Here is a 43,826-nt window from a genome sequence, read left to right on the forward strand (position 1 = left end):
GGCTAGAAGAGGGTCCCCTGTGGGGTGGGGGGCGGCGTCTTCTTGAAGTACTGGTAGGTGCGCAGCGTGGCGGTGCGGCCCCGGGGCGTGCGCATGAGGAAGCCCTCCTGCATGAGGAAGGGTTCGTAGACGTCCTCGATGGTGTCGCGCTGCTCGCCCACGCTCGCGGCGATGGTCTCCACGCCCACCGGACCGCCGCCGAACTTCTCCAGGATGGTCAGCAGAATCTTCCGGTCCATCGCGTCCAGTCCGCTGGCGTCCACGCCCAGGCGGCTCAGGGAGTCGTGCGCCAGGTCGTAGGTGATGCGGCCGTTGCCCTCCACCTGGGCGAAGTCGCGCAGGCGGCGCAGCAGCCGGTTCGCGATGCGGGGCGTGCCGCGCGAGCGGGTGGAGATCTCCTTGCTGGCGGCGCGGTCCATGGGCACGCCGAGGATGCGCGCGGAGCGGTCCAGGATCTGCTCCAGGAACTTCGGCTCGTAGTACTCCAGGCGCTCCTGAATCTGGAAGCGGTCGCGCAAGGGGGACGTGAGCAGGCCCGTGCGCGTGGTGGCGCCCACCAGCGTGAAGGGCGGCAGGTCGATCTTCATCGCGCGGGCGGCGGGCCCGGTGTCGATGGTGATGTCCAGCCGGAAGTCCTCCATCGCCGGGTAGAGGTACTCCTCCACGGCGGCGTTGAGGCGGTGGATCTCGTCGATGAAGAGGATGTCCCGCTCGTTGAGGTTGGTGAGCAGGCCCGCCAGGTCGCCCTTGCGCTCCAACGCGGGGCCGCTGGTGACGTGGATGCCCACGCCCAGTTCGTTCGCGATGAGGTGCGCGAGCGACGTCTTGCCCAGGCCGGGGGGACCGGAGAACAGACAGTGGTCCAGCGCGTCACCCCGGCTCTTCGCCGCGGCCACGTACACCTTGAGCTTCTCGACGACCGCCCCCTGCCCCACGTACTCGTCGAAGGTGCGCGGGCGCAGGGAGACCTCCAGCCGGATGTCTTCCGGCTGAACATCTCCCGAGAGGGTGTCGTCGGACTTCCTCGCCATCGCCATTGCGACCCTATACAGCGAAGGGGCCACATGTCGCTGCCCTTCTGGCGGCGCTAGAGTCCGAGTGGCACGCCGACCGGCCAGCCAGGGGGGCTGCCCCCCTGCCCGAAGGGAGTCGCGTCATGCTTTCCGCTTCCGCCCCGTTCCGTCCCCTGCCCCTGCTGCCCGAAGCCCGCGCCGAGCGTTCGCCCGGCCCCCGGCTGCAGAAGCTGCGCCGCGCCGCGCTGGAGGCCCGCGAGGCCTTCGTCCGGGAGGGCCCGGTGGCGGCGGTGGCCACCTGCGACCTCATCACGTTCCCCTACCCCACCCTGTTCGCCTTCAGTGGGGCGGCGCTGTCACCCGCACCGTACGTGATGATGACCAACCGCATGCAGGTGGTGCAGTTCGCGGAGGCCGGCACCGGCCAGCGGCGCACCCTGCTCTTCAACCCCACCGACTACGAGCGCGGCCACGCGGCGCCCTTCTACCGCGCGCTGCGCGAGCGCTACGGCGCGTTCCTGTCCGACAAGGTGATGTCCACGCGCCACGGCACGGTGCAGGGCCACCTGGAGCAGCTGGGGCTGACGCCGTCGGACGTGGACTACCTGGCCTTCGACCACCTGCACATCCAGGACCTGCGCGGCTGGCTGGGCGGTGACGGAACGCCGGGCGTCTTCCCCCGGGCGAAGCTGCTGGTGCAGCGCGCCGAGTGGACCATGGTGAAACACCTGCACCCCATGCAGCACGTGTGGTTCGTACCCGGCGGCACGGACATCCCCGAGGAGCGCGTGGTGCTGCTGGACGGGGACACGTGGCTGGGCCAGGGCGCGGCGCTGCTCAGCACGCCCGGCCACACGCAGGGGAACATGTCCCTGGCGGTGGCCACCGCGAACGAGGTGTTCGTGGTGAGCGAGAACGGCGTGAGCACGGAGAGCTTCACGCCGCTGTTGTCGCGCATCCCCGGCGTGCGCCGCTTCGCGGAGCAGATGGGCTGGGAGGTGGTGCTCAACGGCAACACGCGCGAGGACTCGCTGGACCAGTACGCGTCCATGGTGGTGGAGAAGCTCTTCGCGGGCCCGTCCGCGCACGACCCGTCGTTCGTGAACTTCCACCCGTCGTCGCTGCTCACCGCGCACCTGCTGGCCCCGGGCCTGGGCCCCACCGTGGTGCTGCCCGCGCCGAACACGGGCGGGCTGCACCCCACGCCCGCGGTGCGGCGCGCGGCCTGAGCGCTACGGCCGGTCGCAGCGGGTCGCGGGGAGGAACGGCAGCGCCCAGGGCTCCTCGCCCTGGACCGGATCCGTGGCCACGAAGAAGACGTGGCCCCCCGCGCGCACGAACCCGCGCGGATTCGCGTGGAGCCCCGCGGGCGCGATGTCGCGCATCGGGTCCACGTGGCCCGGGGCGCCGTTGGAGTACCAGCCCTCGCGGCCCCGGCCCGCCGTCGTCGCGGAGAAGAACAGCCACCCGTCCGCCGCCGCGAAGGCCATGGGAGTGCTGCCCGCGGGGCCCGGCTCCAGGTCCTGCACGAGCACCGTGCCCTGCGCCGTGCCGTCCGTGCTCCACGGCTCGCGGCCATGCACGCCGTCATCCGCCGCGAAGTACAGCCGCCCGTCCATCACCGTCAGGCCGGAGGGCTGCGAGCCCAGGGGCCCCTTCCGCACGTCCTTCACCAGGCGCGTGCCCATGAGCGTGCCGTCGCTCTTCCACAGCTCGCCGCCATGGAGCAGGTCCCCGGGCTCGCCGAAGAAGCCCTCCGCCCCGGCCATGAAGTACACGCTGTTGCCCAGCGGTGTGAGCTCCGACGGGTAGTCCCCCGGGACGTGCACCAGCGAGAACGTGGTGAGGGATGGGCCCCGCGTCACCCAGAGGTCCGCCTCGCCCAGGCCCAGGTCCACGAGGAAGAAGAGGCGGTCGCTCCCCGCCGGCGTCAGCGCGAAGAGCACCGTCCAGGCCGGGCCCCGGAAGAGCACCCGCGAGGCGCCGGTGCGCGCCTCGTGCACCCACAGCGTCACCGAGTCGTCGCCGTACGCCACCAGCGCCAGCCTCCCGTTCCACTCCGTCAGGTCGTCCAGGAACAGCGAGTTCGGACCGGGCGCGAACTCCTGCGTGAGCTGCGTGCCCTTCGCCGTGCCGTCCGTGCTCCACAGCTCGCGGCCGTGCACGCCGTCATCCGCGGTGAAGTACAGCCGCGCGCCCACCACCTTCAGCCCGTCCGGCGCGCTGCCCTGCGCTCCGGGCCGGAGGTCCGCCACCAGCACCGTGCCCGCTTCCGTGCCGTCCGACCGCCACAGCTCCGGCCCGTTCACCCCGTCGTCCGCGACGAAGAACAGCCGCCCGCCCATCCGCGTGAGGAAGCGCGGCGTGCTGCCGTACGGGCCGGGCCGGAGGTCCTTCACCCGGCGCGAGTCCGTGCTGCTCCCGTCCGTCACCCACAGCTCGCTGCCGGTCACGCCGTCATCCGCGCCGTAGAAGACGCGCCCGTCCACCTCCACCAGCGTCTCCGGCGCCGAGCCCTCCGCGCCGGGGCGCAGGTCGCCCACGGGCCGCGCCGACGGGCCACAGGGCTGCGGTGCTCCGGAAGCCGCCATGTCCACCACCTCGTCCACCGCCGCCGACGCCTCGCCCCACTTCACCTCGGCCTCACCGTCCGCCGCGCCACACCCCACCCCGATGACACCGGAGAGCAGCAGCACGAGGACCGGAACACCACGCCACGCCGCCATCACACGCACCTCCTCGGGGCAAGGCGATCCGGTCTGGACCACCGCACCTGTGCTGGAAATTGATGTTTCCAGCGGAATGGGCCAGCTCATGGCCGGCGAGGATGGCGCAAGGATGTCGGACCGTGAGCGTCGCAATCCAGCGGATGATTCCAAGCGAACGGTAACGCCGTTCGCCGGGCGACGTCAGCGGAGTCCCAAGGGAAAAAGACTTGCGCGTATTTTCCGAGGATTTCCAAGCCCTGGAAGCACCGCGTCTCGCCCCGTGGGGCGAAAGCGGTGTCCGGAAGTCACGGGCTGGAGCGCAGGGACTTGAGGGCTTCGCGGAAGAGGGCCTGGAAGGTGGCGTCCGGGCCCAGCCGCTCGATGACGACGTCCGCGGCCTTCTCCGCCTGGGGCTGCTTGTAGCCCAGGTTGAGCAGCGCGGAGACGAGGTCGGCCTTGTTGCCGGAGGTGACGGGCGCGCGGGGCGTGGTGCCGCGCGCGATGCCCTCCGAGTGCAGGTTGCGCACCTTCTCCTTGAGCTCCAGCACGAGCCGCTCGGCGGTCTTCTTGCCCACGCCGTGGATCTTCGCGAGCCGGGCCGTCTCCCCGCGCGACAGCGCCGCGATGAGCTCACCCACCTCCATGCCGGACATCACGCCCAGCGCCATGCGCGGGCCGACGCGGGACACGGTGTTGAGCAGCTGGAAGAGCTCGTCCTCCTGCGGGGAGAGGAAGCCGAAGAGCTCGAAGGCGTCCTCGCGCACCACGGTGCGGATGCGCAGGTCCACCGGCTGTCCGTCCGCGGGCAGCTTGCCCAGCGAGACGGTGGAGAGGTTCACGCGGTAGCCCACGCCGTGCACGTCGATGACGCAGTCCTCGGGGCCCTTCTCCAACACGTTGCCACGCAGCCGGGCGATCATCAGCGGGTCTCCGGGCGCTGGTAGGCGGACGACAGGCGGTCCGCGAGCACCGACGCGGCCCCCTTGCGCTTGCCGTTGCCGGGCGCGCTGGCGCGGGGCATGCCCACGCGGAACTGGTTCAAGTGGCACAGCGCGACGGCGAGCGCGTCGCTGGCATCCGCGCGCTCCAGCGTCGCTTCGTCCACGCCGAGCAGCGTGCGCACCATGCGCGCCACCGCGTCCTTGTTGCCCGCGCCGCTGGCGCCCACGGACTTCTTCACGCTCGCGGGGGCGTACTCGTGCACGGGCAGGCCCGCCTGCGCCGCGGCCAGCAGCGCCACGCCGCGCGCGTGGCCCAGCACCAGGGCGCTCCGGGCGTTGCGGAAGGTGAAGAGGCCCTCCACGGCCACGGCCTCCGGCTGGTAGCGCTGGAGCGCGGCGCTCAAGGCGGCGTGCAGGTCCTTCAGGCGCTCAGCCAGGGGCGCGGACTCCACCACCTTGATGACGCCATGGCCCAGGTGCACGAGCTTGCCCTTCTTCTCCTCCACCACCCCGAAGCCCATGAAGCGGCTGCCAGGGTCCACGCCGAGTACGCGCACCGGCCCGTTCCTTTCCCACGCGCCCGTCAGGGGCTCACGTGGACAGCGACTCCATCAGGGACTCGTCGATTTCGAAGTTGGCGTGCACGTGCTGCACGTCGTCGTTGTCGTCGAGCGCGTCCATCAGCTTCAACAGCCGCTTCGCGTTGTCGCCTTCCACCTTCACGGTGTTCTGCGGCACGAAGGTCCACTTCTGCTCGCCCAGGGGCAGGCCCGCGGCCTCCAGCTTCGCGCCCACCGCGTGCAGGTCCGCCGGGGCGGTGCGCACCTCGAAGCCGTCCGGCCCCTGGTCCACGACGTCCTCCGCGCCCGCGTCCAGGGCCTGCTCCATCACCTGGTCCTCGGTGGGGCCGGGCTTCACGGTGATGACGCCCTTCTTGTGGAACATCCAGCCCACGGCGCCTTCCGCGCCCATGTTCCCGCCGTAGTTGCCCAAGAGGTTGCGCACGTCGCTGGCGGAGCGGTTCCGGTTGTCGGTGAGGCACTCGATGATGAGCGCGACGCCGCCGGGGCCGTAGCCCTCGTACGTCACCTCTTCGTAGGACTCGCCAGCCAGCTCGCCCGTGCCCTTCTTGATGGCGCGCTCGATGGTGTCGCGGGGGATGTTCGACTCGCGCGCCTGGGCCACGGCCACGCGCAGGCGGGCGTTGCTGGCCGGGTCACCGCCACCCAGGCGCGCGGCGACGGTCATCTCCTTGATGGCCTTGGAGTAGAGCTTGCCCTTGGCCACGCCCAGGACGGCATTCCGGCGTTTGAGTTTCGACCATCGGTTGTGACCGGACATGGCGGCGGCTCAGGCGTGGGGTGGACGGGCGTTCAGCCCGTGGCGTTCCCGGCCTTGTGCCCCGAGCAGGCCGCCCGAGTCAAACCCTCACGACGCGTCCGGCTCGGACTCGGGAGCCAGGACGGGCTCGAAGAGGCGGGGCGGGCCCGCGGACTCCCGGGCGCGCTCGCGCTCCTCCACCAGGATGGCGGGCACCAGCACGCCCAGCATGAACAGCCGGGTCGCCGCCTCGTAGGCCAGCGCCTCCGGGAAGCGGCACTCCAGGAGCATCGCGCGCACGGTGCGCCGTCCGTCGAAGAGGCGCACCACCTGCTCCACGTCCTCGGGGAGCGAGGGCAGCTCCTGCGCCAGCCGGCTGAAGTCCACCGTGAGCCGCGCCGCCAGGGGCAGGCCCCGGACGCGCAGCTGTTCGAAGCGCTCCAGGCCGGGCACCAGCTGGTCGCACAGGAACGGGCGGTCCAGGGTGAAGGTGCCCCGGTGCAGCTCCGGGCCGAACGTCACCGTGTACGCGCCCGCGCCGAAGCAGAGCAGGCGCCGGAACGCGAGGCTGCCGCGCTCGCCGTGGAAGCTCGCGTCCACCACCAGGCCGTGGCGGAAGACGAACGCGCCGGTGTCCTCGGCCAGCACCACCCGTCCGGAGCGCACGCCGGACAGGAGCGCGCGCACCAGCCCCACCAGGGGCAGCGCTCCGGTGTGCGCGTCGTAGACGTCCTCCTCGCCGCGCCGTCCCGCCTTGAGCCGCGCGAGCACCGCCACGTCGCGCGCGTCCACCGGCTCCACCAGGTATTCGTCCGCGCCCACGCCCGCGGCCAGGTCGCGGTGGAACTCCTCCGGGTGCCGCGCCACCAGCAGCACCGGCAGGTGCGCGGACCTCGCGTCCGCCCGGAGCACGCCGCAGAGGCTGAAGCCGTCGCCGTCCGGCAGGTCCACGTCGATGATGACCAGCCGGGGCAGCGTCAGCACCGGCCCCGGCCGCGCCGGTTCCGATTCAGGCCGCGACACCCCTGCCTCCAGGCCCAGCCACGCCAGCGCCGCGCGCGCGCCCTCCACGTGCACGGGCTCGAAGCCCTCCGCGATGAGCGCCTCCGTCACCGCCGGCCGCGCCGTCTCGCCCACCAGCAACACCGAGCCCGAACCCTCACCCGGCAGGGCGAGTGCGTCGCGACCTCCCGCGGGCGTGGAGGTTTCAGGAGGCGGTGCGGCGTGCAGGTAGGCAACCATGGATTCCCCATTCTTCCAGGGAACCCGAGCGAATGCACAACCCTCCTCCAAGTCCCTGGATTCGTTGGGTTTTGGCCAGACGGCGTCCCACGCTAGGGTGCGCGCCCATGACGCGCCTCGGACCGCTGCTTGCCCTCCTCGTCGTGCCCTCCCTGGCCCTGGCCCAGGATGCCGAAGTCTCGCTCTCGCAGGAGGACCCGCTGGGCTCCGTGGTGGCGCCGGTGATGCTGCCCGCGGGGGCGACGGCGCTCTATGGCTACACGGGCGCGCCGGAGGTGGGCCTGGGGTTCCGGCAGGGGCTGGGGGCGCTGGAGGTGGAGGCGCGGGCGCGCTTCGACTGGTTCAAGCTGGGCGCGTCGCTGGAGCTCGTGGGCCGCAAGGAGGTGGTGCGCCAGGGGTCGTTCGCGTTGGCGCCGACGCTGGGCGTGGGCCTGGTGCTCAACTCCGGCTCCACGTACATGGACGACGACAACTTCTCCGGCGTGCTGGTGCGCATCCTGCCGGGGATGGTGGCGGGCTACCGGGTGGCGGACACCGTGGTGCTGCTGGGGCTGGTGGACCTGCCCATCGACCTGGGGCTGACCGGCGACAAGCAGCGGCGCTTCCAGGCGCTGGGGGGCCTGGGCGTGGAGGTGTACCTGGGCGGCAACCTGTCGCTGCTCGCGGCGGGACAGGTAGGCGTGGAGACGTTCCAGGAGCGCGCGGGCGCGGGGCAGACGCGGCTGGGCCTCACCGGGCGCGTGGGCCTGGGGACGCGGCTGTTCTAGAAGTCTGGCGGAGGGCTCTGGCGCGGCGTGCCCATCAACTCCAGGGTGCGCAGCGCGACGCGGATGAGCGTCTGGGCGCACGGCTCGCAGCCTCCGCCGCAGCAGTGCGGCCAGCGTCCTTCCGGGTCGCGCAGGAGCGGGCGCACGCTGGACTGGTAGTAGCTGGGGAGCTGGTGCTCCTCGCTCGCGCGGGTGAGCGCGTCTTCGAGGGCCAGGGGCGAGGGGGCGGGAACGTCGGACACGCTCCCGTTCATACCAGCCACCCGGGGGCCTTGTCAGAGCAGTGAGGTCTGCGCCGGGGCCTCTGGCGCGGCGCCGTCCGCGGGCTGGCAGTGCGCGCACCAGTGCGTGTTGCGGCCCCCGATTCGCAGGTGCGACACGGGCGTGGTGCAGCGGGGACAGGGCGCTCCCGTCTTGCCGAAGATGTTGCGACGGTGCTTCGCCTGCCCCTGCACCCCGAACAGGTCGCGCTGCGTGCCGCGCAGCCGTAGGCCCTCCTCCACCACGTCGCGGATGCCCCGGTGCAGCCGGATGATTTCGGAGGGAGACAGCGACGACGCCAGGCGCCTGGGGTCGATGCCCGCGGCCCACATGCTCTCGTCCGCGTCGCGGTTGCCCAGCCCCGCGAGCACGCGTTGGTTCAGGAGCACCGTCTTGAGCGCGCTGCGCCTGCGCCTCAGCAGCTTCGCCAGCACCTCCGGCGTGAAGGACTCGTCGAGCGCCTCCGGCCCCAGCTCCTCCAGCTTGAGCTGCGAGGCCAGCATCGCCGTGGGCCCCAGCGCCACGCGCGCGTAGCCCAGCGTGTCGGTGAGCTGGAGCTCCTCGTTGCCCTCCAGCGTGAGGACCACGAGCGTCGCGGGAGGCCGCTCGCTGCCGGCAGGCCGCAGCTGCAGTTCGCCCCACAGCATGAAGTGCAGCGCGAGCGTCTGTCCGTCATCCAGCGTCAGCAGCATGAACTTCGCGCGCCGCTCCGCCCCGAGCACCTTGCGGCCCCGGAGGTTCTGGATGAAGTCCGGCGGCGAGGCGAAGCGCACCGCCGCGGGCATCAGCACCTCCGCGTCCACGAAGCGGCGGCCCACCACGGCCTGCTTCAGGTCACGGACGATGATCTCCACTTCAGGAACTTCGGCCACGCGCAGCCTCCCCTACAGGTCACAACGTAGGAAGGATGCGAGGTAACGCCACGGGTTGCCTCCCGCTGGCGGGGGCGCCTTGTCCGTCCGCCGGGCATCCGGCCGGACGAGGCCCTGTCTCCGCCCGGCCCCGCGTCAGGCGCGCACGGTCACTTCGTGCACGTCGCGCTCCACCTCCCGCACGTCCACCTTCACGTCGAGGAAGTTCGCCATGGTGTCGCGCTGCGTGAGCGCGTGGCTGTCCAGCGCCAGCGTGCGGAAGCTTCCGCCCTTCGCCAGGGCGCACAGCAGCAGGAGCTGATCACACAGGTGCTCGCCCACGGGCACCCCCGCGTCCAGGTAGCGCTTCACCTTCGTGGCCACCTCCTCGCCCACGGTCTCCGCCCGCTTGCCGCGCTCGCCGAAGCCGGTGAAGACCTCCGTCACGTGCTCGCTCTCCACCTCGACGCGCAGCACGTTGCCCGGACCGAAGGAGCGCTTGAGTTCCTCCGGCCGCTGCTGATCCGGCCGCAGCTTCAGCACGGCGGTCACGGCATCCAGCTCGCGCTTCGCCACGTCGAAGGGAATGGCCGCCACCTGGGCCACGGCCTCCGTGCGCAGCACCCGGCCGCGATCCAGCAACTGGAGCGGCTGGAGCTTCGCGGGATGGATGTCCACGCGGAACCGCCCGCCGCCTGCCGGGTAGAAGCCGGGCCGCTCCAGCGTCACGTCCACGCGCGGTCCCATGCGGCGCAGCAGCGGCAGGTACGCCTTCTCCAGGAAGTCGAACGGCGGCGCCGCCGGGTTGTGCGTTCCGCCCTCCAGCGTCAGCGTGGAGGCCCCATCCGCGTGCAGCAGCGCGGGCAGCACCGTCTGGAACACCAGCGTCGCGCTGCCCGCGGTGCCCACCGCGAAGTGGTAGTTGCCCGCCGTCAGCGCGCGCGGGTGGAAGGACAGCTGCTTGGAGCCCAGCTCCGCGCCCGTCACCTCCGCGGCGCCCACGGCCTCCGCGGCCTTGAGCGCGGTGAGGTGCTGGCGCAGCAGGCCCGGCTTGGCGCGGCCCGCGCGCACGTTGACCATCTCGAACGGCGTGCCCGTCACCAGCGACAGCGCCAGCGCGGTGCGCAGCACCTGGCCGCCGCCCTCCCCCTGTGAACCATCGATGCGAACCATGTGCGTGGTGCTCCTTTGCGCGCTCGCGGACGGATGCAGCATCCCATCCCTGATTACAAAAAATAGCGGCGCCCGCTCCCCCACCTTAACGGCCGCTTGCGCGGACCTCTTCGGGGGAACGGGCGCCTCGGTGGCTTCATCCCGGCATGTGCACCTCCGCGGGGCGGCGGGTGGGTTGTGCTTCGGCTATCCCTTCACGCACACGACCTGCTTGAGCGTGTGGACGACCTCCACCAGGTCCGCCTGCGCGGCCATCACGGCGTCGATGGGCTTGTACGCGGCCGGCGTCTCGTCAATCACGTCCACGTCCTTGCGGCACTCCACGCCCTCGGTCGCCTTCGCGTGGTCTTCCAGCGTGAAGCGCTTCTTCGCCGCTTCGCGCGACATCACCCGGCCCGCGCCGTGGCTGCACGAGTGGAAGGCATCCGCGTTTCCCTTTCCGCGGACGATGTAGGAACGGGCCCCCATGCTGCCGGGGATGATTCCCATGTCGCCTTCGCGCGCCCGCACCGCGCCCTTGCGGGTCACGAAGCAGTTCTTTCCGAAGTGGTGCTCGCGCGAGATGTAGTTGTGGTGGCAGTTCACCGCGGACTCGGACAGCTCGAACGGGGGCAGCTCGCCGCTCGCCTTCAGGGCCTCCACCGCCGAGTGCAGCATGAGCTCGCGGTTCATCGCCGCGAAGTCCTGCGCCCAGCTCACCGCGAACACGTAGTCGTCGAAGTGCTCCGTCCCCTCCGGCAGGTACGCCAGGTCCGCGTCAGGCAGGCGGACGAAGAAGCGCTGCATGTCCTCCTTCGCCAGCTCGATGAAGTGGCTTCCGATGCGGTTACCCACTCCGCGCGACCCCGAGTGCAGCATCAGCCACACGCCGTCCGACTCATCGACGCACAGCTCGATGAAGTGGTTACCCGTTCCCAGCGTTCCCAGGTGCGCCAGCTCCGGCCCACGGCCGATGCGAGGGTGCTTCGCGACGATGCGCGCGTACCCCTCCGCCAGGCGGGCCCAGGCAGCGGTATGCGTCGCGGGCGAGTCCTTCCACGCACCACGGTCATTGCGGCCGCCGTTGTCCGTACGGCCGTGCGGCACCGCCGCCTCGATGGCCGAGCGCACCCCGCGCAACGAGTCCGGCAGCTGATCCGCGCGCAGCGTCGTGCGCACAGCGATCATCCCGCATCCGATGTCCACGCCCACCGCCGCCGGCACCACCGCGCCCACCGTGGGCACCACGCTTCCGACCGTCGCGCCGTAACCGCGGTGCACGTCCGGCATCACCGCGACCCACTTGTGGATGAAGGGCAGGCCACGGAGGTTGCGAAGCTGCTTCTTCGCCTCGTCCTCGAACGGCACCCCCACCGTCCACGCCTTGATGGGGCGGCCCGCTTCGTCCGACAGCACTTCGTAGTTCGTGTTCACGCGGTCCATGGCTCTGCACCTTTCGGTCGTTCGACTCGGGCGCTGTGTCCCGGTCACGTGGGGGAGCTAGAGCAGCCGGCGTGCCAACACCGTTTCCGAGGGAAGCCTACCAGGCGGGCTGGAAATCCATATCCCATGGGATAAATACCTATCCTGATGGCTCAAAAGGCGAAGACGCGGCGCACGGTCGTCATCGGGATGCTGGGGACGACGCTGGACACGGGGATGGGGTCGCAGCGCTGGACGCGCTGGCGGCCCACGGTGTCCTTGTGTCAGCAGGAGGACCTGCTGGTGCACCGGCTGGAGTTGCTGCACCCGCCCCAGGCGACTTCACTGGCGGCGGTCATCCAGGAGGACATCGCGCAGGTGTCGCCGGAGACGCAGGTGCGGCTGACGTCGCTGCCCATCCGCGACCCGTGGAACCTGGAGGAGACGTACGGCGCGCTGCTGGACCACGTGCTCGCGCAGTCCTTCCATCCGGAGGAAGAGGACTACCTGGTGCACATCACCACGGGCACGCACATCGCGCAGATCTGCATGTTCCTCCTGGTGGAGAGCCGGCTGATTCCGGGTCGGCTGGTGCAGACGTCCCCGGGCAAGGGGAAGGAACACGCGGCGGTGGGCACGCACGCCATCATCGACCTGGACCTGTCGAACTACGACACGCTGGCGGCGCGCTTCCGGCGGCAGCAGCGCGAGGGGCTGTCGTTCCTCAAGTCCGGCATCGACACGCACAACGCCGCGTTCAACCGGCTCATCGAGCGGATTGAACAGGTGGCGGTGCAGTCCCGCGCGCCGCTGCTGCTGACGGGCCCCACGGGCGCGGGCAAGTCGCAGCTCGCCAAGCGCATCTACGCGCTGAAGAAGGCGCGCAACCAGGTGGCGGGACCGTTCGTGGACTTGAACTGCGCCACGCTGCGCGGCGACGGGGCCATGTCCACGCTCTTCGGCCACGTGAAGGGCGCGTTCACGGGCGCGGTGGGCGACCGGCCCGGGCTGATGCGGCAGGCGAACGGCGGCGTGCTGTTCCTGGACGAGATTGGCGAGCTGGGCGCGGACGAGCAGGCCATGTTGCTGCGCGCGCTGGAGGACAAGCGGTTCCTGCCCGTGGGCGCGGACAAGGAGGCGGAGAGCGACTTCCAGCTCATCGCAGGGACGAACCGCGATCTCCAGCTGGACGTGGAGCGGGGACGGTTCCGCGAGGACCTGCTCGCGCGCATCAACCTGTGGACCTTCCGGCTGCCCGCGCTGCGTGAGCGACCGGAGGACATCGCGCCCAACCTGCAATACGAACTGGATCAGGCCTCCCAGGCGCTGGGCACCCGGGTGACGATGAGCAAGGAGGCCCAGGAGTACTTCCTGCGCTTCGCCACGTCCCCGGAAGCGCGGTGGAGCGGCAACTTCCGCGACCTCAACGCGGCGGTGTTGCGCATGTCCACGCTGGCCGCGGGCGGGCGGATGACTCGCGAGGTGGTGGACGAGGAGCTGGAGCGGCTGCGGGCGCAGTGGCGTCCCGCAGGCATGGCGGCGACGTCCGGAAGCGAGGACGTGCTGGTGGAGGTAATGGGCCCGGCGCGCGCGGCGGAGCTGGACCGGTTCGACCGGGTGCAGCTCGCGGACGTGGTGACGGTGTGCCGCTCCGCGCGTTCATTGTCGGATGCTGGCCGGACGCTGTTCGCGCAATCGCGTGCGCAGAAGAAGAGCGTCAACGACGCGGACCGGCTCCGGAAGTACCTGGCCCGCTTCGGCCTGGCGTGGGCGGACGTGAGCGGTCGCGACGCGGAGTGACCGGGCCGTCCCCGTGGGCCCGATCAATAAGCAGATGGGAATCCCGCAGGGACTCCCGTCAGCGGTGCACCGCACGAACTGGTCCGACTGTCGGACCAGTTGGGACCACCACCGTGGCAAGGGGCGCCCGTCCCATCCGAGCAGGGCAACCGGTCCGACTGTCGGACCAGTTGGGACCATCGCCGTGGCAGGGGACGCCCGTCCCATCCGAGCAGCGGAAACCGGTCCGACTGTTGGACCAGTTGGGACCATCGCCGTGACACGGGGCGCCCGTCCCCCAACCCAAGCAGCGGAAACCGGTCCGACAATCGGACCAGTTGGGGCCACCGCCGTGGCAGGGAACGCGCGTACCATCCGAGCAGCGGGGAACCGGTCCGACTGTCGGACAGGTTGAGGCACGCCGGGCGGCAGGTGTACCGCGGGGATAGCCAGGGGATTGGAAAGGGCCAGCCCGGCGTCAGCGGAAGGCGTCCGCCATGGACCGGCATTGAGGCGTGACCAGCGCCTCATCGGGCACCCGGACCGTCCCATCGTTGGGCGAGGACGGGACGGGCGCGGGCGCGGGCGCGGGCGCGTTCGCTTTGCCCAGCCAGGCGGGTGGCACCGTGCATTCGACGGTGAGCGGCCCTTCGAACGTCGCGTGCACGCGTCCGTCCTTCGTTCGCACCTCGCCCCTCGCCTGGTTCCCGGTGACGGTCAGCTCCAGGGTGCCTTCGTCCATCGCCATCGAGGGCCCTGTTCCCTGCTGGGAGTCCACCACCGCCAGCCCTGGACCCAACGCTGCCTGCGGACTGAGCCGCGCGGTGGCGTGCTTCGACTTCACGAACTTCTCATCCACAGCCATGCGGAAGCGCCAAGTTCCCCCGTCCTCCGACTGCGCGCTCAGCGCGACCCGCAGCAGGGGCACGGCCGGCTCCTCCAGGAAGTCGGCGATGAACCGCATCGCCGGGGCCGAGTAGGTGCCCTGATCCGTTCGCACCGTGGCCGCGCCTCGCGGCTGGGGACGCTCGGAACCGTCGCCGGAGGAGGACGCCGCCGCGGGAGCGCCCTTGAGCGCTCCTCGCGACACAGTCGGATCCTCCCTCGGCTTCGCGCAGGCGCCCAGGAGCAGCGCGGCCACCAGGGCGCCGTATCGCATGGTCAGCAGCCCACCCGCAGCGTCATCGCGCTGACGGTGGTGTTGTCGTTCTCACGCAGCTCGGACACCACGCCCTCCGGATCCATGTCCAGGTAGACGTAGTACGTGTTGAACGGCAGCGACGCCGGCACCGTGAAGCCCAGCGAGTAGGTGCCTTCCGAGAACGCCCCCAGCGCGTGGTTGTACGTGGCCACGACGGTGGTGGACTCGCTGTAGCCATTCGGAGGCGCCGTCGGGCTCAGGCGCACGCGCAGCGTGTAGGACGACACGGCCGCGTTGCCCATGTTGCCCACGTAGAACTTCACGCTCTGCGCCGTGCCTCGGCACACCGTCACGGTGCCCGAGGGATCCAGCGTCTGCGCCACGTCCCCCACCACGCCCATCGACGACGGCAGCAGGTTGGGCTTCGTCTGCGAGTAGCCGTACAGCGTGTTCATGCCCTGCGCGTTCGTGGGCCACAGCGTGGAGGACTCGGAGCCGCCCGTCACCAGGTGCGGCGGCGAGGTGCGCAGGATGCTGTGCCCTCCCTCGTGCTTGAAGCCGAAGAAGTGCCCCGCCTCGTGCACGAACGTGCTGCGGCCCGACGTGCCGAAGGCGTTCCCGGTGCGCGGCGTGAAGTCCAGGTCGCTGGCGATGCAGACGTCCGCCTCGTCGATGCCGTTGCTCCCGATGAAGCACAGCCCCACCGTGGAGTACGTCACCCCGTTGTTCCCGTCGATGGCCGCCCGGTCACACAGGCCGATCTCGTTCTGCCCGTCGCTGTGGTCCAGCGAGCAGTCCGTCGCCGCGTTCACGTTGAAGCCACTGACGATGTGGGACAGGTCGTCCCACTGCCGCAAGCCGTTCCAGTACGCCGTGTTCACGTTGCCGGAGTCCGGGATGCTGCACCGGTTCCGGTACACGACCGGCCCGCTGTACCACTTCACCGGCGTCCCGTTGCACGTGTCCCAGGCGGCGGCTCCCGCCTCCGTGCCGCCCAGCACCAGCGCCGCGACGGCACCCACGAATGTCGTTGTCTTCATGGCGGACCTCATCACGGCTGTCCGGGCGGGATGTCCCGCTCGGGCTGGAGGGGAACGGCACGCGGCGCCGCCGGATTCGCCACGGCGGGCGTCACCGGCACGGACAAGGACGACGCGGTGGTGACGGGCTCCTCGCGGAACGCTCCCGCCACGGTGAGTCCCCGCGCGCGCAGGTGGTTCTGGAGCAGCGAGAGGAACGCCTCCCGCTCCAGCGCCTCCGGAGCCGCACCCAGGGCCTGGGCCTCCGCGCGCATCGCCGGACGCGCGCCCACCAGGTCCACCGTCTCGAACACCGGCGCCGTCTGCCGCACGCCCGCCGACCCCAGGCCGGACACGAGCCCGCCCTCGGCGCCCACGAGCACCTCGCGGCCTCCCACCGACTCCACGCGGAACGCGTGCTCGTCCAGCACCGGCGACAGGCTCCAGCCGGTGTTGCGCAGGAACACCACGTAGCGCGCGCCCCGGACGAAGCGGGGCACGTGGCTCACCACGAGCTGACGCCCATCCGGCAGCAGCCCTCCAGCCTGCTTGAGGCGCAGCTCCCGGGGAGCGGCGCCCAGATGCGCACGCACGTTCCCCAGCGTCACCACCGTCCACGGGCCCGTGCGAGGTGAGAACTCGGAGCGCACGTCGGTGACTTCGCCCTCCACCACGGAGGCCGTCTGGTCGAACAGGCTGAGCAGGCTGTCCACCGCGCGCGGCGGCCGGAGCGACGCGTCCGCGACCAGCGGGCTCTCCTGTCGCGCGGAGGCTTCGTCCCCACCGGGGGCGCTGCACCCCGTGAGTCCCAATCCCAGTCCCAGGGCGAAGAGCGCGCATCGTGCGCGGCCCTCCCTCCCGAACGTCGTCCATGGCCTGCCCACACGCATCACGTCCGCTCCCTTCGTGTCTTCAGTGGATGAGATAGAAGGCGTCCTGGCGCGGCACGAAGAACCGCCAGCCTTCGTCCGTCAGGTACGCCGGATCTTCCTGCATCACCGCCACCTTCTGCCCGCCCCACTCTGGCACGGGCGTGACGGTGTTGAGCTCGACCGCGAGGTACGACCCCTTGCGCAGCACGCGGGGCGCCTCCTGCCGCGACGCCGCGCGGAAGTCGATGGCGGCGCCCAGCGCATGGCCCTGCGCGCCCAGCGGATGGCTGTAGACCTTCGCTTCGATGCCCCGCTCCTTCATCTCCGCCATCGCCGCGTCGTAGACGTCCGCCGACGAGCGCCCCGGCCGCGACGCCCGCAGCATCAGCGCGTCCTGCAGCGCCTGCGTGTTCACCAGCGCGCGCTTCAGCCCCTCCGGCGCGTCCTGCTCGCCGTCCTTCAGCACGTACGCCATCTTCTGCCAGTCCGTGTTCAGGCCCAGCGCCGTGACGCCGAAGTCCACGTGCAACAGGTCTCCGCGCTGGATGACCACCGCCTCGTCCGCCACGGCCAGGAAGCCTCGGGAGAAGCCGTCCTTCATGCCCTGCCGCTGCACGCGCAGGTCCGGCTGGAACCACGTGCCCACGCGCGCCTCGAACAGCGCGTCGTAGAGCCAGCGGCGCACCTCCCCCACCGTCGTCTTGCCGGGCACCACCACCTCGTTGGAGAGCGCCCGCTTCACCAGCGACTCCGTCAGCACCACCAGGTCGCGGTAGGGCGCGAACTCGCCGGGCAGCCGCGTGTCCAGGTACTCCTCGATGAGCGGCGCCGCGCTCACGAAGCGCGCCTCCGCGGTGGGCCCCAGCGCCTCCACCAGCCACTTGTAGCCGTCGTGCGTCAGGCTGCGCGTCACGCCGCGCCGGCCGTCCATGGCGAGCGCGATGGTGCGCGGGTGGTAGCGCGCGTCCAGCTCCGCGAGCGCCTCCGCCTGCTTGCGCTCCACCGGAGGCGAGGTGAAGAAGCGCGTCACCGCTTCCGTGGCGTAGCCCGTCAGCGCGACCTTCTGGAGCCCCGCGTCGCCCGCGTCCACGAAGACGAACACGTCGCGGTTGCCCGCGTAGGGCAAGGGCGGCGCGACCCAGGCCGTCAGCGGATCATCGTGGAACTCCTCGTTGACCACGACCCACATGCCCACGCCGTGCCGGCGCATCATGTCCAGCAGCAGGCCGTGCCGCTCCTTCAGCCAGGACTCGCGCAGGGCACGCTCCTGGGACGGCGGTGGCACGGGCGAGGGCGCGGGGACGGCGGTGTCGCGCACGGGCGCGGTGGCACACGCCACCAGGCAGCCCAGGCTCAGGGCGGGCAGAAGGACTCCACGCCAACGCTTCATGTCGGGAACTCCGGGTCGGGAAGAAGGCGGAGCAGCGTAGCGCGCCCGAAAAACCGAAGCCCCCCGCCCCGGAACCTCTTGGGTTCCGGGCGCGGAGGGCCTGGGGCGCATCCCACCTGCTCACCCGCTCGGATGGCCTCGCTCCTTCACGCTTCCGGGTCCCGTCCCCCCCGGTCCGGGACACCTGGAACCCGCCGGCCTCACGGCTGGCGGATCCACTGGAAGCGGCGGCCCTCCCCCGAAGGCCGCGTGGAGCGCGGACATCCAACCGCGCGCGCCGTAACGTCAGTAGCTGGCGACCCCGTCCAGGCCGCTTTCATCGGAATCGAAGAGCGATTCCTCCCCCTCGTGCCGGGAGGCCTCTTCCCCGTCCCCCTCTTCTTCGTCGACCCGGTATCCCCTGGGCTCCCGGGCCTCGTCCTCCGGCCGCACGACCGCGCCCCCGTTGGAGCCGGGCGCCCACAGCGCACCGTCCCCCTGGCTCCACGCTTCGATGCGGTACATCGCTTCCCCCCGGGGTGCGGTGTCTCCGGTCCATCCACGCCGCCGCCACGCCGTGCCCCGATAATTAGACGCCGACCGCGAAAAACCTTGGGTCGCCTGCCTTATTTCAGGAATTGCCCTCCCTGCCGCAGCGCGCGGGCCCGGATTCCGGCCTCTTCGCTCCACCCTGGCTCCCCCCGGCGGGCCACGGCCTCGAAGGCTTCCGCAGCCTGGAGCGGGAGCCCCATGGCCCGGAGCGCCAGCGCCCGGTTCCACAGGGCCTGGGGATGGTCCGGTGCCTGACGCAGCACGCCTTCGAGCAGGTCCAGCGCGCCCCGGAAGTCCCCCGCCGCCATCGCCACCACGGCCCGGTCGCTGTCCCGGTCCACCGACGGCGCGCTGCGCGACAGGAAGTCCGCGGCCTGACGCAATTCGCCACGCACGAGGTAGGCCGCCGCGATGCCGTGCAGGTCCCCCCGCTCCTCCAGCGCGGCCAGGGTCCGCAGGGGCACCGGAGGCTCGGCCGCGAGCGCCGCCAGGTCCCCCGCCCCCGTCCGGACGGGGACGTAGGGGAGGTACCGGTCCGCGGCCGGGTAGGCGATGCGCGCCTCCAGCTCCCGCGCGGACGCATCCGCCCGCCACGCGTCTCCTGGCCGGAAGCCGTCCCCCGTCATGAACGCGGCGAGCGCCCCCAACCCCATGGCCAGCACCGCCCCCAGCGCGTGCAGCCACCGGCCGCGCGGGAGGGAGAAGCGGAACGGCTCGCGGACGGCGGAAGGCGGGGGCGGCGCGTCGTTGTGGGCCACCGCTCCACACAGGGCCTGGACGCTGAGCATCTCCAGCTGCATGGCATCATGCAGCCCGCTGGCGCACGCGCGGCAGAGGGCCAGATGGAGCCGGAAGTGCTCCTCGTCCCCCGACTCCAGCTCCCCATCCAGGAACCGGTAGAGCTTCTTGCACCAGAGATCCATCAAGCGTCAGGGCCCCGAGTCGCGCGGCCGCCTCCCGTCCCTTGCGAAACGCGAGCGGAGGCAATCCTTGGTGGATTCCGCTCCCAGCGTCCGGCGCTGGTTCCCTCGCCTGCCCCCCAGGGAGGAGCAGGCGGCCAGGGCCCTTCTTCAGCGCCGCGAGCGGGGGCGCAGCAGCGTCCCACCGGAGCGGCTGGAGCGCGGGCACGGGAGGCGCGGCGCGCTGACGGCCTCCACGGCCTCCGTCCGCGCGAACCAGGGGCAGCAGTTGGCGCACCCCGGGCAGCGGCGGCGGAAGCGGCGCGCGCCCTGGTGCCACGCCCGGCCCTCGCGCTCGGGCGGCGGGGGCGCCTGCGTGGCGAGCACGTCCCCGGGCCAGTTCTCCGGCACGTCGTCGTCCCAGGACCCGGGCACGGTCTCGCGGGCCTGACGGGCGGACACCCAGCGCTCGCTCTCCGCCGCGTCCTCCAGCGCCAGCCGCGCGAGCATCTCCATTTGCAGCAGGTCGTGGAAGCGCCGGGAGCAGACGTCGCAGCCGGCCAGGTGGCCGCGGACGCGGCGCTGGTCCTCGGCGGACAGCATGCCATCCAGGAAGGGCTGGAGGTCCTCACACGCGGTGCTCATCGTTCCCTCTCCTGGCGGCGGCGTTCCGCGGTGTCGTGGAGCATGGCCTTGAGGCGGCGGCGGGCGTGGAAGAGCCACGTGCCCACCGTCCCCGCGCTGGGGGTGTTCATCCGCCGGGCGATCTCCGCGTGGCGAAGGCCCCGCGCATGCAGTTCGAAAGCCTGACGCAGCTTCTCGTTGAGCCGCGCCACGGCCTGGCGCAGTTCGTCCTCCGTGACGCATTCCCACTGCTCGGGCTCCGGCGCGTCCTCCGGGTCCTCGAAGAGCATGTGCACGTTGTGCAGGTCCACCCGGCGGTCCGTCTCCGCGCCCTGGCGGCGGCACTGGTCCAGGAACCGGTTGTGCAGCACGCGCACCAGCCACGCGCGGCGCGCGGGCTCCGGCCACCGCTTGAGCCGCTCCCATTGCAGGAGCGCGCGCAAGAGCACGTCCTGCACCAGGTCGTCGCAATCACTGGCACTCCGGCCACAGACGTTGCGCGCGATGGCGACCAGCACCGGCTGATGGCGGATCGCGAACGCGGCGAACTCCCCTCCAGAGCCCTCCCGGACCGGCGGCTCCTCCCTCCCTGGCACCATGCGACCGCCTCCCTTCCCTCCAGAGAACGCCGAGGGTCGGATTCTTTTTCACTCACGGATGCGACAAACGCTGTCTCGCTTCTTCCCGCGCCACGGCGACCAGTGCGGCTGGAACACTTCAAGCTGACGCCAATTCCTTGCATGGAATAGACAGACATCCAGGCACTCCCCGCTTCAATTCCTCTCCGTGGGTGTGTCATGCCTCCGGGTGACGCGCGCCCCGGCCGGCGTGGAAATGGCGTGGAAAATGGGGCCCAGCATGCCCCAGCGGCTGGAGGCGCCCGGAGCGTTTTCGTGAACGCGTGGATCGGCCACGGAGGCTCCGGGATGGTGCGTCAGGCGGGGGTGGCCGGCCCGCCGGGGTCGCGCTCCGGGCCTGGAGGAAGCCTCCCGGGAGCCCGGGGAAGCGTCCCGGAGCGAAACTCCCCCCTTGCATGCCTGGGGAGTCCTTTGGTCCTCTTGGGCCACGCCGTATGCCCATGGAAACCGCCGCCGACAGCCGAGAGTACCGCGTGGTCTTCTTCTGCCCCGCGTCCAACGCCCGGCTCGAGCGGCTGGAGGTGCCCGTGCGCCGGCTGTTGTCGCGCATCCAGGCGCCCCCCGCGGAGCTGGCCCCGCTGAGCGAGGCCGGGGCCCTCACGGAGGCCGGGTGGCAGGTCTACCTGGTGCGTTCGCTGACGGAGCGCTCCGCGGCGCAGGCCATGGCGGCCTACGTCAGCGAGGCCACCTGCGCCCTGGCGGCGGAGGTGGACGCGGAGGTGCTGGGGCTCTACGTGGACGTGTCCGGGGACTCCGCGCGCATCTGCCGCTGCGGCCCGGAGGACGGGCCGGAGACCTTCGCCGGGCGCCGGCAGGCCGCGCTCACCCGCACGTCCGAGTGGCTGGAGGTCGCCCCCGCGAGCCTGTCCGCCCTCTTCCAGCTGGACCCTCCGGACGCCGAATACGAGCCGGACGCGGATGACCGCTTCGTCGAGGAGAAGCTGCGCGAGGCGCGGGCCCTGATGGAGCGCTACCGCACCGCGGCGAAATGAGGTCCAGCACCCCGGAGGACCTGTCCGGCCGCTGCGAGCGGTGCTACCTGCCCACGGCCCTGTGCCTGTGCGCGGACGTGCCCGTCATCCCCACGCGCACGGAGCTGCTGATCATCCGGCACAACAAGGAGTCGCAGAAGAGCACCAACACCGCCCGCATCGCGGCGCTCGCCCTGCCCCGCTGCCACATCGTCTCCTATGGCGCGCCCGGGGCGCCCTTCGACGCGTCGGTGCTGGACACGCCGGACACGTGGCTCCTGTTTCCCGACGCACCGGAGGCGGAAGGGCCTCCGCCGAAGCGGCTGGTCGTCATCGACGGGAGCTGGGCGCAGGCGCGGCGCATGGTGCAGCGCGTCCCCGCCCTGCGCCGGCTGCCGGGCCTGAGGCTGCCGCCGCCCGCGCCGGACACGCGCCGGCTGCGCAAGCCGCCGCATCCGGACGGGATGTCCACGCTGGAAGCCATGGCCGGCGCGCTCGCGCGGCTGGAGGGTGAGGAGCTCGCGAAGCCGCTCCTCACGTTGCACGAGCTGATGATCGAGCGCGTACTCGCGAGCCGGGGCCGGCTGGGGTGGGAGAACTACCTCTAGCGAGCGGTGGTCCCTACTGGAGGACCACCTTCTGCATCTCCGCCGCGAAGGGCACGGGCTCCAGGAAGCCCGTCACGCGCGGCTTCGTCAGCACCGTGCCGTCCGGGTTCACGAAGGCCACCGTGGGCAGGCCCTCCACGCCCAGCTTCTCCATCAGCGCGTCCAGGTGGTCCTCGCTGTTCGTCGCGTCGATCTTGATGGTGAGGAAGCGGCTGTCCTGGGCCTGGGAGATGACCTCCGTGGACGGGTACGTCAGCCGGTCCAGCTCCTTGCAGGCCGCGCACCAGTCCGCGAAGAAGTCGATGAGCACCGGACGGCCCTCCTGCTTCGCCGCCGCGAGCACCTGCTCGAACTGGCTCGCGTCGAACGTCGCCGTCTTCGCCGGCATCACGTGGTGCCACTGCCAGGACGGCGCCACGGGGCGCTGCTGGAGGCCCATGCGAACCCAGAGTTCACCCGTGGGCCGCGCGTCCAGCGCTCCGCCGCGCACCACCAGCGCGCCCACCACCAGCGCCACGCCGAACGCCTTGAAGCCGAAGTCTCGCGCGCCATCCTTGAACGAGCGGTGCACCGCGCCCAGGAGAACGCCCACCGTCACCAGCACCGCGGCAATCACCGCGCCGGGCACCTGCCCCACCTGCGCGCCCAGCGCCTTCACGGTGTCGCGCGCCCAGGGGAAGGCGTCCTTCAGGTACGAGAACGCGAGCGCCACCAGCATGATGCCCAGCACGCTCTTCACCCACTCCATCCACACGCCGCCGCGCGGCAGGCGCACGGTGAACACGCCGATGAGGAAGAACGGCACGCCGATGCCCAGCGCGTAGATGAACAGCAGCGTCGCGCCCAGCGTCGTGTTGGCGGACTTCGCGACAAAGGCCAGCAGGCCCGTGAGCACCGGCCCCGTGCACGGCGCCGCCAGGAACCCGGACACGCTGCCCATCACGAACGCGCCCGCGAGCCCCGCGCCGCCCACGTTGCTCAACTTCGTCTGCATGGACGACGGCAGCGCCAGCTCGAACGCGCCGAACATCGACGAGGCCAGCAGCAGCAGGAACAGCGCCAGCCCCATCACCACCGCGGGACTGCCCAGCATGGAACCGAAGGCCTGGCCCGTCTTCGCCGCCAGGATGCCCAGCGCGCTGAACACCACGCCCATGCCCACGATGTACGACGTCGTCAGCGCCAGCGAGCGGCCCCGGCCTTCCGCCTTCCGCGCGCCGAACACCGACACGGTGATGGGGATGAGCGGGTACACACACGGCGTCATCGCGGTGAGCAGGCCGCCGGCGAACACCACCAGCGCGCCCCACGCGAGGCTGCCGGACTCCAGGAACCGGGCTGCGTCCAGCCCGGCGCTCGGGCCGGTGGGCAAGAGCCACGGCACCACGGCCACCGCCACTCCCGCCACCACCGCCGCCAGCGTCAGCTTCTTCGTGTCCATGCGTGCCTTCCGCCTCCGCGCGTCCGGACCTTTTGGAGGCCCCTTTCTATATGCGGAGGCCGGGGACGCGGCTACCCCACCGGCACCTGCGAAGGGGAGGCAGGCACCTTCAGGCCCGCGGAGCGCGCCAGCCCCATCACGCCCTCCACGGCGGCGGCGATGTAGCCAAAGGGGTTCGCGCCATCCACCGCCGTCACGTGCACCTCGCCCATCTGCTGCTGGAAGGCCGCCGCCACCTGCGGCAGCTGCCTCGCCAACGTCAGCTGGATGACTTCCGGGCTCACCGAGTTCTCGATGTCGCGCAGCGCCTTCGCGCGCTCCATCTCCAGGTCCTGCTGCGCGCGGGTGCGCCGCAGCTCCAGCTCCGCGATGGCGGCCTCCGCCTCCGCCATGGACTGCTTCGCCAGCAGCACCTGGAGCCGGGCGGACAGCTGCTCGGCCTCCTGCCGGGCCTCGGCGAGCTGCACCTCGTGACGCGCGGCCTCCGCGTCCTGCTGACGACGCAGCCGCTCCAGCTCCACCTGCGCCTTGGCGGCCTCGGCCTCCTGCTCCCAGCGCAGCTGCTCCAGTTCACCCTGCGCGCGGTTGTACGCGAGCTGCCGTTCGCTCGTGAGCCGCGCCTCCTCCAGCCGCGCGTCCGTGGCCAGCGCCTCCAGGCGGGCCTGCTCCTTCAAGGCCTGGGTCCGCGTGCGGACCTCCTCCTGCGCGGTCAGCTTGGCGAGGGCGACCTCGCGCTCCACGGACGTGCGCTCCGCCTGCTGCTGGCGCACCTGCTCCATCTTCGCCTGGGCCAGCCGCGCCTCCACCGCGAGCTGCTCCAGCCGCGCCTGTTCGTCCGTGGCCTGGGTGCGCTGGCGGACCTCTTCACGCGCGGCGAGCTTCTGGAGGTTGAGCACGCGCTCGGCCTCCGTCTCCTCGCGGCGCACGAAGCGCTCCTTGGACAGCTCCGCCTCGCGCGCCTGCCGCTCCTGTTCGCGGCGGAAACGGGCCTGCATGTGCTCGAAGACGGCGGAGGACAGGACGCGCACATCTTGAATCTCAATCGTGTCCAGAAGCACGCCCCAGCCGGAGTCGGTGCGGTCCTCCAGCCGGCCGCGCCCGGAGAGCACGGGGGCGATTTCGCGCATCAGCTCCTCCGCGATGCCCTCCTTGCGCCGCGTGAGGCACTCCTCCACGGAGAGGTTCGCCACCAGGCGCCGGGCCGCGCCCACGAACATCTCCCCCAGCAGCTCCGCCAGCTTCTCCTGCGCACGCTCCGGGTAGCTGAAGTTGAGCATCCGGAAGGCAATCAGCGGATCCGCGATGCGGTACACCGCCAGGCCCGTCACCGCGACGCCCACCTTCTCGCTCGTCACCTGATCCGCGGTGAACTGGAGCCGCTGGATGCTGGTGGGCACGATGGCCACCGAGTCCCCCGGCAGCTTGAAGCAGCTGGCGCCCTGGCCGCTCACTTCGCGCACGCGGCCGCGGCGCATGTGGATGAGGAACTCGCTGGGCCGCGCGGTGATGAGGCCCCACTTCTTCACCTTGTCCGGGTCCTCCGCGGGCTTGCCCGCCCGCCACCCGTCCGAGTAGCGGGAGCGCTCCAGGCCTCCCTCCAGGCGGATCAGCGACGGCCGCCCCATCTCCTGCTGCATGTCCTGGGCGTTGTTCCGGGCCTGCGACTTCGCGTTGGCGCTCATGTGTTGGCACCCTCCGCGCTCCCTTCAGTGCAGGCGCCCGGCCATGTCCTCGGGGACCACGAAACGGGCACTTATGGACGCGCGAAGCGCCGTTTCGGATCACCCCGCTCCATCCCGGCGCGGCCGGAGTGCTCCACTCCGGAGGAGGGTTGAACCAGGCCGGCCCACCCGCGACCCGGTGCGTCGGAGAAGGAGCATCGCGCCTTATGTTCCCTTGACCCGAGGGGGGTCGATTTTATAATTGACCAGTCCGGTCCACATTCGTGTGGGCCCATGTAGACCCTGCCGCTGCGCGCGGACCCACCGCGTCGCCGGGGAGCGGAGGGACGTTCCACCCTCCCGCGTCACTTCTTTCAGAGGACTTCATGCTGAGCCTGCCCATCTACATGGACAACCACGCGACCACCCCGATGGACCCCCGGGTGCTGGAAGCCATGTTGCCCTACCTCCGCGAGGACTTCGGCAACGCGGCCAGCCGCAACCATGCGTTCGGCTGGAAGGCCGAGGCCGCGGTGGAGAAGGCACGCCGGCAGGTGGCGGACCTCATCGGCGCGTCGGAGAAGGAGATCGTCTTCACCTCCGGCGCGACGGAGTCCGACAACCTGGCCATCAAGGGCGTCATCGAGTTCTACAAGTCCAAGGGCGACCACATCATCACCCTGAAGACCGAGCACAAGGCCGTCCTGGACACCTGCAAGCGCCTGGAGCGCGTGCGCCAGGAGCGGCTGGACGAGCTCAAGCTGCTGCGCCTGGGCCAGCTGGCCGAGCGCGACGTGTCCGCCGAGGAGCTTCCGGAGCTGGCCGCGAAGTTCAACATCGAGGCCGACGAGACGTACAAGAAGTGGGCGGAGCTGCCCACCGGCGGCGCGCGCGTCACCTACCTGGACGTGGAGAAGGACGGCCGCGTGAGCCTGGAGAAGCTGGCCGCGGCGATGACGCCCAAGACGGTGCTCGTCTCCATCATGTTCGCCAACAACGAGATCGGCGTGGTCCAACCGGTGGCGGAGATTGGCAAGCTGTGCCGTGAGAAGGGCGTCCTCTTCCACTGCGACGCGGTGCAGGGCGTGGGCAAGGTGCCCTTCGACGTGGAGGCCATGCATGTGGACCTGGCCTCCATCAGCGCGCACAAGATGTATGGCCCCAAGGGCGTGGGCGCGCTCTACGTCCGCCGCAAGCCGCGCGTGCGCATCGCCCCCATGGTGGACGGCGGCGGCCACGAGCGCGGCATGCGCAGCGGCACCCTGAACGTGGCGTCCATCGTCGGCTTCGGCGCGGCGGCGGAGGTCGCGAAGAAGGACCTGCCGGAAGAGGCCGCGCGCCTGTTCCGCCTGCGCGAGCGGCTGCGCACCGGCATCATGGAGCAGCTGGACATGGTGACGGTGAACGGCAGCCTGGAGCACCGCATGCCGGGCAGCCTCAACATCTCCTTCTCCTACGTGGAGGGCGAGGCCCTGATGATGTCCATCAAGGACGTCGCGGTGTCCTCCGGCTCCGCGTGCACGTCCGCGTCGCTGGAGCCCTCCTACGTGCTGCGCGCCCTGGGGGTCGAGGAGGACATGGCGCACAGCTCCATCCGCTTCGGCCTGGGCCGCTTCAACACGGAGGAGGAGGTCGACTTCGTCATCCGGCTGGTGGTGGACAAAGTCCGCAAGTTGCGAGACATGAGCCCCCTGTACGAGATGGCCAAGGAAGGCATCGACCTCAAGAGCATCGAGTGGACCGCCCACTAGGCGCTCCCCTCCCCCCAAGACTTTCCACCGGGCACGGGAGCCCCCGCCCGCCCGGCCGCGCATCGGTTGTTCCCGGTGCGCATCCGTTCAAGCGTTGTGCAGAAGGAGCGTGAGACGCATGGCTTACAGCGAGAAGGTCATCGAGCACTACGAGAACCCCCGCAACGTGGGGACGCTCGACAAGAACGACCCGAACGTCGGCACCGGCCTCGTGGGCGCCCCGGCCTGCGGTGACGTGATGCGGCTCCAGCTGAAGATCAGCGACGCGGGCGTCATTGAAGACGCGCGGTTCAAGACCTTCGGCTGCGGCTCCGCCATCGCGTCCAGCTCGCTCGTGACCGAGTGGGTGAAGGGCAAGACGGTGGATCAGGCCATGACCATCTCCAACAAGGACGTGGCCCGGGAGCTGGCGCTGCCCCCGGTGAAGATCCACTGCTCCGTGCTGGCCGAGGACGCCATCAAGGCGGCCATCGAAGACTTCAAGAAGAAGCGCGCGTCGCGGCAGGCGTAGCGTCAAAGAGCTCGCGGCACTTCTTCCAGGAACCGAGGACGACCCATGAACGAGCAGGCCCAGACGACCCAGGCCCCTCAGACGCCCCCCAAGCCGGCCCCCAAGGGCATTGGCCTGGCGGACAGCGCGGTGGCGCGCCTCAAGCAGCTCCTCGCGGAGCGCCAGACGCCGGACGCCGGCCTGCGCATCGCGGTGAAGGGCGGCGGGTGCTCCGGCCTCCAGTACTCCATGGAGTGGTCGGAGAAGTCCCGCGAGCGCGACAAGGTCTTCGAGCGCGACGGCGTGCGCGTCTTCGTGGACCCGAAGAGCTACCTGTACCTCATCGGCACGGAGCTGGTGTTCGAGCAGACGCTGATGGCGTCCGGCTTCAAGCTGAACAACCCCAACGTCAAGGCCGCCTGCGGCTGCGGAGAGAGCTTCTCCGTCTGAGCCTGAAGCGGCCTTCCCGCCCGCCCCGTGGGTCAGGGAGCGGGCAGCAGGGGTCCGGCCCGGTGCCGGGCCCCTTTTTCGTTTCCCCCATGAGGATGTGCGCACCGTGAGGACCCACTTCGACGTGTTCGGGCTGCCCCGCTCCCACGCCGTGGACGTGCCGGCCCTGGAGAAGCAGTACCGGGAGCTGTCGCTCCAGCTGCACCCGGACCGCGTCGCCCCCGGCAACCCGAAGGAGCGCCTGGCCGCCGTGGAGGGCACCACCGCCCTCAACGAGGCCTTCAAGACGCTGAAGGACCCGGTGCGCCGCGCCTTCTACCTGCTCAAGCTCCACGGCGTGGACCTGGACCGCGAGGACGCGGGCGCCCAGAAGGACATGCCCCTGGCGTTCCTGGAGGAGGTCATGGAGCTGCGCGAGGCCCTGGATGACGCCATGGCGGCGAAGGACCTGCCAAAGGCCCAGGCCATGGCGAAGGACGTGGCGGGCCGCAAGGCGGCGGCGCTCCAGGAGGCCGTGGCGGCGCTCGGTGCGCTGGAGGGCGCGGGGGATTCGCCGGACGGGGTGAGAAAGGCATCGCACGCGCTGGGGCGGGTGCGCTACTTCACGCGCTTCCTCGAGCAGGTGGACGCGTTCGAGGAGGAGGTGCTCGCGTGAGCAACAACGGCTATCTGCAGATCCACGACCCGCTCAAGCCGAAGGGCCACGTGGTGGGCATCGACCTGGGCACCACGCACTCGCTGGTGGCGTCCGTCACGCAGGGCAAGCCCCGCTGCGTCCCCGTGGACGAGGGCGACTCGCTGCTGCTGCCCTCCGTCGTGCACTACGGCAAGGACGGCGGCGTGGTGGTGGGCGCCCGCGCGCGCAGGCTCGCGGCCGAGGCCCCCACGGACACCATCGTGTCGGTGAAGCGCTTCATGGGGCGCAGCCCCGACGACCCGGAGACGCGCAAGCTGGGCCACTACGCCTTCGCGCCCGGCGCCAACGTGGTGCGCTTCGACGTGGCCGGCGGCCAGCCGGTGACGCCCATTGAAGTCTCCGGCGAAATCCTTCGCGCGCTGAAGCGCCGCGCGGAGGCGCACTTCTCCGGCAAGGTGGAGCAGGCCGTCATCACCGTGCCCGCGTACTTCGACGACGCCCAGCGCCAGGCCACCCGCGACGCGGGGAAGCTCGCGGGCCTGGAGGTGCTGCGGCTGCTCAACGAGCCCACCGCCGCCGCGCTCGCCTACGGCCTGGACAAGGGCAGCCAGGGCCTGTTCGCCGTCTACGATTTGGGCGGCGGCACGTTCGACATCTCCATCCTCAAGCTTGAGGACGGCGTCTTCGAGGTGAAGTCCACCGGCGGCGACTCCGCGCTGGGCGGCGACGACTTCGACCGCGCCATCGCGCAGCACGTGCTCCAGAAGCGGGGCGTGCAGGCCCCCTCCCCCGCGCAGGTGGCGGAGCTGATGGTCGCCGCTCGCCGCGCGAAGGAAGCGCTCACCGACGCGGCGGAGGTCACCCTCAGCGTGGAGGGCCACTCCCAGCCGGTGTCCCGCGCGGACTTCGAGGCGTGGATCCAGCCCCTGGTGGCGAAGACGGGCGCGGTGTGCCGGCGGGCCCTGAAGGACGCGGGCGTGGCGGCGGGTGAGCTGGACGGCGTCATCCTGGTGGGCGGCTCCACGCGCGTGCCCGCGGTGCGCCGCTTCGTGGCGGAGCTGTTCGGCCGCGAGCCCCTGGGCGACATTGATCCGGATCAGGTCGTCGCGCTGGGCGCGGCGGTGCAGGCGAGCCTGCTCACCGACACCGACCGTCAAGACGAGGTGCTGCTGCTGGACGTCATCCCCCTGTCGCTGGGCCTGGAGACGATGGGCGGCATCACGGAGAAGCTGATTCCGCGCAACTCCACCATCCCCACGGCGGCGGCGCAGGTGTTCACCACGTTCAAGGACGGCCAGACGGGCCTGGACGTGCACGTGGTGCAGGGCGAGCGGGAGCTGGTGCAGGACAACCGCAGCCTCGCGCGCTTCACGCTCTCTGGCATCCCCTCCATGGCGGCCGGCATGGCCCGGGTGGAGGTCCGCTTCCAGGTGGACGCGGACGGCATCCTGTCCGTCACCGCGAAGGAGCAGACCACCGGTGCCGCACAGGCCATCACCGTGAAGCCCAGCCACGGCCTGACGGAGGAGGAGATCGAGAAGATGCTCCTCGACTCCATCGACTTCGCGGAGGACGACATCCAGGCCCGCCAGCTGCGCGAGCAGCAGGTGGAGGCAGAGCGCGTCCTCTCCGAGGCCGACCGCCAGTTGCGCGAGAACGCGGCCCTGCTGGAGGCCGGCGAGCCGGAGGCCATCCAGGCCGCCATGGCCCGCGTGCGCGAAGCCGCGCAGGGCAAGGACTACCTGGCCGTGAAGGAGGCCCTGCACGCGCTGGACGAGGCGTCCCGGGGCTTCATTGAACGGGTCATGAACCGCGCCATCACCCAGGTGGTGTCCGGCCATTCCGTGGAGGAGTACTGAGCCGTGCCCAAGGTCACCTTCAAGAGCCCCCTGGCGGAGGTCGCCGTGGACGTGCCCCCGGGCACCACCCTGCTGGACGCCGCGGAGAAGGGCGAGGCCCAGGTGGGCCACAGCTGCGGCGGCGTGTGCGGGTGCTCCACCTGCCATGTCTGGGTCCGCAAGGGCCTGGACTCGCTGAGCGAGCAGCGGGACGACGAGATGGACCGCCTGGACATGGGCTTCGACGTCCGGCCCTATTCCCGCCTGTCCTGCCAGACGGAGGTGGGCGGCGAGGACGTCACGGTGGAGATCACCGAGGAGTCCCTGGTCGCCTTCATGGACGAGAACCCGGTCATCCGCCGGCAGCTCGAGTCCGAGGGCCGCTGGCCGCTGAAGAAGTAGGCCCCGAGGCGGGTTGAAAAAGGGTGTTGACCGGGCGGGGGAGGTTCTCTATACGTCTCGCCCATCGCGGCGCCACAAGCGCCGCGAGCCACCTGCCCAGGTGGTGGAATTGGTAGACACACTAGATTCAGGGTCTAGCGCCTGCAAGGGCATGGAGGTTCGAGTCCTCTCCTGGGCATGAAGTAAAGAAGGGCCCCGACCACAAGTCGGGGCCCTTTTTGTTTTCCCGCCCTGCCCTCTTCGCGGGCCTCAGGGCGGCGCGGGTTCCACGGCTTCATGCGCCACGTGGTGCGCGGCGGCGCTGGCCAGCCGGCCGCCCTTGCGCAGGTCGCGGATCCGCAGATTGGAGCGGTGCACGCACCAGGCGCCCACGGCCACCTGGCTGATGACGGTGCCCAGGTGGGTGAGCGTGGCGAAGGCCGCCGCGTCCTCCGGGTTGGAGCCCAGCGCGCGCGCCGCCCAGCTGGTCACGAAGTAGTAGATGCCCATGCCCGCCGGGACGCCCGGCAGGGACTGCCCCAGGGAGATGGCGCCCAGCACCACCGCTCCCGCGAAGAGCCCCCCGGGGATGTGCACGCCGTGCAGCGCCAGGCCGTACGCCAGCGCGGAGGCGAACACCGGGAAGATGGAGAAGAAGAACACCCTCGCCATGCCCTTGAAGCTGCGCGCGGTGCCCAGGCCCTCGCCCACGTGGCTGAGGAAGCTGTCCACGCGGGGCATGGTGTGGCGCTGGTGCAGCCAGCGGCCCAGCGGCGCCGCCCAGTGGGCCAGGAGCACCACCAGGGCCACCAGGCCGATGCACAGCGACAGCGCCACGTGCAGCTCCGTCCGGAAGTGGGCCATCGTCGCGCCGAAGGGCCCCAGGAAGGACAGGGCCACCAGCAGCATCAGGCAGGCAAACTCCATCAGCTTGCACACGCCCACGGAGCCCAGGCTCCGGATGAAGGGGAGTTTGTGCGTGCGCGACAGCAGGAAGGAGCGCGTCACCTCCCCCAGCTTCCCCGGCAGCGCGTTGTGGACGAAGACGCCGATGCCGACCATCAGGAAGCGGTCCTTGAACGGGATGGGCTTGCGCAGCGTGGCCTGCCACTGCACCGCTCGCAGCGGCACGAGCGACGCCTGCAGCAGCATGAACGGCACCAGCCACACCAGGTGCCCCGGCAGGTCGCGGACGAACTTCCCCAGCGGGAAGCGCGGAATCAACAGCGACCCGGGCCCGTGCAGGTTCCACTTGAAGAACGCGGTGGAGAGCAGCAGCACGGACAGGACGAGTCCCACCACCGCGCCCAGCACCTTCAGCCACGTGCGTCCACCGGCGTTGGGAAGCCGCATGGTCCTCCCCTTCATCATGGTCAATGCAGGATCCGCGGTGAGCCGGTGTCCAGGTAGGCCTCCGCCAGCCGCTCGTGCAGCCGCGCGCAGTGGCTGAGGCCGGACAGGTCCACCGGGCCGTTGGCGGGCCACATCACCAGGCTGTCGGACTCCACGCGCGTGAGGCCGCCGTGCGAGCCGAACTCCCACGCGAAGCCCACCGTGCCGCCCTTCTGGACGGCTTCACCGAAGAGGACCAGGTCGCCCGCGGTGTCCATGCGCGGCAGCCCGTGGAGGAAGTCCGCCACGGCGCGCCGGCTGTACTCGGTGGTGAGCGGCGCGCGGTCCAGGTCCGCCGCGCCGTAGACGCCCCCGCCCATCACCACGACGGCTTCCGCGCCCCGGCGCATCGCCACCATGCCGATGTCCGGGTTGTTCGTCGCCCGCGCCAGCACCTCCGGGTGCCGCGCCAGCAGTTCGCGCGCCTCCAGCGGCGCGGGCCGTCCGCTCAGGTACACGTGGGCGAAGTTGCCCGCCTCCACCACCACGGGGATGAAGGGCTCGCGCGCGGCGGTGTCCGGTGCCGGGGGCGCGCGGCCATCCAGCAGGCCCCGGCGCACGTCGTCCTTCAGCGGCGGCACCTCGCCCTCGAAGAGGACGGCCTCCAGGCGCCGGCCCTGGCGCTGCTCCAGGGGCAGGCTGTCCACGTGGCCGTGGTCGGATAGGAGGATGACGTCGTAGGGCTCCGGCGCGGCACGGGCCACGGCGAACAGCTCCGCGAGCGACGCGTCCACCCGGTGCAGCTCCTGCATCGCCAGCTCCGAGCGAGGGCCCCGGCGGTGCGCCACCTCATCGTAGTTGCCGTAGACCAGGTAGATGAGCGGCACGCCGCGCACCATGTCCACCAGGGACTTGGTGTGCGCGAAGCTCCAGCCCAACCGCTGGAGGAGGATGCGGCTCACGAGGAAGCCCTGCTCATGGCGCCAGTCGTTGAGGGTGCGCGCCCACTGGCGCACCTCGCGCACGGCCTGCCAGGACTCCATGCCGAAGGAACGCAGGAAGTCCCATGCGCCCTTCGTGCGCGCGGACCCCAGGCCCTGCATCTCGTACGCGAACGAGCGCGCCATGAGCTTGAAGCTCGACAGCGTGCTCATGCACATGCGGTTCATGGCGCCCGCGTGGAAGAGCGAGAAGTAGGTGTGGCCGCCGTGGTCCAGCAGGCTCGTGCGGCCATGGCCGCGCAGGCGCGCGTCGATGGCCATCGCGTCGCCCGGCGTGTTCATCTGCACCTTGCGGCCGAGCGCGCGGTCGTACCAGCTGTAGCCCGGCAGGTTGGGGTGTTGCAGCCCGTAGAGCAGCCCCGCCTGGAAGAAGGGTGTGGACGTGGGTGCGCCCCAGAACGCGTTCTCCAGGTGATACGCGCCAGAGCGGACCAGCTGTGCGACAAAGGGCATCCGCCCGGTGACAATGGCCTCGTCGAGGAGCGCCTTGGGCACCCCGTCCAGGTGGACGAGCAGAGCGTTCCGGGGCCGACGGGCCGCCGCTGGCGGAACTTTCGAGCCAATCCTCCGGACGAGGGTATTCGCCCAGTTTCGTGAATTCTCGCTGACAAGCTCGTTGAGACTTTCGCGCACGTTGACGGCTCCCCCATCCCCCAAGGCAAAATGGGCATTCAGGGGGACAGGAGCTTCCGAGGCCGCGTTGCTCTCTTGGAGAGCAGGCGGGCGGAATGGGTTCCTGTCCCGGGCTGGAATCGATGCGCCCCCTCGGGGCTTCACGGGGTTTCGATGCTGGCTCCAGTCTTCTTGCTGTTCTTCATGCTGCTGTCCCTGAGCGCCGTGGCGGCAGGCCGCACCGCCGCGCCCGGGCTCGTGCCGGTGAAGCAGACGCCGACGATGGACGGCATCGCGCTGCCCCTGTTGTCCTTCAGTTCGGATCAGGGCTTCGGCTACGGCGCCGTGGGCGGCATGTACCTGTACGGCGACGGCACCAAGGCGCCCTATGCGCATGCCCTGTCCGCGCAGGTGTTCTTCACCGCGCGCGGCGCCATGAATCATTACCTCCGTTACGACGGGCCGCAGTTGCTGGGGCCCCTGCGGCTGGAGGGACGGCTGGAGTACCGCCAGGAGAAGAGCAGCCCGTTCTTCGGCGCGGGCAACCTGTCCGCCCCGGACTTCCGGGGGGACGTGGACAACGAGCGGTACAACTACGACAAGGGCTCGCCGGGCCTCTGGGTTCGCCTTCGCGGGCGGCCCTTCGGTGAGAAGCACCCGTTCCAGTCGTACGTGGGCTACGGCTGGCGCTACACCCGCGTGTCACCCTACGAGACGTCCATCCTGGCGCAGGAGAAGCCCATCGGCATCGAGGGCGGGCCCAGCGGACAGCTGCTCGCAGGCGCGCTCTGGGACACGCGCGACGACGAGTCCGACCCGACGTCCGGCGGCGTGGAGGAGGTGGCGCTGCGCGTGTCGGGCCTGGCCACCTTCAGCCGCTACCAGTACGCGGGCGTGACGCTGAGCGAGCGCCGCTACATCAAGCTCACGCCGCGGCTCGTCTTCGCGCAGCGGCTCACGCTGGACATGCTGTTCGGCGAGGTGCCGTTCTTCGAGTGGATGACGACGGGCGGCGTCAACGTGACCGAGGGCATTGGCGGCATGGGCAGCGTGCGCGGCATCGAGCGCAACCGCTTCGCCGGCAACGTGAAGGCCTTCAGCAACTCCGAGCTGCGCTTCCAGGCGGCGCGGATGTCCGTCTTCGGGCAGCCGCTGGCGCTGGGCGCGGTGGTGTTCCTGGACCTGGGCCGCGTGTGGCATCCGGGCGTGACGGACGGCAAGTGGCATGAGTGGCACCCGGGCATCGGCGGCGGCCTGCGCTTCTCGCGCCGCGCGGCCGTGGTGCGCATGGACTACGCGCGCTCCACCGAGACGGGCCGTCAGCGCTTCTACATCACGTTCGGTCACATGTTCTAACGGCGGGCCCGGGCGCGCGCCGCACGTTTTCAGGTGAGCGCGTCCACCCAGCCGCGAAGCCGCGCATCCACCTGTGCTTCGCCGCGCACGCCGGGCTCCACGTCCAGCGTCAGCGTGAGGAAGCCGCGCGACTCCAGGCCCTGGCGCAGGGCCTCACGCGCCTGCGCATCCGGGGCGAAGAGGATGCAGCCGTCGCCGCCGCCCGCGCCGGAGAGCTTGCCCGCGCAGTGGTAGGACGCGGCGATGGCCAGCACGCGGCGCATGCCTTCGGTCTCCAGCGGGCCCAGTTCCAGCAGCAGCGCGTGTTGGGCCTTCACGGCCTCGGAGAAGGCACGGAAGTCGCCGCCGCCCAGGCCGTCTTCAATCGCATGGCCCAGGGCGTCCGAGCGCTCCACGAAGGTCTTGCGGCCGGCTTCCGCGAGCCGGGCCTCCACCTGGTCGATGAGGAGCTTCGTGGACGCGCTCTCGCCGGTGAAGGCGTAGAGCATGGACACGCGGGGCACGGGCATGCGCCAGAGGTCCACGGGCGAGGACTCCGCGAGCGCGGCGTTGAAGCGGCCGGTGTTGGCGGCGTTCGCGAGCGCGGTGATGTCGTAGCGCCGGTAGCGCACGGCACCGCCCGCGAAGCTCGTGGCCACGTCACCGCCGCTGCCCTTGCCGCCCTGCCCCAGCGTGTGCGCGGTGAGCGCGAGCTTCAGCACGTCGAACTTCTCTTCGAGCACGTAGCGCGCGGCCTCCGCGGCGAGCACCGTCGCGGAGGCACTGCCGCCGATGCCCAGCTTGTGGCCCCCCGGGCCCAGCGCGCCCGGCGCCACCGCGACGTCGAAGCCCACGCTCGCGCGGCCGTGCGCGCGCAAGGCCTCATCCAGCGTGCGGGCGACGAAGGAGAAGCCCGCGGGCACGTCGCGGTCCCACTTCACGCCCCGGGGCGTGGTGAGCCCCTGGAGCGTTCCTTCCTCCAGGCAGATGTGCACGCGCGAGTCCTGGCGCCTGCGCACATAGGCGGCCGTGCGCGGCGCCACCGCGGCCAGGCGTGACACGCCGCCCCACAGCACGGCGTACTCGCCGGAGATGAACAGCTTGCCCGGGGCGGAGAGTGCTCGGTCCATCCGTGTGTCACCTCTTCCACGCGTGACGTGCCGTGTGCAGGCACGGCGCGTTCATGGGAATCCAGCCAGCCTCCAGGCCGTGCGACGTACCGTCTCACGGCGGCGGGGGCGTTGCGAGGCACGTCCTGGTGCGCCCGGGGCGCGTCAGCCTTCCGCGCGGGACCTCGAACGTGGGCGTCTGATCACGCCCACGCGTCGGTCTACCTCCTGTCCGGCGGGTCCCAACCTGTCCGACAGTCGGACAGGTTTCCGCTGCCTGGCTGGCGAGGCCCCCTGCCACGACGGGTGAGAGGCTGCATCCGCTGGAGCCGCACGCCGCTCCAGCGACATGCGCCGTCCGTCAGAACAGGTGCTCGGAGAGCAACGTCGCGTCACCGCCGGGCACGCAGCGCACCACTTCCACGGCTCCGCAGGCGCGGGCCAGGGCCTCCGCCGCGACCTCGTGGGCCGCGTCCGTCAGCAGCACCGGGTTCGGCCCGGCGTCGAGCGTGAACCACACCGGCACGCCCTTCTTGCGCTGCTCGCGCAGGTGCTGGATGAGCCCCAGCGTCGCCGAGCTCAGGTAGCAGAGCGGCGGATCCGCCGCGAGCGAGGTGCTGTGCATCCGCCACGCGTTGCGCTCGCACAGCTCGCCCAGCGCCTCCAGGTCCTTCTTCGCGATGAGCTCGCGGGCGCGGGGCACCTCGGCCTCCGCGTCCTTCACCCACGCCGGGTAGTAGGGGCTCGTCTCCACCGTGCTCTTCATCCCGTCCCGCGACTTCACCTCTTTTTCGCCGCGGTCGACGATGGCCACCACCATGCGCAGATCCGCCCAGTGCCCCGCGTCGAAGCGCTGGACGGCGTAGCTGTCCTCGCCGTCCGCGCGCTCACCGCGCTGCCACTCGCAGAAGCCACCCTGCACGCTGCGGCACGCGGAGCCGCTGCCCCGCCGCGCCAGGATGCTGGACGCGCGCGTGTCCTCCGGCAGCCCCGCCGCCGCGCGCCCCGCCACCGCCAGCGCCGCGAAGCCCGCCGCGCTGCTCGCCAGGCCCGCCGCCATCGGGAAGTCCCCGCGCGACACCACCTTCGCGGGCCCCAGGTCGCGCCCCGCCTGCACGCGCACGGCGTCCAACAGGCGCAGCACGCGGTCGCGCTCGCTGCCCTTCGCCGCGTGGCCGTGCAGTTCCACCGTGTCCGCCTGCGCGCCGAACTCCACCGTCGTCGTCACGTGGATGGGCGCCAGCGTCAGCGACAGGCTGGACTGATGCGGGAGGATGAGCGCTTCGTCCCGCTTCCCCCAGTACTTCACGAGCGCGATGTTGGGATGCGCCCGGACCGTTGCCTTCATGGAATGTCTCCCTGGGCCCGCGGCCCCGCGAGCTGGCTCGCGAAGCAGCGCACGCCGTCGCGCGTCAGTCGCGCGACCACGGGCTCCGGTTCGGAGAAGAGGCCGATGACCGCGCCACCGTCACCTCCCGCTCCCGTGAATTTGGCGCCCAGCGCGCCCAGCGAGCGCAGCCGGAACACCATGTCCTCCAACGCTGGCGACGACAGGCCCAGCGCGTTCAGGAGGCCCTGGTTGACGTTCATCGCGTCCCCCAGCCCCTCCAGGTCGCCCGCCTCCACCGCCTTCGCCGCGTCGGTGACGAGCCTCCCCACCTGACCGAAGAGCCGCTTGTAGCGCTCCGGCCACCGCGCCTGCCGCTCGCGCAGCGCCCCCACCGTCAGCTTCGTGGGACTGCGCGCGCCCGCCAGCGCCACCACCACCGACACCGGCCGCGGGCTCTTCAGTTCGCGCGCTCGCCCGGTGACGCCCGCCGGTGCCTGCACCCGCCGGTAGAGGATGAGCTTCTCCTCCGCGCTGGTGGTGTGGTCCACGCCGGACGGCGTGCCGTGGAACTCCTGCTCCATCTCCCACGCCAGCCGCGCCGTCGCCTTCGCCGTGGGAGCCTGCCCCGCCGCCTGGAGCAGCACGCGGGAGGTGGCCACCGCCAGCGCCGCGGAGCTGCCCAGCCCCGCGGACAGCGGCAGCTGCGGCTCCAGCGTGACCTTCACCTTCGGCTCGCCCACCAGCTTCGCCGCCCGCGCGAAGGCCTTGCGCATCATCCGCTTCTGCGCCGCGTCCGCCGTCACCGGCACGTCCAGCACGCACGAGCGGGAGGGCATGCCGCGCGCCACCACGCCGATGGTCAGGGGACCCGCGATGGCCGGGTAGCCGTACACCACGCTGTGCTCGCCCAGCAGGATGACCTTGCCGGCACCGAAGGCGACCAGGGGATTCTTTGCGGGAGTCATGGCACCAGGCAGGCGAAGGGACGGGCGCTTTCTTTCCGCGCACCGCCCCGCTGCGTCAAGCGCTCCCGCGAAAGGAGCGCCCGGGGGCGGACGTCAGCCGTTGGTGAGGGTGGCGATGGCGGGCGTCTCCGAGGGAAGGCTCGCGAGGATTTCACGCGCCTTCTCCACCTTCACGTGCCCCGCCTTCACCAGCAGGTTGGCCACCTTCTCCACGTCCCCGCCGCGCGCGCCCGCCGTGACGGCGACGCTGCGCGCGTGCATGGCCATGTGGCCCTTCTGGATGCCCACGGACCCCAGGGCCCGCAGCGCCGCGAAGTTCTGCGCCAGGCCCACCGCCGCGAAGACCATGGACAGCTCACGCACGCTCGTCGCGCGCATCAGCTTGAGCGCCACCTGCGCGCCCGGGTGGATCTTGATGGGGCCGCCCACCATGCCCAGCGCCAGCGGCAGCTCGATGCGGCCGACGAGGTGCCCTTCCTCCAGATACCAGGTGGACAGCGGCCGGTACTGCCCGCCCCGGCACGCGAACGCGTGCGCGCCCGCCTCGATGGAGCGCCAGTCCTGCCCCGTGGCGATGGCCACCGCGTCGATGCCGTTCATCACGCCCTTGTTGTGCGTGGCGGCACGGTACGGATCCGCTTCCGCGAAGCGGCTCGCCTGGGCGATGCCTTCGGCGATCTCCTCGCCCGGCAGGCCGAAGTCCGCCAGCAGCGGCAGCGGGATGCGGCACGTCGCGCGCGCAAGCCGCTTGTCCGCCAGGTTCGACAGGATGCGCAGGTACACCCGGCCGCCCGTGACCTGTTCAATCAGCGGCGCGACACCCTCCGCCATGGTGTTGATGAGGTTCGCCCCCATGGCCTCCTGCGCGTCGATGAGCAGGTGGACGATGAGCAGCGGCTCGCCGCGCGGCCCCTCGGGCGCGGGCAGCAGGCGCACCTCCACGTCCTTCGCGCCGCCTCCGCGGGCCACCATGGCCGGGTGGAAGCTGTTGGCCAGGGCGAGGATCTGCTCCTTCGCGTCCAGGATCCGCTCGCGCGCGATGCCGGCGTCCCCGTAGTTGGAGACCTGCACCTGGCCGATCATCATCGACTCGTCGGCCTCCGCGACGAAGCCGCCCGCCTCACGGACGATCTTCGACGCGAACGACACCGCCGCGACGACGGAGGGCTCCTCCACCGCCATGGGCACCAGGTAGTCGCGCCCGTTGACGTTGAGGTTCAGGCCCAGGCCCAGCGGCAGGGAGAACGTGCCCACCGCGTTTTCAATCATCTGGTTGGCGGTCGACAGGTCCAGGCCGCTCTCGCCGCGCAGCTGATCCAGCTCCGCCTCGGTCAGCCGGAACATCTGGCCGATGCGCGCCAGACGCTCCTCCAGGGGCAGCTTGTGGAATCCGGCGAGCCGGGACGTCACGGTGTCAGACATGTTCTTCCTTCCCAACCTGGGATCCACCCGGCATCACAACGCCGCCAACCAATCCTTCAACGCGCCGGTCAACACGCGGGGCCGCTGCCGCAATTGCGCGACGGTGCGGCTGCCCGTCAGGACCAGCGCCTGCCGCAGGCCCGTGAGGATGACCTTCAGCGCCTCCTCGGCGGCCGGCAGTCCGCCCTGCTGCTGGGCCCGGAACAGCGGCAGCGCCATGCCCGCCAGGTCCGCGCCCAGCGCGAGCACCTTCGCGGACTCCAGCCCGCCGCGCACCCCGCCGCTGGCCACGAGCCGCACCTCCGGCCCCACCGCCTTGCGCACGCTGGCGATGGCCGCCGCGGTGGGGATGCCCCAGCCGCTGAACTCCGCGCCCACCTGGGCCTGCGGGCCCACCGCGCGCAGCTGCTCCACGCGCACCCACGACGTGCCGCCCAGCCCGGAGACGTCCACGTTGCGCACGCCCAGTTCCACCAGCCGCCGCGCCACGTCCGGGCCGATGCCGCACCCGGTCTCCTTCACCAGCAGCCGGTCGCCGAACGCGCGCGACAGCTCCTCCACCACGCGGTAGCCGCCCCGGAAGTCGCGGTCGCCCTCGGGCTGCGTCAGCTCCTGGCCCGCGTTGAGGTGCAGCGCCATGCCGTCCGCGCCAATGGCGTCCATCAGCCGCCGCACACCGTCCACGCCCAGGCCAATGGCCTGGTACAGCCCGATGTTGCCCAGCAGCGCCACCGTGGGCGCCACGTCGCGCACCGCGTAGGACGCCGCGCGAGCGCTGTCCTCCGACATCGCGCGCTGGCTGCCCACGCCGAAGGCCAGGCCGTGCCGCTCGGCGAGCAGCGCCAGGTCCCGGTTCACCGCGCCCGCGCGGTCGGTGCCACCCGTCATCCCGGTGACGAGCAGCGGCGCCTGGAGGCGCTTGCCCAAAAACGGCGTGGACAGGTCCACGTCCTCCACGGCCATCTCCGGCATGGCGCAGTGGATGAGGTGCACGTGCTCCAGCAATGTGGAGTTCTGCGCCGGCTCCACGTCGCCGGTCGCGCACAGGTCGAGGTGGGCATCCTTCCGCCTGGCTGTCGTCTCGTCGCCCATGTCGCTGAATGCCGCCCGCGCTGTCGCTGCAAAAAACGTGTAAGCCTGGAAGGTCATTGGGTTCCTAGCAAGTGCCCGGGCCGGGGTGCAAGCCAAAGGGCCCCAGCGGTCGCCCCCGGGGCGCGGATGGACGCGGTGGCTTCTGGACGGTATGAGCCACCGCGTGAGCACGCCGGAAAACAGGGTCGTCGTCTTCCTGCACAGTGGCGAATACGACCGGGTGCACCAGGGGCTCTCCATCGCGGCGGCGGCGACCGCGGCCGGACGGCGCGTGGAGGTGTACCTGTTCTGGTGGGCGCTGGAACGCTTCCTGATGGACAGGTTGGATGAGCCGGACTTCGCCGGCCGCGAGGACGTGGCGGACCGCTTCGAGGCGCGCGGCATGCCCACCGTGCGCGCGCTCCTGGAGCACGTGCGCGAGTCCGGGCTGGGCACGGTGGCGGGCTGCACGGGCTCGCTCGGTGCCCTGGGGAGCGAGTCGAAGGCGGGCGACAGTGGCATTGATGTCTGGCTCGGTTGGAGCGCCATCCTCCAGCGTACGGCGGGCGTGACGGATCGTTTCTACCTTTGAGACGAGCGGCCCCAGGGGCCATGGGCCTCCGGGGTAGCTTGGACCCGTTACGTTGACGCCCCCCTGCTCCTGCTTACGTTTCGTGTGGCCCCCTTGACGGGGCGAAAGGCACGGAACGAGGACCATGGCGCGGCGTGACCCCCACATGACATCCCGAGGACCGGCGGTACCGGCGCTCAAGGGCGGCGGGTGGCACCGGCTGGGCAACGCATTGAAGACGACCGTGCTGCTGGCGGGCTTGACGGCGTTGGTGCTCGTCATCGGCCAGCGGCTGGGCGGCGCGCAGGGCCTGGCGATGGCGGGCATCTTCGCGGTGGTGATGAACTTCGGCTCGTACTGGTTCAGCGACCGCATCGCGCTGGCCATCCACGGGGCGCAGCCGCTGTCGTACGAGCAGGCGCCGTGGCTGCACGAGATGGTGGAGCGGCTGGCCGCGCGCGCGGGCATGCCGAAGCCGAAGGTCTACATGCTCCCCACCGCACAGCCCAACGCGTTCGCCACGGGCCGCAACCCGAGCCACGCGGCCGTCGCGGTGACGGCGGGCATCGTGGACATCCTGGACCGGCGTGAGCTGGAGGGCGTGCTCGCGCACGAGATTGGCCACGTGCGCAACCGGGACACGCTCATCGGTACGGTGGCGGCGACGCTCGCGGGCATCATCAGCTACGCGGCGCAGATGCTCTTCTGGTTCGGAGGCAGCATGCTCAGCCGGAGCGACGACGACGAAGGCGGCCTCGCCGGAGCGCTGTCCAATCTGGGCCTGCTGCTGGTGGCGCCCATCGCGGCCACGCTGCTGCAACTGGCGGTGAGCCGCTCGCGCGAGTACGGCGCGGACGCCACGGGCGCGGAGCTGTGCGGGGACCCGGATGCGCTGGCGAGCGCGCTCCTGAAGATGGAGCGCGGCGCGGAGGCCATGCCGTACGACCGGGCGCCCGCGACGTCGCACCTGTTCATCGTCAACCCGCTGCACCACGGCGGGGTGATGTCGCTGTTCTCCACGCACCCGCCCATCCCGGAGCGCGTGCGCCGGCTGCGCGAGATGAGCGCGCGGATGGGCCAGGGCACGCGCACCCGCGGCGGCTGGGAGTACGCGTACTAGGTCAGAAGGGCTGGAAGCAGTCGTAGTTGCGCTGGGAGACGATGCGGCCGTCGCGGAAGGTGAAGAACATGCCCAGCGACGCCCGCATCGTGCCTCCCGCGGGCAGGCTCCCCAGGGGCACCCGCAGCGTCGCGCTCCACTCCGCCTCCACCGCCACGGCGTCCCCCACGCAGAGCGCGGAAGTCACCTCGTAGCGCTGGGCCGATACGGCCTTCTGGCCCCGTTCGGCGGAGGACAGCAGCGCCGTCAGGTCGCGCGTCGTCCCCTGGGGCGTCAGGCGGTTCGGGTACTCGTGCTGGCGCACCTCCGGGTGGAAGAAGGCGGCGAGGGCCTCTCCGGTCGCCCCCGCTTCGAGGGCCTGCAAGTAGCGCCGGGTGAACTCCAGGTTCGGCGAGGACTGGGACATGGCGGGCTCCCTGGACCGGGCATCAGGAGGAATTGCACAACCCCGGTTTCACAACCTCCATTGCACAACTTGAGTTGTGGATGCAAGACAAGGGGCCATGGCACGTCGAGCGCGTGGGGGAAGTCCGGAGCTGGAGGCGTTGGACCTGGGACATCTGGCCCTCTTCGTGGGCATGCGGGTGAACGCGCTGGTGCTGGAGCGGGTGCACGCGGCGGGCTTCCCGGGGCTGCGGCAGGGGCATGGGTACGTGGTGCAGCACCTGCTGGAGGCGCCTCGCACCATCAGCGAGTTGGCGGAGCTGTTGGGCGTGACGCAGCAGGCGGCGTCCAAGACGGTCGCGGAGCTGAGGACGCTCGGCATCGTGGAGGCAGCGCCTTCAGACGACGCGCGGACCCGGCGGATCCGCCTGTCCGAGCGGGGCCATGCCGCCGTCGACACGACCCGGGACATCCGGGCGGATTTCGAAACGCGCTTCCGCCGCGCGCAGGGGGCCCAGGTGATTGACGAGACGCGCCGGGTGCTCGCGGCGGTGCTGGAGTCGCTGGGCGGCGCGGAGACGGTGCGGCGCCGGCGGGTGCGCGAGCCCCGCTGACCGCGGGCTTATCCGGGCAGCGGACCGAAGGACTCCTCCGGATGCTCCAGCATCTCGCGCAGCGTGCTGGCGATGACGCCCGCGTGGTAGCCGTCGAGGAAGCGGTGGTCGAAGGACGCGTTGATGTTCATCACGTGGCCGGGCACCACCCTCCCCTCCTCC

At 71.2% G+C, this 43,826-nt stretch carries 44 protein-coding genes and 1 tRNA gene; 16 read left to right on the forward strand and 29 right to left on the reverse strand.

The annotated features are described in order from the left end of the window. Positions 1 to 2: 2 nt before the first annotated feature. Positions 3 to 1,037, reverse strand: coding sequence for a Holliday junction branch migration DNA helicase RuvB (gene ruvB, locus D7W79_RS05375; RefSeq protein WP_120524248.1), 1,035 nt, complete (start codon positions 1,035 to 1,037; stop codon positions 3 to 5). 119 nt (positions 1,038 to 1,156) lie between these two features. Between ruvB and D7W79_RS05380 the strand changes: the two genes are divergently transcribed. Further along, positions 1,157 to 2,242, forward strand: a complete 1,086-nt coding sequence (locus D7W79_RS05380; RefSeq protein ID WP_120524249.1) for an MBL fold metallo-hydrolase — start codon at positions 1,157 to 1,159, stop codon at positions 2,240 to 2,242. Between the two features lie 3 nt (positions 2,243 to 2,245). Here the strand turns inward: D7W79_RS05380 and D7W79_RS05385 are convergent, their stop codons facing one another. The 5 genes from D7W79_RS05385 to D7W79_RS05405 all read right to left on the reverse strand — a co-directional run bounded on the left by D7W79_RS05385 (position 2,246) and on the right by D7W79_RS05405 (position 7,224). Further along, positions 2,246 to 3,739, reverse strand: a complete 1,494-nt coding sequence (locus D7W79_RS05385; RefSeq protein ID WP_120524250.1) for an ELWxxDGT repeat protein — start codon at positions 3,737 to 3,739, stop codon at positions 2,246 to 2,248. A 287-nt stretch (positions 3,740 to 4,026) separates the two neighbouring features. Further along, positions 4,027 to 4,641: a Holliday junction branch migration protein RuvA gene (gene ruvA, locus D7W79_RS05390; protein ID WP_120524251.1), complete on the reverse strand. Its 615-nt coding sequence runs from the start codon at positions 4,639 to 4,641 to the stop codon at positions 4,027 to 4,029. Beyond that, the gene (gene ruvC, locus D7W79_RS05395; protein ID WP_120524252.1) at positions 4,641 to 5,219 is read right to left on the reverse strand and encodes a crossover junction endodeoxyribonuclease RuvC; all 579 of its coding nucleotides are present in this window, start codon (positions 5,217 to 5,219) and stop codon (positions 4,641 to 4,643) included. Before ruvC ends, ruvA begins: the two co-directional genes overlap by 1 nt. Positions 5,220 to 5,253: 34 nt before the next feature. Further along, complete coding sequence (locus D7W79_RS05400) at positions 5,254 to 6,003, reverse strand: YebC/PmpR family DNA-binding transcriptional regulator (protein WP_120524253.1); 750 nt, start codon at positions 6,001 to 6,003, stop codon at positions 5,254 to 5,256. A gap of 87 nt (positions 6,004 to 6,090) precedes the next feature. After that, entirely contained in the window at positions 6,091 to 7,224 is a 1,134-nt protein-coding gene (locus D7W79_RS05405; protein ID WP_120524254.1) for a response regulator, read from the reverse strand. 107 nt (positions 7,225 to 7,331) lie between these two features. Here D7W79_RS05405 and D7W79_RS05410 point away from each other — a divergent pair, with 107 nt between their 5' ends. Beyond that, positions 7,332 to 7,991 carry a hypothetical protein gene (locus D7W79_RS05410; protein WP_120524255.1) on the forward strand — a complete coding sequence of 220 codons (660 nt, stop codon included), beginning with the start codon at positions 7,332 to 7,334 and terminating at the stop codon, positions 7,989 to 7,991. Here D7W79_RS05410 and D7W79_RS05415 read toward each other — a convergent pair. The 4 genes from D7W79_RS05415 to D7W79_RS05430 all read right to left on the reverse strand — a co-directional run bounded on the left by D7W79_RS05415 (position 7,988) and on the right by D7W79_RS05430 (position 11,698). Further along, positions 7,988 to 8,245: a hypothetical protein gene (locus D7W79_RS05415; protein ID WP_171434034.1), complete on the reverse strand. Its 258-nt coding sequence runs from the start codon at positions 8,243 to 8,245 to the stop codon at positions 7,988 to 7,990. The two genes, D7W79_RS05410 and D7W79_RS05415, sit on opposite strands and share 4 nt — an antisense overlap. Before the next feature lie 21 nt (positions 8,246 to 8,266). After that, positions 8,267 to 9,124 (reverse strand): Fpg/Nei family DNA glycosylase, encoded by an 858-nt coding sequence (locus tag D7W79_RS05420; RefSeq protein ID WP_120524256.1) that lies wholly within the window; start codon positions 9,122 to 9,124, stop codon positions 8,267 to 8,269. Positions 9,125 to 9,259: 135 nt separating this feature from the next. Beyond that, on the reverse strand, positions 9,260 to 10,276 hold the full coding sequence (rtcA, locus tag D7W79_RS05425) for an RNA 3'-terminal phosphate cyclase (RefSeq protein WP_120524257.1): 1,017 nt from the start codon (positions 10,274 to 10,276) through the stop codon (positions 9,260 to 9,262). A gap of 186 nt (positions 10,277 to 10,462) precedes the next feature. Next, positions 10,463 to 11,698, reverse strand: coding sequence for an RtcB family protein (locus tag D7W79_RS05430; protein ID WP_120524258.1), 1,236 nt, complete (start codon positions 11,696 to 11,698; stop codon positions 10,463 to 10,465). 147 nt (positions 11,699 to 11,845) lie between these two features. Here D7W79_RS05430 and rtcR point away from each other — a divergent pair, with 147 nt between their 5' ends. After that, positions 11,846 to 13,477 (forward strand): RNA repair transcriptional activator RtcR, encoded by a 1,632-nt coding sequence (rtcR, locus tag D7W79_RS05435; RefSeq protein ID WP_120524259.1) that lies wholly within the window; start codon positions 11,846 to 11,848, stop codon positions 13,475 to 13,477. Between the two features lie 457 nt (positions 13,478 to 13,934). On the opposite strand, the gene D7W79_RS05440 is transcribed toward rtcR, so the two are convergent. The 8 genes from D7W79_RS05440 to D7W79_RS05475 form a co-directional block, all read right to left on the reverse strand. Beyond that, positions 13,935 to 14,615 carry a hypothetical protein gene (locus D7W79_RS05440; protein ID WP_120524260.1) on the reverse strand — a complete coding sequence of 227 codons (681 nt, stop codon included), beginning with the start codon at positions 14,613 to 14,615 and terminating at the stop codon, positions 13,935 to 13,937. A 2-nt stretch (positions 14,616 to 14,617) separates the two neighbouring features. Beyond that, positions 14,618 to 15,637: a CARDB domain-containing protein gene (locus D7W79_RS05445; RefSeq protein WP_158616893.1), complete on the reverse strand. Its 1,020-nt coding sequence runs from the start codon at positions 15,635 to 15,637 to the stop codon at positions 14,618 to 14,620. Positions 15,638 to 15,648: 11 nt separating this feature from the next. Further along, a complete protein-coding gene (locus D7W79_RS05450) occupies positions 15,649 to 16,506 on the reverse strand; it encodes a hypothetical protein (RefSeq protein WP_147441807.1) in 858 nt (285 codons plus the stop codon). A 22-nt stretch (positions 16,507 to 16,528) separates the two neighbouring features. Further along, positions 16,529 to 17,878: a M24 family metallopeptidase gene (locus D7W79_RS05455; protein ID WP_120524263.1), complete on the reverse strand. Its 1,350-nt coding sequence runs from the start codon at positions 17,876 to 17,878 to the stop codon at positions 16,529 to 16,531. 285 nt (positions 17,879 to 18,163) lie between these two features. Beyond that, entirely contained in the window at positions 18,164 to 18,382 is a 219-nt protein-coding gene (locus tag D7W79_RS05460) for a hypothetical protein (protein WP_120524264.1), read from the reverse strand. Between the two features lie 101 nt (positions 18,383 to 18,483). Beyond that, entirely contained in the window at positions 18,484 to 19,332 is an 849-nt protein-coding gene (locus D7W79_RS05465) for a zf-HC2 domain-containing protein (RefSeq protein ID WP_120524265.1), read from the reverse strand. Positions 19,333 to 19,479: 147 nt separating this feature from the next. Beyond that, positions 19,480 to 19,953 carry an anti-sigma factor family protein gene (locus tag D7W79_RS05470; protein WP_120524266.1) on the reverse strand — a complete coding sequence of 158 codons (474 nt, stop codon included), beginning with the start codon at positions 19,951 to 19,953 and terminating at the stop codon, positions 19,480 to 19,482. Beyond that, a complete protein-coding gene (locus D7W79_RS05475; protein WP_120524267.1) occupies positions 19,950 to 20,531 on the reverse strand; it encodes an RNA polymerase sigma factor in 582 nt (193 codons plus the stop codon). Before D7W79_RS05475 ends, D7W79_RS05470 begins: the two co-directional genes overlap by 4 nt. Before the next feature lie 479 nt (positions 20,532 to 21,010). On the opposite strand from D7W79_RS05475, the gene D7W79_RS05480 reads away from it, so the two are divergent. Then, positions 21,011 to 21,562, forward strand: a complete 552-nt coding sequence (locus tag D7W79_RS05480; RefSeq protein WP_014395291.1) for a hypothetical protein — start codon at positions 21,011 to 21,013, stop codon at positions 21,560 to 21,562. Further along, on the forward strand, positions 21,559 to 22,149 hold the full coding sequence (locus tag D7W79_RS05485) for a tRNA-uridine aminocarboxypropyltransferase (protein WP_120524268.1): 591 nt from the start codon (positions 21,559 to 21,561) through the stop codon (positions 22,147 to 22,149). Before D7W79_RS05480 ends, D7W79_RS05485 begins: the two co-directional genes overlap by 4 nt. A 13-nt stretch (positions 22,150 to 22,162) precedes the next feature. On the opposite strand, the gene D7W79_RS05490 is transcribed toward D7W79_RS05485, so the two are convergent. Then, positions 22,163 to 23,590 carry a protein-disulfide reductase DsbD family protein gene (locus D7W79_RS05490; RefSeq protein WP_120524269.1) on the reverse strand — a complete coding sequence of 476 codons (1,428 nt, stop codon included), beginning with the start codon at positions 23,588 to 23,590 and terminating at the stop codon, positions 22,163 to 22,165. A 71-nt stretch (positions 23,591 to 23,661) separates the two neighbouring features. Next, positions 23,662 to 25,272 (reverse strand): SPFH domain-containing protein, encoded by a 1,611-nt coding sequence (locus D7W79_RS05495; RefSeq protein ID WP_120524270.1) that lies wholly within the window; start codon positions 25,270 to 25,272, stop codon positions 23,662 to 23,664. A 368-nt stretch (positions 25,273 to 25,640) separates the two neighbouring features. Between D7W79_RS05495 and D7W79_RS05500 the strand changes: the two genes are divergently transcribed. The 7 genes from D7W79_RS05500 to D7W79_RS05530 all read left to right on the forward strand — a co-directional run bounded on the left by D7W79_RS05500 (position 25,641) and on the right by D7W79_RS05530 (position 30,997). Further along, positions 25,641 to 27,002 carry an IscS subfamily cysteine desulfurase gene (locus D7W79_RS05500; RefSeq protein ID WP_244221612.1) on the forward strand — a complete coding sequence of 454 codons (1,362 nt, stop codon included), beginning with the start codon at positions 25,641 to 25,643 and terminating at the stop codon, positions 27,000 to 27,002. Between the two features lie 118 nt (positions 27,003 to 27,120). Continuing rightward, positions 27,121 to 27,513, forward strand: a complete 393-nt coding sequence (gene iscU / locus D7W79_RS05505) for a Fe-S cluster assembly scaffold IscU (protein ID WP_120524272.1) — start codon at positions 27,121 to 27,123, stop codon at positions 27,511 to 27,513. 45 nt (positions 27,514 to 27,558) lie between these two features. Beyond that, on the forward strand, positions 27,559 to 27,942 hold the full coding sequence (locus D7W79_RS05510; RefSeq protein ID WP_120524273.1) for a HesB/IscA family protein: 384 nt from the start codon (positions 27,559 to 27,561) through the stop codon (positions 27,940 to 27,942). Between the two features lie 106 nt (positions 27,943 to 28,048). Then, positions 28,049 to 28,597, forward strand: a complete 549-nt coding sequence (hscB, locus tag D7W79_RS05515) for a Fe-S protein assembly co-chaperone HscB (protein WP_120524287.1) — start codon at positions 28,049 to 28,051, stop codon at positions 28,595 to 28,597. Continuing rightward, positions 28,594 to 30,438: a Fe-S protein assembly chaperone HscA gene (gene hscA, locus D7W79_RS05520; protein ID WP_120524274.1), complete on the forward strand. Its 1,845-nt coding sequence runs from the start codon at positions 28,594 to 28,596 to the stop codon at positions 30,436 to 30,438. The genes hscB and hscA overlap by 4 nt, the downstream gene beginning before the upstream one ends. A 3-nt stretch (positions 30,439 to 30,441) precedes the next feature. After that, on the forward strand, positions 30,442 to 30,819 hold the full coding sequence (locus tag D7W79_RS05525) for a 2Fe-2S iron-sulfur cluster-binding protein (protein WP_120524275.1): 378 nt from the start codon (positions 30,442 to 30,444) through the stop codon (positions 30,817 to 30,819). Between the two features lie 94 nt (positions 30,820 to 30,913). Further along, positions 30,914 to 30,997, forward strand: a tRNA-Leu gene (locus tag D7W79_RS05530). A 71-nt stretch (positions 30,998 to 31,068) separates the two neighbouring features. On the opposite strand, the gene D7W79_RS05535 is transcribed toward D7W79_RS05530, so the two are convergent. Then, positions 31,069 to 32,166 (reverse strand): lysylphosphatidylglycerol synthase transmembrane domain-containing protein, encoded by a 1,098-nt coding sequence (locus tag D7W79_RS05535; RefSeq protein ID WP_120524288.1) that lies wholly within the window; start codon positions 32,164 to 32,166, stop codon positions 31,069 to 31,071. A gap of 5 nt (positions 32,167 to 32,171) precedes the next feature. Further along, entirely contained in the window at positions 32,172 to 33,626 is a 1,455-nt protein-coding gene (locus D7W79_RS05540; RefSeq protein ID WP_244221610.1) for an alkaline phosphatase family protein, read from the reverse strand. Positions 33,627 to 33,917: 291 nt separating this feature from the next. On the opposite strand from D7W79_RS05540, the gene omp85 reads away from it, so the two are divergent. After that, positions 33,918 to 35,099 (forward strand): Omp85 family outer membrane protein, encoded by a 1,182-nt coding sequence (gene omp85, locus D7W79_RS05545; protein WP_120524276.1) that lies wholly within the window; start codon positions 33,918 to 33,920, stop codon positions 35,097 to 35,099. Between the two features lie 29 nt (positions 35,100 to 35,128). Here omp85 and D7W79_RS05550 read toward each other — a convergent pair whose 3' ends face one another. The 5 genes from D7W79_RS05550 to fni form a co-directional block, all read right to left on the reverse strand. Beyond that, positions 35,129 to 36,208 (reverse strand): mevalonate kinase family protein, encoded by a 1,080-nt coding sequence (locus D7W79_RS05550; protein ID WP_120524277.1) that lies wholly within the window; start codon positions 36,206 to 36,208, stop codon positions 35,129 to 35,131. A 340-nt stretch (positions 36,209 to 36,548) separates the two neighbouring features. Beyond that, positions 36,549 to 37,535 (reverse strand): diphosphomevalonate decarboxylase, encoded by a 987-nt coding sequence (gene mvaD, locus D7W79_RS05555; protein ID WP_120524278.1) that lies wholly within the window; start codon positions 37,533 to 37,535, stop codon positions 36,549 to 36,551. Then, positions 37,532 to 38,482 carry a mevalonate kinase gene (gene mvk, locus D7W79_RS05560; protein ID WP_120524279.1) on the reverse strand — a complete coding sequence of 317 codons (951 nt, stop codon included), beginning with the start codon at positions 38,480 to 38,482 and terminating at the stop codon, positions 37,532 to 37,534. The genes mvaD and mvk overlap by 4 nt, the downstream gene beginning before the upstream one ends. Before the next feature lie 93 nt (positions 38,483 to 38,575). Then, the gene (locus D7W79_RS05565; protein ID WP_120524280.1) at positions 38,576 to 39,904 is read right to left on the reverse strand and encodes a hydroxymethylglutaryl-CoA reductase, degradative; all 1,329 of its coding nucleotides are present in this window, start codon (positions 39,902 to 39,904) and stop codon (positions 38,576 to 38,578) included. Between the two features lie 33 nt (positions 39,905 to 39,937). Further along, complete coding sequence (gene fni / locus D7W79_RS05570) at positions 39,938 to 40,996, reverse strand: type 2 isopentenyl-diphosphate Delta-isomerase (protein ID WP_120524281.1); 1,059 nt, start codon at positions 40,994 to 40,996, stop codon at positions 39,938 to 39,940. Positions 40,997 to 41,147: 151 nt separating this feature from the next. Here fni and D7W79_RS05575 point away from each other — a divergent pair, with 151 nt between their 5' ends. Next, positions 41,148 to 41,567 carry a hypothetical protein gene (locus tag D7W79_RS05575; RefSeq protein ID WP_120524282.1) on the forward strand — a complete coding sequence of 140 codons (420 nt, stop codon included), beginning with the start codon at positions 41,148 to 41,150 and terminating at the stop codon, positions 41,565 to 41,567. 145 nt (positions 41,568 to 41,712) lie between these two features. Next, positions 41,713 to 42,666: a zinc metalloprotease HtpX gene (locus tag D7W79_RS05580; protein WP_167497666.1), complete on the forward strand. Its 954-nt coding sequence runs from the start codon at positions 41,713 to 41,715 to the stop codon at positions 42,664 to 42,666. Position 42,667: 1 nt separating this feature from the next. Here D7W79_RS05580 and D7W79_RS05585 read toward each other — a convergent pair whose 3' ends face one another. Then, entirely contained in the window at positions 42,668 to 43,072 is a 405-nt protein-coding gene (locus D7W79_RS05585) for a nuclear transport factor 2 family protein (protein WP_120524284.1), read from the reverse strand. Between the two features lie 97 nt (positions 43,073 to 43,169). Here D7W79_RS05585 and D7W79_RS05590 point away from each other — a divergent pair, with 97 nt between their 5' ends. Then, entirely contained in the window at positions 43,170 to 43,664 is a 495-nt protein-coding gene (locus tag D7W79_RS05590) for a MarR family winged helix-turn-helix transcriptional regulator (RefSeq protein ID WP_120524285.1), read from the forward strand. Between the two features lie 8 nt (positions 43,665 to 43,672). Here the strand turns inward: D7W79_RS05590 and D7W79_RS05595 are convergent, their stop codons facing one another. Further along, positions 43,673 to 43,813, reverse strand: a complete 141-nt coding sequence (locus tag D7W79_RS05595) for a 2-oxo acid dehydrogenase subunit E2 (protein ID WP_338078773.1) — start codon at positions 43,811 to 43,813, stop codon at positions 43,673 to 43,675. Between the last annotated feature and the right edge of the window lie 13 nt (positions 43,814 to 43,826).

The sequence above is a fragment of the Corallococcus exercitus genome (assembly GCF_003611585.1).
Classification (GTDB): domain Bacteria; phylum Myxococcota; class Myxococcia; order Myxococcales; family Myxococcaceae; genus Corallococcus; species Corallococcus exercitus.

Bases quoted from the DNA above. Each gene is read 5' to 3' on its own strand.
- D7W79_RS05440 (WP_120524260.1), bottom strand. From the start codon at position 14,615: ATGCGATACGGCGCCCTGGTGGCCGCGCTGCTCCTGGGCGCCTGCGCG.
- rtcA (WP_120524257.1), bottom strand. From the start codon at position 10,276: ATGGTTCGCATCGATGGTTCACAGGGGGAGGGCGGCGGCCAGGTGCTG.
- D7W79_RS05565 (WP_120524280.1), bottom strand. From the start codon at position 39,904: ATGTCTGACACCGTGACGTCCCGGCTCGCCGGATTCCACAAGCTGCCC.
- D7W79_RS05415 (WP_171434034.1), bottom strand. From the start codon at position 8,245: ATGAACGGGAGCGTGTCCGACGTTCCCGCCCCCTCGCCCCTGGCCCTC.
- mvk (WP_120524279.1), bottom strand. From the start codon at position 38,482: ATGACTCCCGCAAAGAATCCCCTGGTCGCCTTCGGTGCCGGCAAGGTC.
- ruvA (WP_120524251.1), bottom strand. From the start codon at position 4,641: ATGATCGCCCGGCTGCGTGGCAACGTGTTGGAGAAGGGCCCCGAGGAC.
- D7W79_RS05585 (WP_120524284.1), bottom strand. From the start codon at position 43,072: ATGTCCCAGTCCTCGCCGAACCTGGAGTTCACCCGGCGCTACTTGCAG.
- fni (WP_120524281.1), bottom strand. From the start codon at position 40,996: ATGGGCGACGAGACGACAGCCAGGCGGAAGGATGCCCACCTCGACCTG.
- D7W79_RS05480 (WP_014395291.1), top strand. From the start codon at position 21,011: ATGGAAACCGCCGCCGACAGCCGAGAGTACCGCGTGGTCTTCTTCTGC.
- D7W79_RS05485 (WP_120524268.1), top strand. From the start codon at position 21,559: ATGAGGTCCAGCACCCCGGAGGACCTGTCCGGCCGCTGCGAGCGGTGC.
- ruvB (WP_120524248.1), bottom strand. From the start codon at position 1,037: ATGGCGATGGCGAGGAAGTCCGACGACACCCTCTCGGGAGATGTTCAG.
- D7W79_RS05590 (WP_120524285.1), top strand. From the start codon at position 43,170: ATGGCACGTCGAGCGCGTGGGGGAAGTCCGGAGCTGGAGGCGTTGGAC.
- D7W79_RS05575 (WP_120524282.1), top strand. From the start codon at position 41,148: ATGAGCCACCGCGTGAGCACGCCGGAAAACAGGGTCGTCGTCTTCCTG.
- D7W79_RS05405 (WP_120524254.1), bottom strand. From the start codon at position 7,224: ATGGTTGCCTACCTGCACGCCGCACCGCCTCCTGAAACCTCCACGCCC.
- D7W79_RS05465 (WP_120524265.1), bottom strand. From the start codon at position 19,332: ATGGATCTCTGGTGCAAGAAGCTCTACCGGTTCCTGGATGGGGAGCTG.
- D7W79_RS05490 (WP_120524269.1), bottom strand. From the start codon at position 23,590: ATGGACACGAAGAAGCTGACGCTGGCGGCGGTGGTGGCGGGAGTGGCG.
- D7W79_RS05510 (WP_120524273.1), top strand. From the start codon at position 27,559: ATGAACGAGCAGGCCCAGACGACCCAGGCCCCTCAGACGCCCCCCAAG.
- omp85 (WP_120524276.1), top strand. From the start codon at position 33,918: ATGCTGGCTCCAGTCTTCTTGCTGTTCTTCATGCTGCTGTCCCTGAGC.
- D7W79_RS05495 (WP_120524270.1), bottom strand. From the start codon at position 25,272: ATGAGCGCCAACGCGAAGTCGCAGGCCCGGAACAACGCCCAGGACATG.
- D7W79_RS05580 (WP_167497666.1), top strand. From the start codon at position 41,713: ATGACATCCCGAGGACCGGCGGTACCGGCGCTCAAGGGCGGCGGGTGG.
- D7W79_RS05460 (WP_120524264.1), bottom strand. From the start codon at position 18,382: ATGTACCGCATCGAAGCGTGGAGCCAGGGGGACGGTGCGCTGTGGGCG.
- iscU (WP_120524272.1), top strand. From the start codon at position 27,121: ATGGCTTACAGCGAGAAGGTCATCGAGCACTACGAGAACCCCCGCAAC.
- D7W79_RS05550 (WP_120524277.1), bottom strand. From the start codon at position 36,208: ATGGACCGAGCACTCTCCGCCCCGGGCAAGCTGTTCATCTCCGGCGAG.
- D7W79_RS05400 (WP_120524253.1), bottom strand. From the start codon at position 6,003: ATGTCCGGTCACAACCGATGGTCGAAACTCAAACGCCGGAATGCCGTC.
- D7W79_RS05385 (WP_120524250.1), bottom strand. From the start codon at position 3,739: ATGGCGGCGTGGCGTGGTGTTCCGGTCCTCGTGCTGCTGCTCTCCGGT.
- D7W79_RS05430 (WP_120524258.1), bottom strand. From the start codon at position 11,698: ATGGACCGCGTGAACACGAACTACGAAGTGCTGTCGGACGAAGCGGGC.
- mvaD (WP_120524278.1), bottom strand. From the start codon at position 37,535: ATGAAGGCAACGGTCCGGGCGCATCCCAACATCGCGCTCGTGAAGTAC.
- D7W79_RS05475 (WP_120524267.1), bottom strand. From the start codon at position 20,531: ATGGTGCCAGGGAGGGAGGAGCCGCCGGTCCGGGAGGGCTCTGGAGGG.
- D7W79_RS05535 (WP_120524288.1), bottom strand. From the start codon at position 32,166: ATGAAGGGGAGGACCATGCGGCTTCCCAACGCCGGTGGACGCACGTGG.
- D7W79_RS05470 (WP_120524266.1), bottom strand. From the start codon at position 19,953: ATGAGCACCGCGTGTGAGGACCTCCAGCCCTTCCTGGATGGCATGCTG.
- D7W79_RS05380 (WP_120524249.1), top strand. From the start codon at position 1,157: ATGCTTTCCGCTTCCGCCCCGTTCCGTCCCCTGCCCCTGCTGCCCGAA.
- D7W79_RS05455 (WP_120524263.1), bottom strand. From the start codon at position 17,878: ATGAAGCGTTGGCGTGGAGTCCTTCTGCCCGCCCTGAGCCTGGGCTGC.
- D7W79_RS05410 (WP_120524255.1), top strand. From the start codon at position 7,332: ATGACGCGCCTCGGACCGCTGCTTGCCCTCCTCGTCGTGCCCTCCCTG.
- rtcR (WP_120524259.1), top strand. From the start codon at position 11,846: ATGGCTCAAAAGGCGAAGACGCGGCGCACGGTCGTCATCGGGATGCTG.
- D7W79_RS05445 (WP_158616893.1), bottom strand. From the start codon at position 15,637: ATGAAGACAACGACATTCGTGGGTGCCGTCGCGGCGCTGGTGCTGGGC.
- D7W79_RS05450 (WP_147441807.1), bottom strand. From the start codon at position 16,506: ATGCGTGTGGGCAGGCCATGGACGACGTTCGGGAGGGAGGGCCGCGCA.